The following is a 57671-nucleotide window of genomic DNA, read 5'->3' on the forward strand; positions in this document are numbered from 1 at the left end:
GGCTAGGGTTCATACGTGGGTCAGGTTTGAACGGAAATCAGTGCGGTCGGTGGGTCAGGATTCGGCGGCAATCAACACCCGGTAAACGTGCTCGACCTGTTTCGGGCGACTTTCGACGATGCCGGCTATGGCGAGAATGGTCAGGACGTCCCGCAGGACTCCGAGGACTCGGAACCCACCGAGGAGGAGGATGACTGAATGCCACACCGCGTGAAGCGCTCCGGCAGCGTGCCTATGACGACCTGCGTGCTGTTCTCGCCCAACGGGGCGTACTGTGGCACGCCGCCAGTGCCAGCGGAGTGGCTCGAGCACTGGCTCGGTACCGGACACCTAGCACCGGGCGGAGAACAGCTCAAGGCCTTTATGGACACCTTCTCGCGGCGCTTGATCGTGTAGCGCCTGCTACATGCACTGGAGCAAAGCGCATATCAATGATTGTTGAGCATCCCGCGGAAGAGGTTGACACGTTGGCCTCAGTAAATACTGTGCACTGTCGGCCAGTTTTCGCAATGCACACGTCGCATGAGAATTGCCTAGGGCACTCCTATACTGGATGTACGAGCTTGCAAGCCAGCCGCGACGGTCCATCCTGCGGCGCCTCGAATGGGGCATTGGCTGAGACTCGAGCCGCGGCTCTACATCTTCGCAAGCACCCTGGCGAAAAAGCCGACCCCCGCACCTCCTTGTCGGAAGGGCCTTGGTCGAGTGAGCATCACGTTTTGGGGTACCGCGTTCATGGCTGTCGGGTAGTGACGGCGGGGCCTGGGCGTTGGGAACGGAGACCGTGGGAATGGGCAATCTCTCCACATGCGACCGGCGAAGCCAGCAGTCGCGCCCGTGAGGCTGGCGGGGCCATGAGCGGTCAAGTGATCGCTGTGGCTGGAAGGACGGTCCCGGTGCCTCTGAGCTGCCTTGGGAGGCTGGGGCCTACCCACCAGCGCCGCAGCGAAGCTGCGGCAAGGAACTGGAATGCAAGAGGAAATGCTCCGGGTAGGCCATGGCAGAGGTAGGCGAAATGCGGCTGTACACCAGGAGGGGTGAAGCCGCTTGCGGCGAGGGGAACCTGGGTTCCCCTTACCCGACGGCGCAGTTAGTCGCTGCGATATCGCCAACGCATGGTTGTTGTAGGCTGTCCTGACCCACACCTCTGATCGAGATGGCTAAAATCTCAGGTTGTCTTTGGGACGCACTAACGATCTTTGAGGAGCACTTGACGCCCTTGTCTGGCATTGCAGCGGCTCCTGGAACTGAAAACGAATAGAAGAACAATGTCGCGGCGCAGTGAGATTCCGGTGATCGACCTGTTCGCCGGGCCGGGGGGGCTTTGCGAAGGCTTTTCGTCGATCTTTGACGAGGCCGGCGCGCGGCGCTTCGCCGTCAAGGTCTCGGTCGAGATGGACCCCATCGCCCACCGGACGCTGACGCTGCGGGCGATCTTCCGCAAGTTCCCCAAGGGCAAGGTCCCTGCCGCCTACTACGACTACATCCGCGGCAAGATCACTCGCGAGGCGTTCCTCGCCCACCCCGACATCAAGGACGCGGCCGAGCGAGCCGCCAAAGAGGCGCGCTGCGCCGAGCTCGGCGCCACGCCGGCTAAGGAGGTGGACGGCTGGATTCGGGAGGCCCTGGGCAAGGAAACCGACTGGGTGCTCATCGGCGGCCCGCCTTGCCAGGCCTACTCGCTGGCTGGGCGGTCGCGTCTGCGCAGCAAGGACCCCAAGAAGTTCGAGGCGGACGCCAAGCACTTCCTCTACACCGAATACCTGCGGATCATTCAGCAGTTCGCCCCGGCCGTCTTCGTCATGGAGAACGTCAAGGGGATGCTCAACTCGACCAACTCTGGCAAGCGCATCTTTGAGCAAATCCTCGCCGATCTCAAAACGCCCAGAGCCGACCTGAGCTACGAGGTTCGCTCGCTGGTGGTACACAAAGCCGAGGGGGAGGAGCTCGACCCCAATGACTATGTGATCGAGGCCGACGACCACGGCATCCCCCAGAGCCGCCACCGCGTCATCCTCTTTGGAATCCGCTGCGACGTGGCGCGGGCGACTCCGGCTCTTGCTGAGAACCCCCAGCGCTTCCTGCTGACGAAGCTTAAAAAGAAGGTGGGCGTGAGCGCCGCGTTAGCGGGCCTGCCGCCACTACGCAGCCGACTCTCGAAGGAGCCAGACTCGCAAGAGGCGTGGATGAAGGCGGTGCGCGAGTCGCCCAAGTCTCTCAAGGGTTGGCACATTCCGCTGCGCAGCGTCATCGAGACGGCTATGGAGAAGTTCATCAAGCGGGCCGAAAAGCAAGACACCTACGGCTCGACGTTCATCCCCATGGCCGTAGAGCCGGGCGAGGCCATGCCCAAGGCGTTGCGCGAGTGGTATCTGGACCCCAAGGTGGGCGGCGTGTTGCAACACGAGACGCGCAGTCACATGCGGTCGGACCTGCACCGCTACATGTTCGCGGCCTGCTTCGCCGCGACCCAGAAATACGCGCCGGACCTGCGCAACTTCCCGCCGAAGCTGCTGCCCGACCATGTGAACGTGGACGAGGAGACGATCCCGTTCAAGGACCGCTTCCGCGTGCAGATGGGCAAGCATCCGTCATCCACCGTCGTGGCCCACATCAAGAAGGATGGGCACTACTACATCCACCCGGACCCCGCGCAGTGCCGGAGCCTGACGGCGCGCGAGGCCGCCCGCCTGCAGACGTTCCCCGATAACTACTTCTTCGAGGGGAACCGCACCGAGCAATACGGACAGATCGGCAATGCGGTCCCGCCGCTTCTCGCCAAGCAGATCGCCGAGATCATCTACGCCTTCATGTCGTCGCCGCGCAAGTAGGCGGCGAGCGCAACCTCAGCCCTCGATTCGAAAGTCGCGCGACTTGGCCAGGTTCCACGCCTGGTCCCACAAGGCTCCGTGCCGCTCCATGCTTTCCTCACTCGCCAAGTCCATGCCGTGGCGCAGGAACACCGCGTAGAAAACCATGTTCGCGTCGCAGAAGTCGTGCGAATGGCAGACGCCTGGCGCCGTCTCCGCGCAGTTGCGCTCGACCACTTCCTGCATCTGCCCAGGCTCCAGGCTGGCGTGGAGGTATTGGCTAGATTCGAGGCCGAGAGCGTCGGCGGTGGGCGTCATGGGCATACGGTCGGAAAACGCGATGGCCCGTTAAAGCGCGAATGATCCGTCGCCGCCGTCGCCCGAGCTCTCGCCGTCGTCAGTCCGATTCCACAAATCGTGAATGTGGAGCGTCGAGCCGGTCATGCTCAGAGCGGCCGGCAGCGGCTGGACATTGGGAACTCGCCCGTGTTCTTCGATGAGGCGCTCATGAACATCGCGCATGGACCACGCAGAAGGGCCAATCTCCATGCGCACGCGGACAAACTGCGGCCACGTCGCCATCGCCAGACCGGGCGCTTCCGTCTTGACGCCGTAGCCTTGCGTGCGGACCGACGACCTTGAAATGGCGAAGAGCAGCGCGCTCCTAGCGGCCTCGCCTCGCTTTTGTTTCAATCGCAGCGACTTGTCGAGCGCCGAGACGCCGTTTTCATCGAGCCAAGACTTGACCTTACCCGACCAGTCCACCAGCTCGGCGGAGAGATTGGCGGCCTTGCTGCGGAGCTGGCGCACGTTGTTGGTCGAATAGTCCTGCCACTTCAACTGGAAGAGGCCCACGTCGCCAGTTTGCTTGTCGTAGATGATCGCGTCGATGTCCGTGAGGACCGCGCCGCCGCGGCGGAGTTTGAGGTTTCCCGGGAAGCGGATGTATCGCTTGCCGCCGAACATCCCGTAGAGATGCTCGCGCATCCACTCCTCGCGGTCGGCGGCGATGGCGTGCTCTGTCCGAGGGTCCAACCAATGATGCTGAGTCTTGGCGGCAGTGAAAGGGTTTCGGGTGAGGCACGAAACCGGCCGCAAGATGAACCCATTGCCCAGGTCGAAGAGCAAGGGGATCAAGGGCGTCGAGTGGTCGGCAAGCTTCTTGGCTTGTTCCGCTGTCATCGCCAAAACATTGAAGGCGGCATGGACCACTGGCTCAGGCCTACCGCTCATGAGAGAGATCGATTCTTCAAGGGCATCCCTTGGCCCCCAGATGGTCAAGCTCTGCGGGACCGACACCTGAGAGAAGAGCTTCTTGGCGACCGACACGCAACCGAAGTGCTTGGCGTGGAGGCTGATGAGCGCGGCGCCGACACCGGCAATGTCGCCGCCGGTGATGGAACCGAGCTTTGCATCGGCATGGATGCCAGAGTCCTCGCGCCAAGGCGTCGCCAGCGCCAGCGCCACGCCCATGTAGTGCTTGTCCACCTCGATGCGGGCGTCATACGCCACCATCACCCCATAGCCTGTGTCCCATGGCCGCACCAGCGGCTTGACGAGCTCCTCGATGTCCGGCCGGAGCCAACGCCTCACCGGCGCGTCGGCCAACGCCACATAGTTGCCAGGCATGTCGGGAAGGCGCATGGCATCGCGCATGGAAGCCATCGTCCAGCCGGCGCTCGACGACGGCAAATGGGCCTCGGCAGCCTTGAGGCGTCCTGACTCTGCGAAGTCAGCGAGTTGCGCGCGGGCGTCCTCGGTCATGCGCATGCGGAAGTCATCGCCGTCCCGGGCTATCTCCATGATGCCGCGCTCGTCCATGTCGGCCAGCCGGCGCGCGAGCGACACCTTACCGAACTCTTGCATGAGGCCGGCGGCGAACCCGCGAGACTCCCTCGTGCTCTCCATCATGGGGAACGCGCCAGGCTGATCCAGCGGCTCAAATAGCTCTGCGACTGCTCTGTTCCATCCCCAATACATGAGGTCCAGAGACTGCCCGGTTTGCGCGTTCTTCAAGCTGTCTGGATAGGCGGTGATGCTCCAGTAGTCCATCGCGCGGACCACCTCGATGAACAAGATGAACTTGCCCAGGCGGTCGCTCGGCAGCCGCTGCAGGATCGCCGACAAGTGGGCATCTGCCAGAGCTCGGAGCGCTTGGGCGGCTGACTCGGTCATCGCTAACTTCGCGTCGGCGCGCTGATCTCGCCATAGGACTCGCCGCCCTCGATCCACGAGCTCATGGTAGCTTGCAGGCCAGCGACGGCTTCGGCGTCACGCGTCGCGCATTCCCAGACGCACAGCACGCGCCAGCCGAGGGCTTGCAGCTTCTCGAAGGCGCGGCGGTCGCGCGCCACATTCGCGTTTAGCTTGGTCTTCCAGAACTCCGGCCGCGTCGCCGGCGTCTTGGCGAATCGGCATCCCTGGTGCATGTGCCAGAAGCAGCCGTGGACGAACACGGCTACCTTGCGGCCCGGCATGACGATGTCGGGCGCGCCGGGCAGATCGCGCCGATGCAGTCGGAAGCGGTAGCCCGAAGCGAAGAGCATCTGGCGGACGATTAGCTCGGGCTTGGTGTTCTTGCCCTTGATTCCGGCCATCATCCGGCTGCGGTCGGCGAAGGAGACAACATCAACCATTTGCTTCTACCGAACCCGGAAATACTTGTCGAAGAGATGTGGGCGCGCCGACACGAAAGCTTGAAGTTGAAAGCGATCAACCTTGCGCACTTCCACGCCGCGCTTTCCGCAGATCGAATCGACCCTGTCGTGAAGAGTGGGATCGATATACCCACAGGTCATCACGCCGTAGCCCCCGGCGTCGTATTGTTCGATCACATCACCAATGTTCTTGATGTGCTTCGGCGTCAGCGAATCATCAGCACGGATATGTTTGCACTGGAAGATCCACTTGACGGGGGAGCGATAGAAAGGGGGGACGCGTTTCGTCCAGCCCACGATGTCCCGTCCGCCGTCGCGCGAGCGTGACTTGCCCATCTTCTCCAGCCGATCCCGATCAAAGTTCGGCGATGCGTACAGGTAGTCCCAGCAAAGCTGCTCGAAAAGCTCATCATCCAGAGCCTCCCACGGAAGATCAAGCGCCGACCTAGCCGAGCCACCGTCGTGCAAGCTCGTTGCCAGACACTGCAGCACCTCGGCCTGAGCAGCGCGCCCCGGGGTCTGACGCTGTTGGTCGCTAAAGAAGACGATGGAGAATCCCGAACACCGCAGCGCGGCGAATCCTGACAAGTCGCCGACCCAGGCGGACGTCTCGTCACCGCCAACGCCGATACGCCCTCGGAAGGCAATGAGGTCGGAGGAGTCGGGCTCGGGCTGCATACGTCGCACAAACTCGTCGCCGCAGCCAATCGCCCGGGTGACGAGCTCTGACGGCACACCGACGACGACTGGTCCGCCAATGAAACTGGCCTCTCGCTCCGTCATTACCATCTGTGCAGGCACCAGAGCTTCACCGCTGTAACCCATGCTATTGAGAACTTCGGCGAGCGGTGCGTCCGACGACAGGATCAGTTCCCCATCAGACGAAAGAACGATCTGACCACCTGCGTGGATCGACTTGGTGACGAAGAACCCGTAACGTCGCTCCGGATAGCGCTGAAGATGGGCTTTCAGCGCCTCGGGGTCTTCCCACTCTCCGTACGACATGACCAGGTTGCCGACGTAGTGATCAGCGATCTCAGGGAACAGAAGCTCGCTCTGTTCCAGGCGCTCCTCGTAGTCGTATCGCGATTCCCGGACTTGCTCGAACTCGGCGCGTAGACCTTCGGTCTCATGCTCGGGATAGTCAACAAATACGGCCATCTGGGCAAGTTCCAGCGCCATGGCCTGCGGGTCGTAGCTGTCAAGTTCAAGCCGGATCACATTCAAATGCTCGACCTTCGCCCACGCCATTGATCTTCGCGTCGCATGGGCCCCCAGACGCTCAGCGATCAGAGACGCGTCCAGAAAGTCATCGGCCAGATCCAAATGCGAGTTCGAACTCCCGACAGAGGGTAGCGGGACGTCAACAGCAAACGCACGACCCGAAGAGACAGCGAACAAGAACTCTGTGACGACGTCTGTGAGCGTATGCGCGTCGTTAGGCAACTCTAACTTCACCGCCCGCTGCGAGGCGTCCTTTGCTTCATGCATGAGCTGTGCCCAGAGTTCTGCTGGCCTATTTCACCTCGGGGATGTTGGTGGCCGGGGCGGAATAGCTCGCGCCCATCACGGCCTCCTTGCACTCGGGCCGCTTGGCCCATTCAGACACCATCTTGCCGCCGGACGACGAGTGCAGCACATCGTTGACCTCCTTTGCCCACACCGCTATTTGTGCGAGTAGCTCGGGGGATGCCGCCTGCCTGGCCCAGATGCGCTCGAGGTCGATACGGTCGCCGAGCTTCTCGGCAACGAGCGACACCGTGTAGGCGGTCACGTTGGCCTGGAAGGCCTGGAACATCGGCCGCAAGAGCTTCTGCGCGTCACGGTAAATCTTCGCCTTGGCGATCATGGCCTTGAAGTCGGCAACGGTCGGAAGCGGAGCCTCTTGGCCGTCGGCCGGCGTCAGGCCTGCCATGAATTTGTCGAAATTCTTCTGCGAGCCGAGGCTGACGATGTCGGGCTTCTTGTCCCAAGCGGTGATGTATTTGGCCAGGTCGGTCTTGGTGACGCGACGGGCTGTCGGGATCGCCTCCTTCAAGGCTTTGAGCTTGGCCGGAGTGGTGCCCTCGCGGGCGAGCAGCGTGTTGTAGCTGCCCGAGGCGCGCTCATAGAACCATTGGCCGACGCCGTCAGGGCAGTAGACCGAGCGAGAGAGCTTCTCGATCTCGACGTGGAAGGGCTTGTTGGCCGACAGGTCCGATTGCCGCACGGCGTTCTGGCTGTTGGCGAAGCGCGAGATGTCGGAGACGAGAGCCTCTTCCTTGGCCGAATCCTGGGCGCGCATGACGATGATCTTGGCCGGCACCCGCACACGGCTGAGGTCGGTGTCGGGATATTTCTTCTTGGCGAAGTAGATCGACGCGGTGGTTTGTCCACCGTTGACGATTTGAAGGCCCTTGAGCCAGGCGATGCCGGCCAAGCCGTCGCCAGGCTTGCCCAGGCGCATCTCGTCGGCCACGATGACGATGCCGTTGTTGTAGGCCATGAAGCGCTCGGGAGCCGAGCGCAGCGTGTTTTGGATGCCGGCGTTGACACCCTTGCCCTTGACGCTCAGGAACGACCGCACGTTGGCTTCGAGTAGGCGAGCTCCGAACTTTTCATAGAGCAGGCGCAGCGCCTCGGCCGGGATCGCCGTGAGGGCGTAGTCGTAGTCGTCGCTCTCGCCCGGCACGAAGACGCAAGGCAGGGGCGCGCCCGAGACTTCCGTGAAATCGACCACCAGCTCATCGCGTGGCTTGCCCTCGGACCAGTGGCGGTGCAGCCGCTCGATGTCCATCACTTCCAGGCGCACGGCCTTGCCGCCGATGTCGCGGGTCTTGAAGCTCTTGGACTTGGCGACGCGGTCGGTGATGACGTAGACACGGATTTGCTCCAAGTCGTCGTAGATGGCCTGCAGCGTCTCGGCCAGCGAGAGCACGTCGCTTGACGGGTCGAGCTTGGGCGCCATCTTGCCCTCGGCGCACAGTGTCAAAAAGCGCAGGCATTGCTCGACGGCGGTCTTGGTCTCCAAGTCCGGCACGGGCGTCGGGACATCGACGTTGGCGTAGAGGCTCACGAACAAGTCGAGCTGGTCGCTCTCCTCGGACAGCGAGTAGCCGCTTAGGCGCAGGTTGGCGTTGCCGACCTTGCCTTCGAAGTGGCACTCGACCGGCTCGAACGTCATGCCGATGTCCGACATGTGGTCCATCACGATGCCGGAGAACACCAGCTCCTCATACAGCGCGCCGTCTCGCATCTGCGAGCGGACGGCGGCCTGCGTCTCGCGCAGGAATTCAGGCAAGTTCATTCTTAGATCGCTCCCAGCTTCTTCAATGCGCCCACGGCGCCGACGTTGTCGCCCGGCGCCTTGTCGAGGTCGATTTCATACATGGCCTTCAGGATGCCCGCAGGCACCGAGCCCGCGGTCATGCGGGGGAAGTTGGCCCCGACCTCCACGACGCGCGTGCCGGCCTGCTCGAACTTCCTCAAATACCGGTCGGCATGGGAGTCGATGTAGCCGGCCGCGAGCAGGCGCTCGGACAGCAGCCGCTCAGCCTCTCCATCGCCCTTGATCGTCTGCCGCATGGCCTCGACGATGCCCGGCAGGTTCTGTCCACCCTCCGATTGCCGAAGGCGCGCGCCGGCCACAAAGAGGGGTTGGCGCGTGGAGTCGTCGAGCTGCTCGAGCGACCCGATCCGCGCGGGGAATCCCGCCGCCGACAGCGTGGCCTTGACCTCCAAGGCGCCCGCGCCAATCTCGAAGTCCTGGATGCCGTCGAGCGGCCCCACCCACGACTCGATGGCCGTGACGGGAACCACGCCCGCCTCGATGATGGCCCGGAGCAGCGCGAGCTCGCCAATGAGACCGACCTCGGCCTCGGGGCTCAGGGCCTGGCTCCCCTTGCGCATGAACTCCTGCCAGGCGCCGACGCGGCCGATGAAGACGCGCAGGAGCTTGCCTTCGTCGGAGCCGGCCGCGACCGAGTCGTCCAGAGAGCCCACGACATCGCACGCCATCGACGCGAAGAGCTCCGCGCTACCGGCCGACTTGCGCGTCAGCGCGAGCCAGAGCTTGCCGCTGCCGTCGGGGTCCGCGCGCTCGACGGCAAAGCCCTGGCCCTCGGGCAGCTTGTCGGCAGCGGCGAGCTTCGCGCTGGGAAAGCACACCAGAACCGCCTCGGCGTTGTCTGGCGAGCGCCGCCCAGCCCGCAGCGGCAGCGGCCCGGCGGTGGGCAGGGCGATGGCCTGCCAACCAGGCTCGGCGTCGGCGCTGGTGAGCGACGACCAAGCCATGAGAAATTCGTTACTCGGACGGGCCATATTCCTGCATCCAGTAGAGGAGGTTTACTTCGTATTCGACGCGGATGCCGTGCTCGGCCGACGGGAAGGCGATGGCGAAGGCCATGATGGGCTTGTCCCAGCCGGGCACGATGAGGCTCTCGGGGGACTCGACCTTGCCCTTGTAGGGACTCAGCGTGTAGAGCAGCAGCAAGCCGCGGTCGGCGTCGCCGCCGAGCCGGTCGCGCGCCTCGCGGATGCCCTTGCCGCTCGGGCTCGTCGGCAGGTTGACGCGGCCCCGCGCAGGGTCGGGCTTCCACGCCGCGCGGGTGCGGGCGAGCGCGTCGCGCCACGCGTCGTCGTCGAGGTCGATGCCCTCGTCCTTCGGGTCGATCAGAACTCCGATGGCGAACACGCCCGCGTCCTTCGCGCCCGGCGCGTCGTCGATCTTGCGCGTTTGCAGCGACTTGGTCTCAAAGCCATTGGGGAAGGCGTAGGGCTCGCCGATGCCATCGCCGCCGGAGAGCAGGGCGACGCTCCACTTCTTCAGCTTGCCGATGTCGAGCATCTTGGCTATGAAGTCGGAGATCACCGCGGCCTTGGCGGTGGTGGCGTTCGGATGGGTCGCGTAGGCGGAGAGGAAAGCGAGAACATGGGACGCGTCCGCGTCCTCCCAGAGGCGCGCGTTGGGCCAAGAGTCGGCCTCAGTGTCGCGTTGGTATTTCGGCGCGTCCACGTACGTCGTCCCCAGGGACGCGACCAGCGCGCCGGTCGCGTCGAGGTTCGCCTGTTGGATAGCCGCGTTGCGGTGGAAGAGGATGGTTTGGGGACGTGTGCCGCTGTAGGTCAGCGACAGCGTCTGCGCGTTGCGCATCTTCAAGGGGGACGTGACCGTAAGCGTCTCGTGCGACATGACCTTGAGGCCGTATTGCTCGGGTGTGAGCTTGGCCTTGGCCATGAAGTCGAACTCTTCGCGCAGCTCCTCGGAGGCGTCGGCGATGTGGCCGAACCACTTGACCAAGTCCGGCGACGTGTAGAGCCGGCAGAGGTCCAGGTATCCGGGCCGGTAGCCGAACCAGCGGCCCATCTGCATCAGCGTGTCATACATCTTCGTCGTGCGGACGAAGTAGCTGGTGCAGAGGCCTTCGAGCGTCAGGCCCCGCGCCAGCTTGTCGCCGCCGACCGCGATGACCTTGAGGGCGGCGCCAGGCGTGGCGTAGTCGAGCGCGTCCTTGGCGGTGCCATTGATCGAGCGCACGTCGATGTCGTCAAGCACGTCAGGCAGCTTGGTGAGCACGTCGTCCCAGGAGGGCATCGGGGGCGGCAGCTCCTCGGGCGTCGAGAGCTCGGCGACATTGTCGCGGGTCGGGACGAAGTCCTCGTCCCAGAGCTGGCGCATCTGAGCGAGCAGCTCGTCATTGTCGCTGCCGCGGGTGATCTTCTGGCGCATCCGGCGCACGGCCTCCTCGACCTGCGCGCGCACATGGTCCTGCACCGCGACGTAGCGGGTAACGTGGATCAGCATGGAGCTGTGCTCGAGCCCTTGGCCCCGCAGCTCGCGAACCGCGCAGGCCAGGATGAACGAATGGATCGCCTCGCGCAGGGACTGGGGAATCGTCTCCTGGCCGTTGTGGACCGGGACGTGCGTCTTCTTGTGCTTGGGCGGCATCCATCCGGCCTCGGCCTCAGGGTCGTAGTGGTCGAGGATGCTGCGCGAGAGGGGCAGCGCGCCGACGCGGCCCTCCTTGGTCAGCTTGCCGAACATGCGGGCGGGGCCGACGTAGTTCGACGGCGCCGCCAGGTTGATGATGAAGGCCTTGGGGAAGAGGTCCGGGCCTTCGGCGATGGTCGCGCCCTTGTGGTGGATGTAGATGTTGGCGAATGGCGTGGCCGTGTAGCCGACATAGGCCTTGCGGCTGAACGAGTGCAGGACCCGGCGGATGAGGCTGTTGATGGTCTTGGGCGAGTGCTCCTCGTCGGGCGTGCCGTCCTCGTTAAAAAGCTGCTCGCCCGTGTCCACCGACGCGTTGTCCGCCTCGTCGTCGATCACCAGCAGCGGCAGCTTGGTCACGAGCCTCCAGTCCTTGCCATCCGGGATCGGGTGCTGGAGAGGGAGCGAGTAGGAGAGCGGGTGGGACGTGTCGGCCACCCGCTTCTGGATCCACTTGAGCAGCTCAGTCAGGACGGTCTTTTGCTTCTTGACCACGAACACCCAGGGCCGCTCCTCGGGTGAGATGCCGTTGAAGTGCTTAGCGATGGCTTTGCTGAAATCCCCGTTCTCCGCACGCGTCGTCGCCGAGTTGGTCTTGAGGTCTTCGCCGAACGCGGCCACGCCGATGGACGCTCCGGGGTCGCCGCCTTGCGTCGTCTCATAGCCCAAGAAGCCTTCCTCGAGGCGAATCTGGGTCTGCGAGCGCAGGTTGTTGTGCAGGCCCGCGAGCACGATGATGATCTTGTAGCCGGCGTCGGCGGCCTTGTTGATAAGGCCCGTGTAGTTGCTGGTCTTGCCCGACTGAACATGCCCGACGACCAAGCCGCGCCGATCCCAAGGGTCGGCCCGCAACGGGTCTTCGAGGAGGCCCAGGATGTCGCTGGTGGATTCGTCTAGGCCATCGACCACCACGTCCGAGAGCTTCGACTCCTGATAGTCACGGTAGCGCCGCCAGTAGTGCCAGTCCTTCTTGCGGGCGGCGTTGAGCCAGTCAATGTGGCCGGCGTCGTCTTTAAGCGTGGTGGCCTTGCCCATGCGGTGGCTGAACCGCTGAATCAGCGTGGAGATTGCCTTGGCTTCGTCGAGCGGGACGGGCGGATCGCTGGCGAACATCGCGGCGGCCAGCTTCACCTTCTCGGCGATGTAGGCCGGCGTGATCTTGGAGGAGTCCTTTTCCGCCTTCACCAGCCGCTGCGCGGTAGCGATAACATCTTCAAGCAACTGCGCTTGCGCTGCGGCCTCTTCTGCTGCGGTCATTTATTGCTCCCAAGTTTCGCGACAAGCGCTGGATATTTCTGGAACGGCTCGGTGCGCGCCATCGACTTGCGCGCCTCTTCAACGCTCAGGCCCTTGCGCTCGACCAAGTCGTCGAAGAGCACACTGGCGACCTCGACCACGGCCGCGTTTGGCTCGCCCTCGAAGCCCGTGCGCGGCGTCTCCTTGTTCTCGGCCGTGTCGAGCCAGATGCGCTGCACGGGCACGGTTTCTTCGATCACGCGCAGCATCGACTTGACCAGCGGCGCGAGCGCGCCCGCACTCTCCAGGACGGCTGAGACGGACGGATGCGCCTCGTCGATCCGGTAGCGCATGCCGGCCTTGACTCGCTCCACGCGCCAAGCCTGCTCGATGGGCACGTTGCCTTTCGCAGGCGCGGGCGTGCCGCGGTAGGCGAACACGCGCCGCGCGCGCTCTCGGGTGTTCTCGGCCAGCAGCGTCAGCCAGGGGCGCAGCGACACTGGCGGCCGGGCCGTCGATTTGCGAACGTCGATCTTCCAGTCGGCGTCAGCGGTGTTGGGAATATCCAGGCGGATGCGCGCCAGGCGGTGGGTCTCCTCCCGGCTCCACGCCCGCGAGCCACCCAGGCCCAGCCAGCCGCCCGCCACCAGCAGACGCTCGTTGCGGTAGACATAGAAGCCTTGCTGGGCGGTCCAGCCGGCAGGCCCGGCGTTGTCCTCGAACTCCTTGGCCGTCAGCTTGTCGCGGTGCGGCAGGACGTGCGCCTGCACAGTGACCGTTCCGTAGTCTGTAGGGTGGTTGCTCGGCGGCGACGACCAAGGCTTCGCGGGATGTCCCGACATGAAGGGGTCCCACGGCGCCACAGCGCGGCCATTGAGCAGAAGTTTGAGCTTGGCGCGGGGCCCTTGAAGCAGGCGGTGGAAGACCATCGCCAAATGGGATTCGACCGTATCCATGAGATCGTGGAAATCGTCCGACCCGTAGCCGGCGGTGACGATGCGGTCCATCGACTCCCACAGCACTAGAGTTCCTGCCTTCTTGCCCTTCAGAGCCGCCATGAATGGTTTGGAGCCTTGGGCCGGTCCCTCGAACAGAAGCCAGCCGCCGTCAGGGTCCGCCGCGAGTTCGTCGAGGTCCCAGCGCAGGCAGCTCGTGGCGCCGCACTTGACGGTGGCGACGGTGAGTCGGCGGCACTGCGAGAAGGAGGCTGTCTTGAGCCCCATGCCGAAGCGGCCAAGGTCGCTGGCCGAGCGCGCGTCGAGCGGATTCTTGTCGCCGAGCCGCATCGCGCTTTCGAGCTCGGCATCGTCCATCCCGCGCCCGTTGTCGAGGATCGCAACGCGGCTGTTCTTGCCGTCCCAGGCGAAATCGACGCGGACCTCCGTGGCGCTGGCGGAGACGCTGTTGTCGATGATGTCGGCCAAGGCCGCGCCGGTCGAGTAGCCCAGGCCCCTGAGGGACTCGAGCATCGCCATAGCACGCGGAGGCGCGCTTCTTGTCTTGGGCTTCATCGCCAATAGCCGCTCCCTGGCCAGAACTCAAACCCGAGCTCGATCAGCTTGCGCACAATTCTGCGGGAGCGGTTGTCCGGGGTGTTCGTGATGTGGACCCATAGCCGGCGTGCGTCGCCTTCGAGGGAGTCCTCGACGACGATGCCGGCCTCGCGGGCTTGGTCGAGCACCTTGTCGAGCGCCGTCGGCTCCGCGCTCGTCCGCCGCTGCGGGCGAGTCAACGCGGTCGCCGATGGCCGAGCCTTGGGCACGACTGCTTTCTGCGCTACTGGAGCAGCGTCGCTATTGGTCTCGTCGTCCGGGCCACTGGAAGCCTCGGGGCGCGGCGATGGATCGCGCGCCCGGCCCAACTCGGCCAAGAACCGCTCGAGCCGAGCGGGGTGACGCAGCCGCCGCAGGGCCTTGGCCTCGATTTGCCGGATGCGCTCGCGCGTCACGTCGAGCAGCGCGCCGATCTCCTCGAGGGTCATCGAGTCCTGGATGCCTATGCCGTAGCGCATGCGCACAACGTTCTCCTCTTTGAGATTCAGCGTGCTCAGGAAGTTGTCGATGGATTCGCTCAATTGGATGTCTTCGACGCATTCCATCGGATCGCGGTCGGCGAATTCGTCCTTGGCGTGGACGGCGATGAGTCCGTCGATATCGGGCAAGTCGTCGAGGGACAGCGGTTGCAAGCCCAGGCGGGACAAAGCCTCAACCTTGCGCACGGGCAAATCCACTTGGGCTGCGATCTCTTCGAACGTCGGAGCGTGGCCGTGCCTGAGCTCAAAGGCTCTAGCTGCCATTGCGATGCGCTGGGTCTTCTCGTAGACGTGGACAGGAATGCGGATGGTCTTACCTTTGTCGGCGACGAATCGCCCGACCTGCTGGCGAATCCACCAGGTTGCATAAGTCGAGAACTTGAAGCCCCTGCGCCATTCGTACCGGTCCACGGCCTTGATGAGGCCGATGTTCCCCTCCTGCAGCAGGTCGTCGAGCGGGATGCTGCTGAAAAGGTATTTCTTGGCGATGGAGTAGACGAGCTTCAAGTTGGCGACGACCATGCGGCCGCGCGCGCGCCGATAGTCGCCCATCGCCAGCCTGAACGTGGCGGCTGAATCGGGCTCGCCTGTAAGCCCAGCGTCGGCCAACTCCATCAGAAATCCACGAGTCAGCCCCATGGAAGCCAGCACGCCACGGCATCTTTCCCACTCGGGCGCGTTCCGGCTCGTGCCGACGGGCATTCCGGAGAGGAGCTCTGCGGTAGCGCAGAATTCCTCGAGCTCGTCGGTGGAGGTCTCGGCGTCGGGGCCAAACTGCGAATCGGCCTCGTCCTCGGGATTTGCGGGCTCGCCGTCGGTAGCGACAGGCTCCAACTCAGCGTCTACCGCGCTGGCGTCCATTTCGGCACTGGGCTCGGCCTCAGCTTCTGTCTCTCGAGGCTCGTCTTGCGGGCCTGAGGACATCGAGCGCAGGGCCTTGGCTCCCTTGGCGACCAAGCGCGCCGCCTCCAGCGTGGCGCCGACGCCGGTAGGCCAAACGGCCAGCGCGTCGAGCGCCTTCTCGATGCCGCGCTCCATAGCTTGGCCCAGGGCCACTTCGGCCTCGGCGGTGAGCAGCGCCTCGCGTTGGAGCTCCCGCTGGTAGAGGCGTAACGGCTCGTTGCGCCGCGCGGCCAGCTCGTCCAAGAACGCCATGGCGGCGGCGACCGCGTCCTCCTCGCCAGGCTGCTCGTCGGGCGCGACGAACACCTCAAAGCTCTCGTGGGGCGTCGAATACTCGAACCGCTCGTCGGTCTCGGCGCCAAGGTCGTTGACGACCATGCCCAACAGCGCGCCGGCGTCCGGGTCGGGCTCGCCGTCGTCGCGCCGGGTCAAGTCCTCAATGGCCGAGTGCGGGACGCTGCCTTCGCGAATGGCGCGAAGCAGCACCAAGCGCAGCCGCTCACGGGCTTCGGCGTCGTCGGCGCGCGGCAGCGGCGTGGCGCGCTCCGGCAGCAAGGCCTCGAAGTCGTCCCAGTCGGCGGAGGTGTCGATGGGTTGGTGGTCGGTGATCGCGGCATGGATTTCGACAGCGGCCGCCGCAAGCGTGGGATCGTCCGCGGGCGGCGCCTGATCCTCTTCGACTTCCCACGAGCCCAGATCGAACTCCTCGCAATCGTCAATGGCGACGAGCGCGATCTCGGGCGCAGCGGTTTCCGGTGTCGGACGCGGAACGAGAGGGTCTTCTGGCTCGATGGTACGGAGGTCGGCGCCAGAAGAATCATTGGCAGCTTGCGCAACGTGCCCGGCGGCCAGGTCCGCGGATCGGCCGGAATCCGGCATGCACGCAGCCTCTATGGCCGAAGCCGCGTCGAGCGCGCCCGCCGCATGGGCGATGCCAAGAGCGTCGAGCCCCGAAGGATCGAGGAGGCCAGCGTCGGCGCCGGCGGCAAGCAGCAGCTTGCAAATGGCGACCTTGTTGCGGGCCGCGGACAGCATGAGGGGCGTTTGCCCCTTGTCGTCGCGAGCGTTGAGGTCGTCGCCGCGGTCGATGTGGACTTGAACGGCGCTCTCGACGCCCGCCACCACGGCCGTCCTCAGGAATCGGCTCAGTGACGGGGCATCGTGGACCGTCATGTTCGTCATGCGCGTGCCACTTCCCGGAAAGGCCTAACGGCATTTTCCGTGTGCGACCGAAGGCTTCCTCTAACCTTCGGTTCAAAGCGCCGCCGGTGGCCGGCCGGCCATTTCACCTCTCTGGCCATTGAGGCTCTTTTGAGTTTGAACTGTTACAAATTCTACAGGACGAGGCATGGGAAACGGGCACGTTTTCCCCACCCAAGGCGGTGTTCGCCCAGCGTTTCTTGTCGATCTCAGAAGGCAATCCGACAGCGCGGCGAGTAGGCCGGTGCAATTTTTAGCCGTGAACTCCGTTCAAGAACCCTATACCGAGGTCCACCATGAAGCCGTCGCAAAGCGCCGCAGAAGCTGCAGATGACCATCGAAGATCGCATCGCCCACGCCGAGAGGCGCCTTCAAGCCTGCTCCCAGGTTCAACTGGGTGCCCACCACGAGGCCGGCCACGCCGTCATCGGGTGGATGATGGGACAGTCAGTCCGCCATCCTGGGCTCCTGATCGACCGCGAGGGAAATGGTCACGCCCATGTTCGTGGGCAAATCGTGATGCCGCGCAGTTGCACTCCACGCGGGTTCTTGCGCATGTTCGACGCGGCTAACAAGATGAGCATCGCTGTGAAGGTTGCGGGGTACGCGGCGGAGTGGCGCTTCGCCAGTTGCACACCGCCTCGGCGGTACCGGCCTTGGACCTCCTCCGACTACCTGCGGGCCTTCGAGTACGCAGCAACGTACTTCGAGGTCGACGCGGACTCATTAGTAGCTCACCGTGCAGTCGCACGCGCTGAGCTTCACTGCAATCGGCTCCTGGCACGTCCGGAAGTTTGGGGCGCCGTTACAGCGCTTGCTGAGCGCCTTGAGGCCTCCAGGCAGGTCAGCGAGGACGATGCTGACGAACTGCTCTCAGCTCATCTCGGAGGAGGCTGGCTTCCGTCTGGTGAGCTGGTCGGACGCTGACCAGGAGCCGACGTCCCGCGGCTCAATCTCGCGCGAACCAACGTTCACATCCGCTTCGACCCACCTGCCCGGTGTTGAGCCTACTGCTGGGTCGCTACGCGCTTGCCGCAGTCGAGAAAGATGCCGCCTATAACAGTCGCTGCGAGCACCATGAAGAAAGCCCGCGCTAGGCGGGCTTCAGAGTGCGGTCAGTCCTGAGTTGGTCTGCGTGGTGGCACCGGCCGGCCGGCAGTCAGCGCGACCCTCCGGATGGCTGACAGTTGCTCGGCTGTTTGGTCAGGCGTCTTCGGCGAGGTGTTCCTGGCGACTTGCTGTTCGAGCGCTTGACGCGCACCGCATACGTAGCTGTACATGTTCATGGTGTTTCCTCCGAAGGTGCAGGGCAACGTGCCTGCAACCCGTATAGCTGCGGAGGCGCACCATAAAGAATAGCCCGCACGCGGCGGGCTGGATACCACGCGCGTTACCACTCGAACTTGAGCAGCTCAAGGATGTGGTCGACACCCATGTCACGGCCGAACCCGAGGGGCGCCCGGATCGGCGCGAACGCAGTAGTCATGCGACGTTAGCCGACGACGTACAAGCAAGAACTTGCACTGTGCCAAGTCGCTGCAGAGCACGTCGGAGACCGCTAGGATGGACGCATGACGCGCCGCAACAAGCACCTTGGAAAGCAGCTCCGACAAGCCCTGCGCGCTTCTCAGTGGGACGCCTCGACGCTGGCTAGGCGAGCGTGCGTGTCCAGGGCGAACATGGCCCGGGTGCTGGTTGGCGACACCGCCCTGAGCTTGCACGTCTACGAGCTGGTGGTGGAGCAGCTAGAAGTGAGCATCGAGTTGATGCCCTGGGTGGCGGCTGACCAACCGCCGGCCCCTGATAGGTCGACCGAAACTGTCGTGGATCGCGCCCAGCGGCACTTGACGAACCTGACTGATCTCGCCGGCATGTTCAAGCCTGCGCCTGGGCGCGGGTACGTCAGCATCGACGACATGCGACTATGAACGAGTCGAGCATCCTCTTCACCGATGTCGACGACGTACTCGTTCTCCAGCGCACGCCGGACTTCAACAAGCATTCACCCGATCTGACCAAAGACATCTGTCAGCGGCTGCTGCATCCGCCTGCGCTGCAGGTGATGTCCACGCTGGTCGACGAAGGCGCGCGCGTAGTAATCACGAGCAACTGGACCCGCTTTCTCGACCTCGCTGGCTTCCAACGCCTTTTCACCGCTGGCGGTTACCCCAGGGTAAGCGCCGCGCTGCACCTCTGGTGGCAGGCGACGCGTACGCCCGGTGGCAAGCGCCTGAATGCCATCGACAGCTGGCTCGCAGAACATCACGCCGGCGAGGCGTTCTGCATCGTCGACGATTTCGACAGCGGCTCCGGCCTGCTCGGTTCGACGCACGACGTCGACGGCCGCGTCGTACTCTGCGAACCATCCATCGGCCTGCACGCGGGCCATCTACCGGCTATCCGAGCAGCGCTTGCAACGCCTTCGCCGTCAGCGCAGCCTGCTCGCGCAGGCCGGTCTCGCCGCCGTTGATCCTACGCGTCAGCCCGCACACATCGCCATCGTCCGCCCACGCGTTGCAGTATCGATGTCTGCTGCGTACTGCCGCGTTGTATGCGGCTCTGACTACCGAAATGGGATCGAGCCAAGTGCTGGCACGGAGCGCCGTACAGCCGCTGGTGGAAATGCGCTGTTGGATGGCGCGTCGCACCCACCGTGTAGCTCGCGACCGATTACCCTGGGGTAATCGCGCTGCCTGGTGGGCTGCGGATGAAGATCTGGGTGAGGAAGTTGGCCGCTGGCTGCCGGGCGCCGATGCCCACACTTGCGCGCATGGCGACATTCACGGGATCGAGCGAAGTGCTGGCGCGGAGTGTCGTGCAGCCGCTGGCAGAGATGAGCCGCTGGGCGGTGCGTTGCATCCATCGTGCAGGTTGCGCCCGATTACCCTGGGGTAATCGCGCTGCTTGGTCGGCTGCGGATGAAGACCTGGGTGAGGAAGTTGGCCGCAGACTGTCAGGCGTCGATGCCCCACTTGCGCACATGGCGGCATTCAAGGGATCGAGCCAAGTGCTGGCGCGGAGTACCGTGCAGCAGCTGGCCGAGATGAGCTACCGGATGGTGAGTTGCGCCCACTGTGTAGCTCGCGACCGATTACCTTCGGGTAATCGCCCTGCTTGGTGGGCTGCGGATATAGAAGAGCCACCGCGAGAGGGTGCGGCGGCTTCGAGGTTAGGCAGAGATGGCCTCTTGCGGATACGCCTTGCTGAAGGCGGGCAGGTACTTCCTCCAACTCGCCGCGACGCGCTTGGCTTTGCGCATGCGGTCACCATCCCAGAAGTCGATCAGGTCAACACGGTACTGGTGTGCCCTAAGCTGCTCTTCGGAATCCGCAGACATGTCCAAGAGGGCTTGTCGGTGGTGCTCCGCTTTGCGCTCCGCCCAGAGCTCCATCGTGCGGACGTACCACAGCTGGTAGCTTGTGCCGACCTCGCCTTCGCGTTGGATGACTTGTCCGAGACGTGGGAACTGGATGAAGCTGGACATCTGGTGGTCTTCGTCCGACTGCGTGGTCGGACCGCGTGTTCCGATAACGTCGGGGTGGGCGAACGGGTGATCGGCGATGCACTCGGCTTCGCGAATCTCCTTGGCAGTCGGCATCGACATCATGGCGAGCTCTGCAGGCGACGGATTGCCGAAGCGAATGCGCAGCTTGTTTTTCAGCTTGGTGATGAGTTCCATACGGTGTGTCCTTGTTGATGTTTGCAGCGAGAGTGCCGCTCACATCCCGTATAGCTCCCGCTGGCCCACTCCGAGAGGTCAGCCACCGCAGGGTGCCGCTGGCGGCCGACGCCACTCTTATGAAGTCGGCGAGCACGAGGATGTCGCATGACTCTTCTCTAACGTCGGCGAGCCACACCACCCTACGCCTCCACAGCCTTCCCCTCCTCGGGGCTCAGCCCACCATCCCGCAGGCGCACCCAACGCCCTCCTCCGCAACTCCACACCCGTGATTCCGGATAAGCCGGTTGAAACAACCCCCTCCGGCGCGGCACAGGCCCGCTTGGGAGGTGCTACAAGCCCGCAGGCGCAGCGCAGCGTCCGTCCCCATGGGCGCGGCCCCATGCAGGCCCGGCAAGCCCGTCTAGGGGCTGTGCAGGCGAAGCGCTGCCCCTCGATGGCGAGGTGTTGTTCTTGGTGCTGGCGAAGAGGTTCAACCGCTCGTCGCCTGCCTGCGCAGCTTGAACGCCACGCGGTGGCCCTCGACCCGCTTCTCGGCACCGCGCCGACCCTTGAAATTACCCCAGGGAAATCGGTGAGCTTCTCCGACGCGAGGGGTGCCAGGTTCGGATCAATCTGCGCAAAGAAGCACTGTCAACGCATAGGACCCAGCCCAGCCGAGGATGAGCTCCAATGCGAGGAAGGCGTGCATTACGATGGTTGGATGGATCAGCTGCCAGCACACCTTTTGCCCGCCGGACTGGACGTTAAGTGCCCTGCCTGCGGGCGCGTGCACCGCTCGATTTCTCGCGCTGAAGCGAAGCGTGACGTCGCGCCCGATGCGCTGGAGCGGATGTTCGCCTGCGCCCAGTGCGGCGCCCCCTCGCGCAGCTTCGTGCTCGCTCAGGGCAGCGATGCACCCCGAGGCAGCACGCTCCCGCCCGTGGTGATCCGCGCATGAGCGCGGTCTAGCCCGACCACGGATAGACCGACTCGGCGCCGTTGATGCAATGGGCCGCCAGCGAGCGGCCCGCGGAGGCGAGAAGTCGCAGTCCCTGGAGTAGCGTCCGCTGCCTCCGCCCTGGATGCGGTGCCGCAGGCCGGGGCCTCATCCAACCATGAGGAACGGGTGCGCAAGGGGGTACAGAGGAGCTGTTTCGGGGTACGCCGCGAGGAGCCGCTTGGGCCAGACGAGCGTCAGGAAGCCCTCTCGGACCAACTTCAGTTCCGGGTTGCTGAGCTGAAATCGAAGGCCAAGACTCTCCATCACCGCGGACAAGAACGACCCCCGCTCAATGCTCTCCATGTCTTCGTCGTGCAGCCGCCTGCACACCTCGTCGAGCGCCTGCCGGACATTGATTCCCGCCTCGGGCAGAGGCAGCTCAAGAATCGCCGCGCGGAGCCGGTCAGCCTCTTTTTGACCAGGTTGGTGGGCTTGGTTGAGGACTTCCGCGCGATGCGTTGCGGCTTGCCCGGGGACGGTCGCGAGACCGCCTTGAATCACTTGAAACTTCATGCTGGAAGGGTAGCCCTGGGGCGTGTTCTTTATGGGTGGAGACGCTTCCATGCAGGCCCAGCCGGAGGTTGGCTAGGCCGACACGGAGCAACGTCGGTGTGGCTCGCTGCGAGGTCCCGCGGAGGCGAAGTGACGACCCTCAGGTGTAGCGCCCCGCTCCGCGGCTTGGGCGCGCTGCCGCAGGCCGGCGTTCGATAAGCTACAGGTCAGTCGTCGCCTTCGTGCGTGCGCGGCGCAGCGTCGATGAGCGCCTTGATCTCGCTAGAGAGCCAGGCAACAGCCTTCGGGCCGATTCGCTTGCCCTGCGGGTACCGACCTTCCTTGACGCCCTGATACCAAGCGGACTTGCTGACGGGGAACACTTTCAGGACCTGTGCGCAGCGCAGCAGCGGGTCGATAACAACAACGGTATTGGCCACAGTGGGCTCCACCCCTCGCAGGTGGCCCGGTGTCTATTTCCTTGCGAACTCAGTATTGCCTTCTCGGCCGCGGCGAGGGTTCTGTCCGCGGTCGTCCGGTGATGGCCACATTGGCCACCAGAACGGTGTAGCGTTATGGCGGACGCATGATCCGGTTAACTGCGCGAAATTTTCCTATCAGGCATCCAACACCGATAGTAGAAATGCAAAACCCGGCGCGGGGCCGGGTTCTGAAGGGTGTTGGTGGGCGGTGCAGGGTTCGAACCTGCGACTTCCACCGTGTGAAGGTGGCACTCTACCGCTGAGTTAACCGCCCGATTTTTGAGAGGATCGGAAATCCTGTTTGGACCAGTTTTGGACCACTCCCGGGCGAGCCGAATGACAAGGTCCAGATAACTAATTGATTTACAAGAAGTTTTCTGGTGGGCGGTGCAGGGTTCGAACCTGCGACCCCTGCCGTGTGAAGGCAGTGCTCTACCGCTGAGCTAACCGCCCGGTCTTGTCGTCCTCAACCGCTGCCAAGCTGCTTGCTCAACTGCTGTTTTGGATGTCCGGGAAAGTCGAAGATTATGCCATGAGAATTTGACGTGATTCAAGAACTCTTTGGCGCTCGTCTCTCAAGCCGACGTTCAAACCGTCGCCGGCACCTGCCAGATGCGCTTGCCGCCGCTGGCCTTGTCGAGATCCGCCAGCGCCTTGTCGTGCAGCGCCAGTTCCTCGGCCGTCGCCGCGATGACCGGCAGGTCGAAGGCGCTGAAGTCGATGGCCACGACTTCCAGCTGACCGCCCTCGCCCGACGACGACGACGCGTTGTCGTCGATGACCAGCGAGTCCTGACCCCGCGTCAGCCGGATGAAGACCTCCGCCAGCAGCTCCGCGTCCTTCACCGCGCCGTGCAGGCCGCGGTTGCTGTTGTCGACCTCGAGCCGGCGGCACAGCGCGTCCAGCGAGTTCGCCTTGCCCGGGAACATGTCCCGCGCCATCAGCAGCGTGTCGCGCACGCTTTCCACGCATTCATGCAGCGGCGCGCGCCCGCAGCGCTTGAGCTCGGCATTGATGAAGCCGACGTCGAAGGCCGCGTTGTGCGCGATCAATTCCGCGTCGCGGATGAACTCGAGGAACTCGTCGACGATCTGCGCGAACTTGGGCTTGTCCGACAGGAACTCGCTGCTCAGCCCGTGGACGCGGAACGCCTCCTCCGGCATGTCGCGCTCGGGGTTCAGGTAGAAGTGCAGATGGCGGCCCGTCAACTGACGGTTGACCATCTCCACGCAGCCGATGTCGACGACGCGGTCGCCCGATTCGGGATTCAGGCCGGTGGTTTCGGTATCGAAGAAGATCTGACGCATGTCTGGTCTCGAAGTGGGATCGCCCCGCTCAGCGGGCCGCGGGCGCGGCCTGCAGCCGGGCGGCGCGCCGGTAGGCCCACAGCATCATGAGGACGCCGATGACGATCATCGGCGCGCTCAGCCACTGGCCCTGGCTCAGGTGCAGCGGCTGCTTGTCGAGCGTGAGGAAGCTGTCGGGCTCGCGGAAATACTCGGCGACGAAACGCGCCACGCCGTAGCCGACCAGGAACAACCCCGATACCGCCGCCATCGGGCGCGGCTTGCGCGCGAACAGCCACAGCACGATGAACAGCAGCACGCCCTCGCCCAGGAACTGGTACAGCTGCGACGGATGGCGCGGCGTCAGCACCGCATCATGGGCCTGCGGAAACACCATCGCCCACGGCAGGCTGGGGTCCGCCTGACGGCCCCACAACTCGCCGTTGATGAAATTGCCCAGACGGCCCGCGGCCAGGCCGGTGGGCACGCAAGGCGCGACGATGTCGCCAACCTCGAGGAAGTTGAAACCCCGCCGCCACGCGAAGAAAGCCAGCGCCACGATCACGCCCAGCAACCCGCCGTGGAAGGACATGCCGCCCTGCCACACCGCGAGGATCTCGCCCGGATGGCTCAGGTAGTAGCCCGGCTTGTAGAAGAACACGTACCCCAGCCGCCCGCCCAGCACCACACCCAGCACGCCGTAGAACAGCAGGTCGTCGATGTCGCGGCGGGTCCAGCCGCGCGCCGCGTTCCAAGGCTTGCGGACCATCCGGTTGCCCAGCCACAGGAACAGGCCGAAGGCCGTCAGGTACATCAGCCCGTACCAATGGATCGGCCACCCGAAAATCGAGATGGCCACAGGGTCGAACTGGGGATGGACCAACATGGAGAAAGCTTTACCGCGTCGCGAAGGGGCGAATCATAAATGGCACCCATGGGGTACTTAGCGGAGGAGCGACCGCGAGGCAGGCCGGTGCCCCTTTCCGCTCAATCTCCTCCTCGCCGCTCGGAATTCGCTCCAAGGGGCACCGGCCTGCCTCGCTCCGAGCCACCGAGGTGATCGTCAGGGAGCGCCGAGCGCGGCGAGCTGCTTGCGGCAGTCCTCGATGTCGCCGTTGCTGCCGCGGCGGTTGTCGATGCAACGTTGCAGCGCCACGCGCGCGCCGGCCTTGTCGCCCTTGCCCGCCAACGCGCTGCCCAGGCGCCGGTCCAGGCCCAGTTGCTCGGCGCCCAACATGCCGCGGGCGCGCTCGAAAGCGGCCACCGCCTTGTCGTACTGGCCCAGCGCGTCGTATGCGCGGCCCAGGCCGTAGGCGCCCATCGCCTGGGTGGGCTGGCTCTTGAGCAGTTCCTCGAACCACGGCACCGCCCGCTCCTTCTGCTCGCTGAAGAACAGGTTGCGACCGTAGTCGCTCCACAGCACGCGTTGCTCCAGCAGCAGTTCGGGCCGCTGCGTGCGCACGGCGCGCAAGGCCTTCTCCATCGCCGGCCAGTCCTTCTTCGACGCCGCCACCCGCGCACGCATCAGGCTCAACTGGGCCGGGTCCTTCACGTCCTGCTCGAGGGCGCGCGCCTTCGACTCCCCGCCCCCGACGAAGCTCGGCAGGGCCAGGTAGTACTGCTGCAGCGCACTGCGCGGCTCGGGCGCGTCGGGCAGCAGCGTCATCGCGCGCTGCGCCAGCTCGCTGACCCGGCCCAGCGACCCCAGCGCCTTGAGCTTGCTGCCGCCGCGCGCCTGCATCACCAGCGCCAGCGCCAGTGCGTAATGGCAGGCGCCTTCGTTCGGCGTGCGCTGCACGCATTGCTCCAGGCGCTGCGTGTTCTGCTTCAACACCGCGCCGTCGACCAGATCGAGCTGCGCCAGCGCCAGCGCGGCCACCGCCTGCGGATCGTCCGGATCCGCTTTCAGGCGCTGTGCGGCGAGCTTCTCCAGATCGTCCGCGCGGCCGGCGTCGAGCAGCGCCTGCAGCTCCGTCTCCTTCAGCACCGCGGCCTGGGCCGTCGTCGCGAAGGCCACGCTCATGAGCATCGAGAAACCGGTCACGACGCAGATCGCGCCGATCAGGCGTCGCCAGGTGCCGCGGCGGGCGGTGTCGTCGTTCTTGCGGGGAGCTTTCACGGGAGAAGGTCCTTTCATCGGCAGATGGTCGCAGAAGTCCGCCGGGCCTGCATGCCCCCTGCATGCCGAACACGGAACTTCACCTTCGTCTTCACCATCGGCAACAAACAGGCCGGACCTGCCCCTTCGAGCCCGGTCCGCGCGGGGTCATGCCTTGACTTTCACCTGACCGCGGACGTGGTCGACGAAGCGATGCACCACCGGCGACGCATCGCGGCGCCAGATCAGGCTGGTATCGCAGGCCGGTACGCGCGCGGACGGCCACGGCCGGTAGCGCACGCCGGGCCGCTGCAGCGCGCAGACCGACTGCGGCACCCAGGCCACGCCCATGCCCGCCGACACCAGGTTGACGATGGTCTGCATCTGGATGGCCTCCTGCGCGATGTGAGGCGTCGCGCCGTGCGCGCGGTAGAAACCGAGCAGCGCGTCGAACAGCGACGGCGCGATCTCGCGCGGGAACACGACCAGCGGCTCGCGCAGCACGTCCTCGAGCGACGGACCGCGGCGTCGCGCCAGCGCCCAGTCCTCGGGATGCGCCAGCACCAGCGGCTCGGTCGACACGGTCAGGCAGTCGAAGCCGGCCGGTTCGGCGCCGGGCGCATGGATCGCGAAACCGGCGTCGAGCTCGCCCGTCTCGAAACCGCGCAGCTGGACATCGAGCGTGGCCTCGCGCAATGCGAGCTGCACGTCCGGCAACGCTTCGCGGAACAGCCGCAGCCAACGCGGCATGTCGCCGTAACCGACGGTCGACACGAAACCCAGGCTCAGCCTGCCGGCTTCGCCGGTGGCCGCAGCGCGGACGCGGGCGGGCACCTGGTCGGCCTGCTCCACCAGCCTCGCGGAGGCCTCGACCAGCGCCAACCCGGCCGCCGTCAGCGCGACGGTGCGGCGACCGCGCTCCAGCAGCTGGACGCCCAGCTGCGCCTCCAGCTTCTGCACGGCCAGGCTCAGCGGCGGCTGCGTCATGTGCAGCCGCTCGGCGGCGCGGCCGAAGTGCAGTTCCTCGGCCAGCACCAGGAACTGACGCAAGGGGCGGAGTTCGATCATCGATACATGGCATGAATCAAAACACCGACAACTATATATTGGACCCGCAAGAAGGCGCGACGCATACTGGCGCGCTCCAAGCCTCGCTCGCCAGGATGACGCCATGACCGACCCCAAGAACAACGCCCCTGCGCCTCACGACGACGCGCCCAACCGCCGCTCGAAGCACATCACCGAGGGCGTCGCGCGCGCGCCGAACCGGTCGATGTACTACGGCATGGGCTACCAGGAAGGCGACTTCGGCAAGCCGATGATCGGCGTGGCCAACGGCCACTCGACGATCACGCCGTGCAACTCCGGCCTGCAGAAGCTGGCCGATGCCGCGGTCATCGGCCTGAAGGCCGCCGGCGCGAACGCGCAGCTCTTCGGCACGCCGACGATCTCCGACGGCATGGCCATGGGCACCGAGGGCATGAAGTACTCGCTGGTCTCGCGCGAGGTCATCTCCGACTGCGTCGAGACCTGCGTCGGCGGCCAGTGGCTGGACGGCGTGATGGTCATCGGCGGCTGCGACAAGAACATGCCCGGCGGCATGATGGGCATGCTGCGCGCCAACGTGCCGGCGATCTACATCTACGGCGGCACCATCAAGCCGGGCCACTACAAGGGCCAGGACCTCAACATCGTCAGCGTCTTCGAGGCGGTCGGCCAGTTCAGCGCCGGCAAGATGAGCGAGGAAGACTTCTGCCAGATCGAGAAACGCGCCATCCCCGGCAGCGGCTCCTGCGGCGGCATGTACACCGCCAACACGATGAGCTCGGCCTTCGAGGCACTGGGCATGTCGCTGCCCTACTCCTCCAGCATGTCCAACGTGGAGGACGAGGTCGTCGAGAACACCAGACGCGCCGCCGACTACCTGGTCGCCGCCGTCAAGGCCGACCTGAAGCCGCGCGACATCGTGACCAAGCAGGCGATCGAGAACGCCGTCGCCGTGATCATGGCCACCGGCGGCTCGACCAACGCGGTGCTGCACTTCCTGGCGATCGCGCATGCGGCCGAGGTGGACTGGACCATCGACGATTTCGAGCGCATGCGCACGAAGATCCCGGTGCTGTGCGACCTCAAGCCCAGCGGCCGTTTCCTGGCCGTGGACCTGCACAAGGCCGGCGGCATCCCGGCGGTGATGAAGCAGCTGCTGAAGGCCGGCCTGCTGCACGGCGACTGCATCACGATCACCGGCAAGACCGTGGCGGAGAACCTGGCCGACGTGCCGGACCTGTCGCCCGACCAGGAGGTCATCCGCGCCGTCGACGATCCGATCTACGCGCAAGGCCACCTGGCCATCCTGAAGGGCAACCTGTCGCCCGAGGGCTGCGTCGCCAAGATCACCGGCCTCAAGAACCCGGTCATCACCGGCCCGGCGCGCGTCTTCGACGACGAGCAGTCGGCGCTCGCGGCCATCATGGCCAACCAGATCAAGGCGGGCGACGTGATGGTGCTGCGTTACCTCGGACCCAAGGGCGGTCCGGGCATGCCGGAGATGCTGGCGCCGACCGGGGCGCTGATCGGCCAGGGCCTGGGCGAGAGCGTCGGCCTGATCACCGACGGCCGCTTCTCGGGCGGCACCTGGGGCATGGTCGTCGGCCACGTCGCGCCGGAAGCCTACGCGGGCGGCACGATCGCGCTGGTCAACGAAGGCGATTCCATCACCATCGATGCGCTGCAACTGCTGCTGCAGCTCAACGTCGACGACGCCGAACTCGCCCGCCGCAAGGCGGCATGGAAGCAGCCCGCGCCGCGCTACACGCGGGGCGTGCTGGCGAAATTCGCGAAGAACGCATCGAGCGCCAGCTCCGGCGCGGTGCTCGACAAGTTCGAGTGAGGGGTAGGCGCGGGAAGCTTCAACGCTTCTTGCGCGTCTTGTCGCCCTGGCCGATGGCGTCGAGCTGACGTTGGCGGCGCGATTCCTTCTTCTCGTCCATCTTGTCCATCTCCTTCTTCTTGGTGTAGCCCGTCTTGTCGGCAATCTCCCACCACACGACGGCCACCGGGAAGGGCGACAGCACCCACCACCAGCTCAGCGTCTCAAACGGGCCGACGGCGGCCAGTTTGAGAAGGATCAACAAGACACCGATCACCATCAACCACATCGTCGTTCTCCTCGTGCGCACGCCCGGTCGGCGCGTCCCTCAACACTACAATCGCGCGAGCCCGGAATCTCCCAGCCACTCGTCGACTTGCGTCGCGACTCGTCATGTCGCGGCGGCGATTGTGGCGCCATTCGGAGGCCCGGCGACACCTGAAAGGATGCCATGAGAAACGCCCTGTTCATCTCCGCGGCCCTCGCCGCCACGTTGACCGCGCCCAGCGCCTTCGCCAGTCCCGAACTGGCGCAGAAGAAGAACTGCATGGCCTGCCATGCGGTCGACAAGAAGCTGGTCGGCCCCGCCTACAAGGACGTCGCGGCCAAGTACGCCGCGGACAAGGACGCGGTGAAGAAGCTGGCCGAGAAGATCATCAAGGGCGGCTCCGGCGTCTGGGGTCCGGTGCCGATGCCGGCCAACACGCAGGTCAGCCCGGCGGAGGCGGAGCAGCTCGCCAAGTGGATCCTGTCGACGAAGTGATCGCTTGAAGTGATCGTCGACCGGGCGTCCCGCGACGCCCCCACCCTGCAGGCCCTTCGGGGCCTTTGCTTTTTCAGGATGGTCGGGCGGGCCCGTGGTGGCCTCGTCAGGCCACGAGCTTGAGCAGCTCGTCGCGCCGCCGCTCGTCGAGGTGGCGGCTCTCGCGGGCGAGATTGACGGCCTTGGCCACCGTCGCGAGCTCGAGGATGGCCTCGTCGATCTTGTAGCCGCCCCGCCCCTGCATCCAGCGCAGCACGTCCCACAGATGCCAGACCGAGGACGAGTTGCCCTCATGGATCGGCGACGGAAAACTCATCGGGTGCGTGAGCATCAGCTTGCGCATGTTCTGGCGGGACACCCCCACCAGCGCCGCCACGTCGGTCAGGCCGACCATGTCCGGCCCCGCCTCGATCAGCCGCGCGCCGGGGATGGCCTTGCGGACCTCGCGCAGCGCGCCCAGCAAGGCCTGGTCGGCGCGCTCGGCGCCTCTGGCGAAGCTCAGCATCATCCTGCCGCGCAGGCCCACGGCGACCCGCACGTCCTTGCAGCCGACGGATGCGAGCCGTTGTTTCAACGGCTCTTCCTCGCAGTCCGACGGCGGCATCTGGTACTTGAGCGTGAACGAATATTCCACAAACGACTCCTTCTGTGAGGGCGGCGTCTGGCGCGCCGTGTCGCCCGAGCGCCGCCATGATCGCGGGCACCGCTCCTGACGGAACGGAGCCGGCATTCTTGGCCCGGGCGCGTCCGGGCTCCACAACCCGTCGGAGTGTGGATCGCGCGTCCGCTGCCACGTGAAGGTCAGCCGCTCACCAAGGTCGAGGCATCGAGGCGGTTTTCCGCTTGCGCCAGCGCAAGAAAAAGCCCCGCGAAAGCGGGGCTGCGACGGTCTTCAGAGGAGAAACGCCTGAGGAACCGATGACAACGGGGATGCCACGCGCATCCCGCGCGCGGCATCGGACCGGTGTCCTCAATAGGCCTGTCCGAGCTGTTCCAGGATGGCCGGGTTCTCCAAGGTGGAGGTGTCCTGCGTGACGCTCTCCCCCTTCGCGACCGAGCGCAGCAGGCGCCGCATGATCTTGCCGCTGCGCGTCTTGGGCAGGTTGTCGCCGAAGCGGATGTCCTTGGGCTTGGCGATCGGACCGATCTCCTTGGCCACCCAGTCGCGCAGCTGCTTGGCGATGGCCTTGGCCTCGTCGCCGCTCGGACGCGCGCGCTTGAGGACGACGAAGGCGCAGATCGCCTCGCCGGTCGTGTCGTCCGGACGGCCGACGACCGCCGCCTCGGCCACCAGTTCGGTGCAGCTGACCAGCGCGGACTCGATCTCCATCGTGCCCATGCGGTGGCCCGACACGTTCAACACGTCGTCGATGCGGCCGGTGATCGTGAAGTAGCCGTTGTCGGCGTCGCGGATGGCGCCGTCGCCGGCCAGGTAGTAGCCCTTGAGCTCCGGCGGGTAGTAGCTCTTCTTGAAGCGCTCCGGATCGCCGTAGATCGTGCGGATCATCGACGGCCACGGCTTCTTGACGACCAGGATGCCGCCCTGCCCGTTGGGCACGTCGTTGCCGGTCTCGTCGACGATGGCCGCGGTGATGCCGGGGAACGGCAGCGTGCAGGAGCCCGGCACCAGCGGCGTGGCGCCCGGCAGCGGCGTGATCATGTGGCCGCCGGTCTCCGTCTGCCAGAAGGTGTCGACGATGGGGCAGCGGCCGCCGCCGACATGCTCGTGATACCACTCCCACGCGGCCGGGTTGATCGGCTCGCCGACCGAGCCCAGGATGCGCAGGGAGCTGAGGTCGTAGCGCTTCGGGTGCACGGCCTCGTTCGCCTCGGCCGCCTTGATCAGCGAGCGGATCGCCGTCGGCGCGGTGTAGAAGATCGTGACCTTGTGCTTCTCGATCATCTGCCAGAAGCGGCCGGCGTCCGGGAAGGTCGGGATGCCCTCGAAGACGACCTCGGTGCCGCCCAGCGCCAGCGGGCCGTAGGTGATGTAGGTGTGGCCGGTCACCCAGCCGATGTCGGCGGTACACCAGAAGACGTCCGAGTCCTTCAGGTCGAAGGTCCACTTCGTCGTCAGCGCGGCATGCAGCAGGTAGCCCCCGGTGCTGTGCTGAACGCCCTTGGGCTTGCCGGTCGAGCCCGAGGTGTAGAGCAGGAACAGCGGGTGTTCGGCCTCGACCCATTCCGGCTCGCAGCTCGAGGACTGGCCGGACACCGCGTCGTGCAGCCACTCGTCGCGGCCGTCGACCCAGGCGATGTTGCCGCCGGTGCGCTTGTAGACGATGACGTGCTTGATCGTGGGGCAGCTGTTGTCGGCCAGGGCCTCGTCGACGATGGCCTTGAGCGGCAGCGACTTGCCGCCGCGCGCCTGTTCGTCGGCGGTCAGCACCATCACGGCGCCGGCGTCCTGGACGCGGTCGCGCAACGATTGCGCCGAGAAGCCGCCGAACACCACCGAGTGCGTCGCGCCGATGCGCGCGCAGGCCTGCATCGCGACCACGCCCTCGACCGACATCGGCATGTAGATGACGACGCGGTCGCCCTTCTTCACACCGCGCGCCTTCAGCGCGTTGGCCAGTTGCGCCGTCCTGGCCAGCAGCTCGGCATAGGTGACGCGGGTCGTGGTGCCGTCGTCGGCCTCGAAGATGATCGCGACCCGGTCGCCGCGGCCCGCTTCCACGTGACGGTCCAGGCAGTTGTAGGAGACGTTGAGCTTGCCGTCCTCGAACCACTTGAAGAACGGCGCGTCCGATTCGTTCAGCACGGTCGTGAAGGGCTGCTTCCAGGTCAGCAGCTCGCGCGCCAGGCGCGCCCAGTAGCCTTCGTAGTCGTCCTCCGCTTCCTTGCACAGCGCCTCATAGGCGGCCAGGCCGGACACGTGGGCGCCCTGGACGGCGGATGCGGGGGGGTTGTAGATCTTGTCGCTGATCTTGTCGCTCATGGCCTATGTCTCCGTACAGGCAGGGATCTTCGAACTCAGGTTCACACTCGGGCGAACTCTCCGCTTTCACACTGACGATGTGCTTACTCTTGTAGAAGAGCACGCGGCATGCTCTCACTAAAATCAACTGGTTTGGCGGTTCCCGCCAGTTACGACTTGAAGGACTTACCCCGATGACCGACAGCCCGAAGCGCCGCCGCAATCCGATGGCCACCATCATGTTCGGCAGCCGCTGGCTTCAACTGCCGCTGTACCTCGGCTTGATCGTGGCACAGGCCGTGTACGTCTTCCAGTTCTGGACCGAGCTGGTACATCTGGTCGAGGCCGCTTTCGGCAACCAGGAGGCGCTGAAGCTGCTGGTCGACAGCGTGGGCTACAAGGCCGGTGTGGCCGGTGTGGGCGTGGCCAAGCTCAACGAGACCATCATCATGCTGGCCGTGCTGGCGCTGATCGACGTGGTCATGATCTCCAATCTGCTGATCATGGTGATCGTGGGCGGATACGAGACCTTCGTGTCGCGGCTGCACCTCGAAGGCCACCCCGACCAGCCGGAGTGGCTGGACCACGTCAACGCGTCGGTGCTGAAGGTCAAGCTGGCGACGGCCATCATCGGCATCTCGTCGATCCATCTGCTCAAGACCTTCATCAACGTGCAGAACCTCCAGGAGCAGACGCTGATCTGGCAGACCGTCATCCACCTGGCCTTCCTGCTGTCGGCGCTGGCGATCGCGATGACCGACAAGCTGCTGTCGCACGGCCCGACCGAGAAGCACTGAGCAGGGGGGGGCTCCAGCATCCGAGCCGATGCACGCGACGGCGCATGAACGACGAAGGGGCCCTCGGGCCCCTTCTTCATTGACGGATCGGCGTTCTCAGCCGCGCTTGCGCATCAGGATCAGCGTCCCCGCGATACCCGACAGGATGGACCCGCCAAGCACACCCAGCTTGACGCGGGTTTCCCAGTCCGGGCCGTGTCCCTCGAAGGCCAGGCCGCCGATGAACAGGCTCATCGTGAAGCCGATGCCGCACAGCACGCAGACGCCGAAGAGCTGGACCCAGTCGGCGCCGCCCGGCTTCTGCGCCAGGCCCAGCCGGATCATCAGCCACGAGCTGCCGAACACGCCGATCGCCTTGCCCAGCAGCAGGCCCAGCGCGATGCCCAGGGACACCGGATGGAGCAGGTCGCCGGCGTGCAGTCCGAGCAGCGACACGCCCGCATTGGCGAAGGCGAACATGGGCAGGATCAGGAACGCGACCCAGGGGTGGAGCGCGTGTTCGAGGTCCTCGGCTGGCGAATGGCCGTGGCCGTCGTCATCGGACGGGATGAAGAGCGCGGTGGCCACGCCCGCCAGCGTGGCGTGGACGCCCGACTTCAACACGCAGGTCCACAGGACGAGGCCCACGACGATGTAGACGTCGGCGCGCCTGACCTTGGCGCGGTTGAGCGCGAAGAGGACGGCGAGGCAGGCCGCGGCGCCGGCGAGCGCCATCAGCGACAGCTGGCTCGTGTAGAAGAGCGCGATGACGACGATGGCGCCGAGGTCGTCGATGATCGCGACCGCCGTCAGGAAGACCTTCAGCGAGGACGGCACGCGGCTGCCCAGCAGCATCACGATGCCGATGGCGAAGGCGATGTCGGTCGCCGCGGGGATGGCCCAGCCGTGCAGCGCCACCGGGTCGCCGAGGTTGAGGCCCGCGTAGATCAGCGCCGGCGCGGCCATGCCGCCGAACGCGGCGACGATGGGCAGCACGGCCTGCGACCGATCCGACAGCTCCCCGCCGACGAATTCGCGTTTGATCTCCAGGCCGACCAGGAAGAAGAAGACGGCCATCCACAGGTCGTTGACCCAGACCAGCAGCGGCTTGGCCAGCACCAGCCAGTCGCCGCCGATGCGGACCTCGCCCTCGATGCGGGTGAAGGCGGCGTACAGCTCCCGCCAGGGGGAGTTGGACAGGAACAGCGCGACGACTGCGGCGATGGCGAGCACGATGCCGCCGGCCGATTCGCTGGCGAAGAAGCGTTTGAGTCCCGGTGTCAAGAAGCATTCCTCCAGAAGACGTCCCGCAGGATCGGCGGGGCTGGGCAGTAAAACAGAGCGGACGCGTCGCGTCGATGGCTCATCGGGGCAGAAGGCGCCGTGAGGACCCGATCATCGCCGGTGCGCGCCCCGCCCGGGCGCTGACGGACTCCGCGTTCGTCCCGAGGCGGAAGGCACGCGGGCGCCGATAGCATCGGCGGCCGGGGCGAATCGCCTCGACAACCATGAAGGTCAGGGAGAAGGACGCGATGAGATTCTGGATCTGTGCGGCACTGCCGCTGGTGGCGACCTTGGCCGCGTGCGCCGCGCCGGACACGGACAAGGCCTCGGCGGTCAAGGCGGAGTCCTGCGAGCGCGAAGCCCGCACCGGGTCGATGCTCGGACGCAAGCAATGCGGCCCCGCGCTGAGCGAGGCCGAGCGTGCGCGCATGGCTTCGGAGCTGCAGACGCAGATCAAGCCGACGGCCAGCAATCCGGGCAGCGGCGGCGGTCACTGAGCCGACGGCGCTGCCGGTCGAGTCCGGCCGGGCGGGCCGGACGCTGCGGGATCAGAAGCTGAAGCGCGTCCCGAAGTACCAGGCGCTGAGGGTGCGCTTGTCGTCGACGTAGAGATCGAAGTGCCTGGCGCGGCTCAGGTCCGCGCCGAGCTCCACACCCCAGTACGGCTTGACGGCGACGGTCAATCCAAGGCCGGCATAGGGCTGGGCGGAGGAGCGAGAGAACCTGCCGTACGCGGGGTTCATCAGTTCCGCCTTCTGCCACGACACACCGCCGCGCGCCACCACGCCCAGCGTGCGCCACACCGGTTGGCGATACGACAGTCCGGCGGTGAGCGCACGACTCTTGAGCACACCCCACATCCAGTTGTCGGCCGCGACGCGGACGGTGCCGTAGTCCACTCGCCCGATCTCGAGGCCGAGACCGTTGTCGAAGTGGTAGCCCACCAGCAGCCGGTTGAACTCGCCGTGGCGGTCGCAGGGCCCGCTGCTCTGGCACAGCGACTTCGAGAACTGGCTGGCGCCGACGTCGAACTGGGCGCTGATCTCGGCCTGCGCCGCGGGCATGGCAACGGCGGAAGCGGCCAGCACGGCCGCGATGGATGTCTTCAAGGGAACTCCCTCTGATCCCGCTCGGGCGGGATCGGTTGTTGTGGTGTCATTGCCGTCTCTTGCGGCGGGCGACATCGTAGCCGCGAGCGGCGCGGGCGGCCGATCGGCGCCGTGGCGTTCGCACAAGCGTGCGCACCGCGTCCCGCCGACGCCTCCGGCGACGGGGATTTCATCGGGTAACGGGATAAAAAGGATAATCGCCGTCTCCCGTGACCAGCCTGTCCACGACCATGACCACCATCCGCTACGCCGACCTCGTCGAAAGCGTCGCCGCCGCGCTGCAGTACATCAGCTACTACCACCCGGCCGACTACATCCAGCATCTGGCGCGCGCCTACGAGCGCGAGCAGAGCGTGGCCGCGAAGGACGCGATCGCGCAGATCCTGACCAATTCGAAGATGTGCGCCGAAGGCCGCCGTCCGATCTGCCAGGACACCGGCATCGTCAACGTGTTCCTGAAGATCGGCATGGACGTGCGCTGGGGCGACTTCCCCGGCTCCATCCAGGACGCCGTCAACGAAGGCGTGCGCCGCGCCTACAACCACCCGGACAACAAGCTGCGCGCCTCGGTGCTCAGCGATCCGATCTTCGAGCGCAAGAACACCAAGGACAACACGCCCGCGGTGATCTTCATGGACGTCGTGCCCGGCAACACCGTCGACGTGATCGTCGCGGCCAAGGGCGGCGGCTCGGAGAACAAGAGCAAGGTCTACATGCTCAACCCGAGCGAGAACATCGTCGACTGGGTGCTGAAGACCGTGCCGACGATGGGCGCGGGCTGGTGCCCGCCGGGCATGCTGGGCATCGGCGTCGGCGGCACGGCCGAGAAGGCCGCGCTGCTGGCCAAGGAAGCCCTGATGGACGACATCGACATGTACGAGCTGCTCGAGCGCGGTCCGAAGGACAAGCTCGAGGAGCTGCGCATCGAGCTGTACGAGAAGGTCAACGCGCTGGGCATCGGCGCGCAGGGCCTGGGCGGCCTGACCACGGTGCTGGACGTCAAGATCAAGACCTACCCGACGCACGCGGCGTCCAAGCCGATCGCGATGATCCCGAACTGCGCGGCCACGCGCCACGCGCACTTCGTGCTCGACGGCTCGGGCCCGAGCTACCTGACGCCGCCGAGCCTGGACCTGTGGCCCGACGTGAAGTGGGCGCCGGACTACAACAAGAGCAAGCGCGTCGACCTGAACACGCTGACCAAGGACGAGGTCGCCAGCTGGAAGCCGGGCGACACGCTGCTGCTCAACGGCAAGATGCTCACGGGCCGCGACGCCGCGCACAAGCGCATCCAGGACATGCTGGCCAAGGGCGAATCGCTGCCCGTGGACTTCACCAACCGCGTCATCTACTACGTCGGCCCGGTCGATCCGGTGCGCGATGAAGTCGTGGGACCGGCCGGTCCCACGACGGCGACCCGCATGGACAAGTTCACCGACATGATGCTGGAGAAGACCGGCCTGATCGCGATGATCGGCAAGGCCGAGCGCGGCCCGGTCGCGATCGAGTCGATCAAGAACCACAAGTCGGCCTACCTGATGGCGGTGGGCGGCTCCGCGTACCTCGTGTCCAAGGCGATCAAGCACGCCAAGGTCGTCGGCTTCGAGGACCTGGGCATGGAAGCGATCTACGAGTTCGACGTGGTCGACATGCCGGTGACGGTGGCGGTCGACGCCGGCGGCACCAGCGCCCACATCACCGGCCCGGCCGAATGGCAGCAGCGCATTGCCGCGGGCAAGCCGATCAAGATCCCGGTGGCGGCGGGCTGAGCGCCCTTCCCCGTGTGATCGCCAGCGTCGCGATCACGAATGACAAGACCACCCTCGGGTGGTCTTTTTCATTGGCGATGCCTTCCGGCACTTCGTGTCGCGACGGGATCGCGCGTATCACTAAGGACATGAGCGATCACATCGACGGCGTGGCGCGCCTTCCGCGCCGAACCTTCACGGGCGCCGCCCTGGCGATGCTCGCCGCGCCGCTGACGTCCGCGAGGGCCACGACGATGGCGGACGATCCTGCTCCGGCGGCGCCATCGAGCCGCCCGCGGCTGATCGCACCGGGAGGCAAGGTCCGCGTGGAAGGCGAGGATGAGCTCGTCGGCGAGATCCATCTCGCCTGGCCCGCCGGAGAGCCGTCGCCGACGACGGTGCGGCTGCTCGATGCCGATCGTGGCGACACCTTCGCGGCGCTCCAGGACGCCGCGCTCACGCGGCGTCTCGCGCGCATCGACGAGGACCGGCTCCTCATCCACGTGGAGCTGCGCTCGCGACCCGGACAGCCTCTGCCACCTCGCCTGTTGCCGATCGTCGCGTGGGGGCCGGATCGGGAGGTCCGGGGTGATGCGCTCGTCGTGCCGGCGCAGGGCGCGACGGTCTTCGGTCCTCCGCTCGGAGAGGGCCTGTGGGTCGCGATCCACGATCCCGCCTGGACGCGCGGCCACCGGCGCGTTGGATTCCAGCAGTCGGACCGTTGGACGATTCCCGGCCGGCATGCCATCGACTTCGTTCAGGTGGACGCGGACGGCCACATCGCGCGAGGCGACGCCGATCGACCCGCCAACCACTTCGGGTATGGGGCGCCGGTGCTGGCCGTCGCTGACGGCGTCGTGATCGCGACGAGGAACGACATGGCCGAGGCGACGTCGATCGCGGGCAACCGCCGCCATCCCTTGATCGACGCGCCAGGCAACCACGTCATCCTGTCGCTGGCGGGCCGGGGGCATGTGCTCTACGAGCACCTGCGCCCGGGCAGCCTGACCGTCCGCCCCGGCGACCGCGTGCGCAAGGGCCAGGTACTGGGCGAGCTGGGCTTCACCGGCGACTCCACCGGCCCCCACCTGCATCTGCACCTCTGCGACGAAGGTGTGCCGAACAGCGGGGAAGGCCTGCCGTTCGTGTTCGAACGCTTCGAGCGGCTGGGTGGCTATGACGACCTCGCGACGCTTGGCCGCGCGCGGTGGCAAGCGGCTCCGGAGGAACTTGCCACGGTCCGCCTTCGCGAGAAGCCAGCCTCCCATCGGGTGATCCGTTTCACCCCTGCATAGCCCTCCCCTAGTTCAAGGGTGAACCCACACTCACCTCCCCGTTCATCGCCGCCGATCGCGCTTGATCGCGCGCCACGCGCATTTCATCGCAGCCGCGATGGTGCGGCTCAGTGCCCCTCCCAGAATCCGCCGCCGTGCCCTTGAGCGCCCCGCCGAAGCCGCGGAACGCCGTGGGCATCGGGTCTGTGCGCCGACCGATGGCGGCGCGCAGGCGCGACCCCACGCGCATCGGATGAGAGTTTCGGGAGTGAGAGTGATGAATCGATGGATCCAGCGAGGCCTGTTCGGTCTCGCCACCTTGGCCTTCCTGGCCGGCGCGTGCGCACTGGCCGCCGTGCACATGGCCGACACGAAGATGAACCGCCGCATCGAGGTCGCGTCGCGCGACGTGCCCATCCCGGTGGATGCGGCCAGCCTGGCGCGCGGCCGCTACCTGTACGCGACGCGCGGCTGCGTCGACTGCCACGGCGCCAACGGCGCCGGGCGCCGCTTCATCGACGACGACGGCATGCGCGTCGCCGGTCCCAACCTGACGACCGGCCCCGGCGGCGTCACGATGGGCTACACGCCGGCCGACTGGGAGCGCACGCTGCGGCACGGCGTGAAGCCGGACGGCACGCCGCTGCTGATCATGCCGAGCCAGGACTACAACCGGCTCACGGATGAGGACGTCGGCGCGCTGGTGGCCTACATCCGATCGATGCCGCAGGCGCGCGGCGGTCCGGCGGAGATGCAGCTGCCGCTGCCGGTGCGGGTGCTCTACGGCCTCGGGCAGATACCGGACGCAGCCTCGCGCATCGATCACACGCTGGCGCCGGAAGCGCCGGTCCCCGCGGGGCGCACGGTGGCCCACGGTCGTTACCTCGCGGCGATGTGCATCGGCTGCCACGGCGAGCAGTTGCAAGGCGGCCGCATTCCCGGCGCGCCGCCCTCGTGGCCGGAAGCGGCGAACCTGGCCGACGCCTCCGGGCCGATGGCGTCACGCTACGGCGACGCGGCGACCTTCGCACGCATGATGCGCAGCGGCCAGCGCCCGGACGGCTCGACGATCGCGGTGATGCCCTTCGAATCGCTGCGCGAGCTCACCGACGACGACCTCGCCGCGCTGCACAGCTACCTGACGCGGCACGGGACGCAGGTGGCGTCAAGCAGCGGGCGCTGACCGCGGCGCGGACGGGACGGGACGGGCACAACGACTCAGGCGCCTCGCCCGGCCCCCTCCGGCACCGTCGGTGTTTCGGCAATCGTGCGCACCACCCGCTGCGGGAACGGGATGTCGATCTCCAACCGATTCAGCAGCCGCAGGATCGCCAGGTTGACGTCCGAGCGCACGCCGCCCTGCCCGTTGTGCGGATCCGAGATCCAGAACCCGATCGTCAGCTCCAGCCCGTCGGCGGCGAAGTTGCTCAGCGACACCGACGGCGACGGCTCGGACAGCACGCGCGGGACGCGCTTCACTTCCTCGATCAGTTGCGGGAACAGCGCGTCCACGTCGGTGCCGTAGGCCACCTGCACCACCGTCGACACGTTCACCTGCGGGTCGGCGAGCGAGAGGTTCTCCACCCGCGTCGTGATCAGCGACTCGTTGGGCACGATCGCCTCGCGGCCGTTGAGCGCGCGGATCACCGTGTAGCGCGTCTTGATGTCGCTGATGCGACCTTCGAAGTTGTCGACCTTCACCATGTCGCCGATCCGCAGCGAACGCTCGGCCAGGATCATGAAGCCGGAGACGTAGTTCGCCGCGATCTTCTGCAGCCCGAAGCCCAGGCCCACGCCGACCGCGCCGCCCAGCCAGGACAGCGCGCTCAGGTTCAGGCCCACCATGTTCAGCGCCACCATCGCGCCGACCACGAGCAGCGCCGTGCGCGTCAGGTTGACCGCGATCTTGCGCATCGAGAGGTCGAGCACCGACTTGCCGCGCAGCAGGCGCGACTCGATGGCCGACGACAACCACAGCACCACGAGCATGATCGCGCCCACCTGCAGCACGCCGATCAGGAGGTCGTACACCGTCGTCGATTCGCCCCTGGCGTTCTTCGGCAGGAAGCCCAGCTTGTAGTCGTCGAGTTCGTCGATGAGGATCGGCAGCAGGCCGACGATCCACAGGATCGATCCCAGCCACGCCACCCACGACACGCTGCGCTCCAGCAGCTTGATGCCGATGGAATCGGGCATCGTGGCCCGCAGCACGCGCGCGACGAGGCGGATGACCACCAGGGACAGCAGCACCGGGATCACCACGCGGAACAGCGCGACCGGCTCGCCGATGAACGGCATCAGCCGGCGCGCGCCCAGCGCCAGCAGCAGCGCGATGACCGGGAACAGGACGCCGTCGAAGACGCGGTGACCGAGCAGCACCGAATGGTGGCCGGGTGCCGACGTGACGTGTTTGCTGATGCGGTAGACGATCAGCCAGGACAGCGCCAGGCAGGCGAGCACCAGGCCGACCTCGATCAGCGCGCGCGGCCGCGCCAGCATGGTGAGCAGCGACTCCAGCTCGCGCAGGCTCAGCGTGTGGTTCAGGGAAGAGGTGGTACCCAAGGTGGCGTTCAAGGAAGAGATCAAGTCGGCATCCGGCGCGGGCCGGGTCGTTCAGTCGAGGGGAATGCTGGGTGGTCGCCCGTGCGTGACGAGTGCGGCGAGCGCGGCTCGTGCGGCTCGTGCGGCTCGTGCGGCTCGTGCGGCGAGCGCGTGCGGCAAGCGCGCGCGGCGGGGGCTTGCGGAAGAAGACCGAGGCACCGGCTCAGATCCCGGCCAAGGTCCGCAGGTGCACGCCGACGCTGCGCGCCAGCGCGCCCAGGTCGTAGCCGCCCTCCAGGCAGGACACGATGCGGCCCTTCGCGTGGCGCCGGGCCACGTCCATGATGCGCAGCGTGATCCATTCGTAGTCGGCCTCGACCAGGCCGAGCTGCGCCAGATCGTCGTCGCGGTGCGCGTCGAAGCCGGCCGAGACGAAGATCATCTGCGGCTTGAAGCGCTCCAGCGCCGGCATCCAGAGCGACTCGATCATCTCGCGCACCTCGGCGCCGCGCGTGTAGGGCGGCACCGGCACGTTGAGCATGTTCGCGCCCTTGGGCTCGGTGCCGGAGTACGGATACAGCGGGTCCTGGAAGATGCTGACCATCAGCACGCGATCGTCGCCGGCGAGGATGTCCTCGGTGCCGTTGCCGTGGTGGACATCGAAGTCGATGACCGCGACACGGTCCAGGCCGCGCACATCGAGCGCATGCCGGGCCGCGACGGCCACGTTGTTGAAGAAGCAGAAGCCCATCGCCTGGTCGCGCGTCGCGTGGTGGCCGGGCGGACGCACCGCGCAGAAGGCGTTCTCGGCCCGGCCGTCGACGACCAGATCGGTCGCGTGCACCGCCGCGCCCGCCGCGCGCAGCGCCGCGGCCCAGGTGTGCGCGTTGGCGGTGGTGTCGGGATCGAGCGCCTTCATCGGATGGGGCACGCCCTGCTTCGCCTGCGACTCGAGCGCCTCGAGTTCCGCCTTCAACTCCGCGACGTAGCGGGCCGAATGCGCGCGCTCCAGCGATTGCAGCTCGGCGCGCGGCGCCTCGTGACGGTCGAGCGCGACGTCGACGCCGTGCGCGATCAGCCAGTCCTCGATCGCGCCCAGGCGCTGCGGGCATTCCGGGTGACCGGCGCCCATGTCGTGACGATGGCAATCGGGGTGGCTGATGAAGGCGGTGGACATGGTCGGGGCATGTTCGGAGCTTCGTCGGAGCGAAGGGATTCTGAGATATCGTGCGCCGATGAGTTCCGCCGCTCCGACCCTCGCCTCCCAGCCGCTGACCGACCTGCGCCGGCAGATTAGCACGATCATCAAGGGCAAACAGGCGCAGACGGAGGACTGTCTGGCCTGCCTGCTGGCCGGCGGCCACCTGCTCATCGAGGACCTGCCCGGCGTCGGCAAGACGACGCTGGCGCACGTGCTGTCGATCTCGCTGGGGCTGCGCTTCTCGCGGGTGCAGTTCACGACCGACCTGATGCCGTCGGACCTGCTCGGGGTCAACATCTACCAGCCGGGCGCGCAGGCGGCCGGTGGCAGTCCCTTCCAGTTCCACCCCGGACCGGTGTTCAGCCAGGTCCTGCTGGCCGACGAGATCAACCGCGCCGGCCCGAAGACGCAGAGCGCCCTGCTCGAGGCGATGGAGGAGTACCAGGTCAGCGTCGACGGCACGACGCATCCGCTGCCGCTGCCCTTCTTCGTGATCGCGACGCAGAACCCCAGCGAGCAGCTCGGCACGCATCCGCTGCCGGAGTCGCAGCTGGACCGTTTCCTGATGTGCATCAGCCTGGGGTATCCGGACCGGCAGGCCGAGCGGGAGCTGCTGATGGGCGGCGACAGCCGCGAGCTGCTGCGCGCGCTCAAGCCGGTGATGACGCCGGACCAGCTGCGCGAGCTGCAGCGCGCGGTCCTGGCCATCCATGTCTCGCCGGCGCTGCTGGACTACCTGCAGGCGCTGCTGGAGGCGACGCGTTCCGGCGAATGGTTCCAGGAAGGCCTGAGCCCGCGCGCCGGCCTGGCGCTGCTGCGCGCGGCGCGGGCGAAGGCGCTGCTGAGCGGGCGCGACTACGTCTCGCCGGACGACGTGCAGGCGATCCTGCCGCAGACCATCGCGCACCGGCTGCGGCCGCGCGGCGGCAGCGCGCGGGGCGCGCGCGAACAGGTGCGCGCGATGATGGCCGCGGTGCCGCTGCCCTGATCGCGACGCCGCGATCCCGACCGCCGCCGCCGACCGTCTACCGCAGCCCACACCGTCGCCCAATACCGCCATGCGCGTTCCATCCTGGAAGCTCCCCTCGCTGAAGCTGCCAACGGTGCGCTGGCCGTGGCAGCGGCGCTGGGAGAAGTGGTGGCAGGGCCGCCACCCGGCCAGCGACACGACCGCGCTGACGCAGCGCAACCTGTACATCATCCCCAGCCGCCCGGGCGCCGCGTTCGTCGCGACGCTGCTGGTGCTGCTGCTGGCCTCGATCAACGACCAGTTGAGCCTGGGCTACCTGCTGACCTTCGTGCTGGCGGGCGCGGGCATGGCGTCGATGAACGCGACGCACGCCAACCTGCGCGGCCTGAAGCTGGACCTGAAGACACCGCCCGCGACCTCCGCCGGCCAGCCGCTCGCGCTGGACATCCGGCTGCACAACACCGGCGCGGCGCGTTTCGGCGTCGGCCTGAGACTGCCCGACGCCAAGGCGGCGGACACGGCCTACGCCGATGTGCCGGCGCAGGGCCATGCGCAACTCCACCTCCAACTGAGCTTCGCGACGCGAGGCCGGCATGCGCTGCCGCGCTTGCGCATCGAATCGCAATTCCCCTTCGGGCTGTTCGTGACCTGGAGCTACTGGCGCCCGGCGGCGCAGGCCTGGGTCTATCCGGCACCGGAGCTCGACGCGCCGCCGGCCGCGGCCGTCGAGGAAGGTCTGCCGCAAGGCCAGGGCCAGCCGGGCCTGGGCGACGATCCGGGGCTGCGGCCTTACCGGCACGGCGACTCGCCGCGACAGATCCTGTGGAAGAAATCGGCGCTCGCGCTGGCGCAACCGCAGCCGGCGTCGGGCAGCGGCGGCGGCGCGTCGCTGCTGGTGCGCGAGCGCCTGGGCAGCCGCGCCAGCGAGCAATGGCTGGACCTCGCCGCCACACGCGGCCTGCCGTTCGAACAACGCGTGTCGCGTTTGACGGCCTGGGTGCAGCGGGCAGAGGAAGAGGGCCTGCCCTACGGCCTCCGGCTGCGTGACATCGCGATCGAGCCGGACCTCGGACCGGATCACTTCCGCGTGTGCATGGAAGCGTTGGCGCTGATCCAGGAGTAGTTCGAGCTTGCGGCGTCGGGCCATGCTGGCAGCGTCGCGACCACAGGAATCAGTGGGTGGCTTGGCTCAATCCGGTGGGACTTGCCGCAGAGTTGACCCTCATCTGCCATAGCCAGCAAGACCCGACCCCGCAAGACTGTGCGTCATGACTCTCCGTCAACGCACAGCCTCCATGGCGCGGGTATTGCTCGGCCTCTACCTGATCGGCCATGTCACCTACAGGTTGAGCCTGTGGATCTGCCTGAACATCCTCCAGGTCCCGTCGATCCACGCGCCGCTGGGCGCGTCGGTGCTGACGTCCCTGCTGGACCTGTCCATCGTCTACCTCCTCTTCGGCCGCGTACTTCTCGGGAGACTGACCAGCGGCCGAACCTGCCGGTGCGCCGTTCCGCTCGGCGTGCTGATGGCCATCGGCCTCGTCGCATCGATGATCGTGGGAGCGACGTTCGGTGCGGTCAGATGGATCCCCCACGACACCCGCGACGTCCAGTGGTTCTATCTGATCGGCTTTTCATTCCATGCCGCGGTGTCCGAGGAACTGCTCTGTCGATTCCTCGCCCTGGACCGGCTCGGACCGGTCATCGGCAAAGCGCCTGCCTTCGTCTTGCAGATCCTGCTGTTCGTCTACCTCCACCTGTTCGGTCCGCCGCTCGATCTGCGCGCCGCGCTTCACCTGGCCCTGGGCGCCGTCATGATCGGATCCTTCTATCTGTGGAGTCGATCACTGCTCGGCGCGATGGCCTTGCACCTGGCCTACGACGTGCTGGTCTCGCTGGCCTTCGGCGGGTCCCTGGACGGGCTGGCCATCTACCCCCTGGTCGCCGGAGACAACTTCTCCCTGCTTCACAGCTATCAGGCCAGCGCCCTCTTCATGTCCTGCCTGTCGGTCTGGATGCTGTGGAACGCCCGACGGCCACGGCGACTTCCGACGTACATCCTCTGACCCCAATGTCACCCTGACCTGTGCTACGTTGCGTCCTTCCGAGCAATTCCCCTGAATCACCGCCGCGAGACCCGCGATGCGGACGCCGACGCGATGAGCGCTTCCTTCCCTCCGACCGCCGCCCCAGGCGGCTCGATCAAGCACCGCAGCCCCCTGCCGCGCGAAGCGCGCGACACGCTGTTCCTGCTCGCGATCATCGCGGCCACGCTCGTCCCGCACGCCGGCCATCTGCCGTGGTGGTGCAGCCTGCTCACCGCCCTGATGCTCGGCTGGCGCGCGCGACTGGCCTGGCGCAGCGAGGCGCTCCCCGGACGCTGGAGCCTGTTGGCCGTGCTCGCGCTCGTCGTCGGCCTGACCTTCGCCACGCACAAGACCATCCTCGGCCGCGAAGCGGGCATCACGATGCTCGCGATGCTGATGGCGCTGAAGACGCTCGAGCTCCGCGCCAGACGCGACGCCTTCGTCGTCTTCTTCCTCGGCTTCTTCCTGGTGCTGACGCAGTTCCTGTACTCGCAGTCGCCGCTGATCGCGATCTGGATGATCGCCTGCGTCTGGGCGCTGCTGTCGGCGCTGGTGCTGGCGCAGATGCCGCAGGGCGTCCCCAGCCTGAAACTCGCCGCGCGCATCGCCGCCCGCAACACGCTGATCGGGCTGCCGGTGATGGTGGCGCTGTTCCTGCTCTTCCCGCGTTTCCCGCCGCTGTGGGGGCTGCCCAAGGACTCGGGCGCGCGCACGGGGCTGTCGGACTCGATGAGCTTCGGCGCCTTCGCGGACGTTGCCGTCGACGACACCATCGCCATGCGCCTGCGCTTCGACGGCGCGCCGCCGCCCCAGCCGCAGCTGTACTTCCGCGCGCAGGTGCTGACGCGCTTCGACGGCAAGACCTGGACGACGCCGCGCGTGACCTGGTCGCCCGGCGACGATGCGCCCGCGCTCCAAGGGCCCGTGTTCCGCTACGAGGTCACGATGGATCCGTTGCGCGTGACCGCGATCCCGCTGCTCGAATTCAGTCCCGGTGCCAGCGGGGCACGGCTGCCGCTCGGACGCCTGACCGCGACCCGCGCGCCGCAGGGCCAATGGCAGGTGCCGCTGCCGGTCGCCGAGGTACTGCGCTTCCGGCACGAGGCGTGGCCGCGCGCCGCGCCGAGCACCCGCCTCGGCCGGGCCGACCGCAATGAATCGCTGAGCCTGCCCCCGGGCGTCAATCCGCGCGCCCGGGCCTACGGCGCGTCGCTGAACCAGCGCTTCGCCACGCTGGACGAGGACGCGCTCGCCCAGGCGGTGAACCGGGAGCTGCTGACGCAGATCCGCCGCGACGGCTTCGGCTACACGCTGGCGCCGGGCGTCTACGGCGAGACGACGCCCGACGCGATCGACGAGTTCTGGTTCGATCGCAAGCTCGGCTTCTGCGAACACTTCGCGTCCGCCTACGTCGTGCTGATGCGCGCGGCGGGCGTGCCGGCCCGCGTGGTCACCGGATTCCAGGGCGCCGACCCCAACCTGCAGGACGGCGACCTGATCGTGCGCATGAGCCAGGCGCATGCCTGGGCCGAGTTCTGGTCGCCCTCGGGCGGCTGGCAGCGCGCCGACCCGACCGCGGCGGTCGCGCCGGAGCGTGTCCAGGGCCGGCCGCTGCGGCCGGAACCGGGCCTGTTCACGGGCGCGCTCGACCAGTTGCGCCCCGGCCTGCTGACGGACCTGCGCGCCGTCTGGGAGCGGCTCAACAACCGCTGGCAGCAGTCGGTGCTGAACTTCTCGACCGGCGACCAGATGAGCCTGCTCAAGCGGCTCGGCTTCGACAACCCCGACTGGACCACGCTGGGACAGGTCGCCGGCGCGCTGTTGACGGCGACGGCCGTGATCGGCGCCGGCGTGGCCGCGTGGCAGCGGCGGCCGCACGACCCGTGGTCGCGCCAGCGCCTGCGGGTGCGGCGCGAGCTCGATCGGCTCGGCCTGCCGACCCGCGACGACGAGACGCCGCGCCGCTGGGCGGCCTCGCTCGTCGAACGCCATGGTGCGCAAGCCGAGGCCGTGGCGGCGTCGCTGTTGCAATTGGAAGCGCAGCGCTATCGCCAGGACCTGGCCGCGGCCACGTCACAATGGCAACGCCTGTTCGCGGCGCAATGCGCCGAGCTCCGGCAAGGCCTGACCGCTGACCCGCTGACCCGCTGACCCGCTGATCCGCTTTTCCTTCCGCTGCCGTTTCTTCTCCCGATCCGCCGCTCCGCGTCCCTGCATCACCGCCGCGCCCCGCGCGCTTCCGCTCGCAAGACCGCCCGCATGACCGCCCTCCGCCGTACCCGCAGTTCCTCTCCCCGTCGCGTGTTCCTGAGCACGCTCCTGCAGACCGCGATGACCGCCTCGCCGCTGATGGCCGCGCTGGCGGCGACGCCGGCGATGGCGCAGTCGCCGGCACCGGCCGGATCGCAGGCGGCCCCGCATGCCGCGTCGAAGGCCTCCCCCTCGAAGAAGGCGGCGAAGAAGCCCGTGCGCAAGCCGGCCGTGCTGCCGGAGTACGGCGATCGCGCCGACGTGATGGCCTTCGCCGATGCGCAGGCCGAGTCGCTCGGCTACCGGCGCGAGGAACTGCGCGCGGTGCTGGCGCTGGCGCGTCCGCAGCCGACGGTGCAGCGGCTGATCCTCCCGGGACCGCCCGGACAGGCGAAGGACTGGGGCGCCTACCGGCAACGCTTCGTCGAGCCGCAACGGCTGCAGGCGGGTCTCGCGTTCTGGGCGACGCACGAGGCGGCGCTGGCGCGCGCCGAGGCCGCCTACGGCGTGCCGGCGGAGGTCATCGCGTCGATCATCGGCGTGGAGACCTTCTACGGCCGCATCATGGGCGGCTTCCGCGTGCTGGACGCGCTGGCGACGCTGAGCTTCGACTACCCCTCTCCGCTGCCGCCGGGTGCGCGCGACCGCAGTCCGTTCTTCCGGGAGGAACTGCGCCAGTTCCTGATCCTGACGCGCGAGAACGGCCTGGACCCGATGTCGATGAAGGGCTCGTACGCGGGCGCGATCGGCTGGGGCCAGTTCATGCCGGGCAGTTGGCGCCGCTACGCGATCGACTTCGACGGCGACGGCCACGTGGACCTGGTCAACAGCCCCGTCGACGCGATCGGCTCCGTGGCCAACTTCCTGAAGGAGCACGGCTGGCAGCGCGGCATGCCGACACATTACGAGGTGCAGGTGCCCAACGACACGGCGGCGCGGGCCCAGCTGCTGATCAGCGACGTGCTGCCGCAGCTGGACGCGCGGCAGTTCGAATCGGTCGGCGCGCAGCTGTCGCCGCAGGGCCGCGCGCACACCGGACCGCTGGCGCTGATCGAACTCCAGATGGGCGGCGCCGCGCCGGTGTACGTGGCGGGCACGCAGAACTTCTACACGGTGACCCGCTACAACCAGAGCAGCTACTACGCGATGGCGGTCATCGAGTTCGCCAACACGCTGGCGAGCTGGAGGAAGGCGACGGGGGCTACAGGCACAACCGGCCCGACCGGCACAACGGGCGCGATGCCGGCGTCGGGCGCGGCGAGCGGGAACTGAGGCCGGCGCCGCCGCGCCGGCCGGGGTGCGCGGTCGATCAGCTCTGCGCGGCGAGCATCGGCGCGAGCCGTGATGTCGATGCCCAGGCGTCGGGCGCGCCGCCACCGAAACCCTCCTGCGGCGCGGCGCTGGCCATCGCCTGCGTCATCTCCGAGACCGAGCGCTTGAAGCGATGCCGCGAGGACACCGAAGCGCCGGTGTTCGGATCGAAGTAGTGGGAGTCGATGTACCCGCGGCGCTCCGCGCCCCGGTCGATGGCAGGCGAGCGCCAGTCGTTGTACATGGCCGGCCAATGCCATGACCGCACCTCCGACCAGCGCCCACTGGACTTGCTCCCGACGTCGCGTGCGGTGGCGGGAGCAACGCTTTCGCTGCTGTTGTTGAGCTTCAGCGAGGCCGACTGGAACCAGTTGATGATCTTCCCGGATCCGGGCTGGCGCGATGCTTGCGCGGACCCGTTGACACCCGGTAGTCCGAAGGTCACCTCCCACGGATTGCGGATCGGCGCGGCGCTGCTCCGCCCGACCAGATGCGGCTTGATCCCGCTCTTTGGTCCGTAGGCAGCGATAGGCTCAGTCATCGCGCGCTGCGCGTCATTGATCGGTTTCATGGCGATTGCACTCCTTCAAAGAGAACTTCGAGACGACCCAGCGATGAGGGCACGTCAGTCGGCTGGCCGGAGGCGCAAGTTCATGCGATCCGATCGACAACAAGTCGGGCGCATGAGCACCCGGGATGCGGAGGAACACCAGCATCCATCTGCATCGCTTCGCGGTAGCGTTGACCCATGAAAGCCCTGCCTCGTCTTTCCCGCCGCGTGTCGTGCATCGCGCTGCTGATGCCGCTGCTTGCGTCCGGCCAGGCGCCCGCGCCGCAGGCCGCGGAGGCGCCGGCCTCTCCCGCCTCTTCGGCCTCGATGCCCGCCCTGCCGCCCATCGCGGCCAGCCTGCGTTACGACTCACGCCTCGTCGAATTCAAGAAGCCTTTCGGCGCCTTGCCCGCCAAGACCTGGATCGACTTCCAGCTGACCGCCCTGCCCGGCGTCGACAAGCTCGAGCTTGTGATCGAGCGCCGCCGCGTCGAGGGCAATGAGGACCTGATCGCCTACGCCGAAGAAGCCCGCGTGCCGCTGCACAAGGCCGGCGTTGCCGCCGGTCGCGATCGATGGCAGGCGCGCCATCGCTTCGGATCGCCAGGGGTCTACGGCTACTACTTCATCGCCACCATCGGCGGCGCGCGCTACGTCGTGCAGAACAATGCCGACGCCATCTACTGGACCAAGGAGAAGGGCTCGATGGGCCCCGCAGCCATCGCCCCGCTGCCCGAGGGCCCCGATGCCAAGGGGCCGTTCTCGATCCGCCGCTACCGGCAGACGATCCATGCCTCCGACTTCGCCGTGCCGGACTTCGCCCGCGATCTCGTCTACTACTACGTCTTCCCCGAGCGCTTCCGCAACGGCGACAAGCGCAACGACCCGCAGGTCGGCCAGGCGAAGTACCAGGACCACGGCATCGAGCGTCACCCGCGCTGGCTGGACCGGCCGTACAAGCCCGGCAGCGGCGACGGCTCCGATGCGGTCTACAACAACGACTTCTTCGGCGGCGACCTCGCCGGGATCATCGAGAAGCTCGACGATCTGCGCGACCTCGGCGCCAACGCGCTCTACCTGACGCCCGTGTTCCAGGCCGCCAGCAATCACAAGTACGACACCGGCGACTACAAGCGCATCGATCCAGCCTTCGGCAGCAACGCCGACTTCGAACGCCTGACCAGCGAGGCCGGCAAGCGCGGCCTGCGCGTGATCCCCGACACCTCGCTGAACCACGTCGGCGCGGACTCGCCCTACTTCAACCGCTTCGGCAACTTCCCCGCCGGCGGCGCCTTCGACAACGGCAAGCCCAATCCCGCCTCGCCGTATGCGAGCTGGTTCAAGTTCGATCTTTCCAGGAGCCAGCCCGACGAGCAGTACGCCGCCTGGATCGGCATCAAGGACCTGCCCGAACTCGACAAATCCAGCCGCGCGTTCCGCGACTACGCCTTCGGCCGGGACGGCGTGATGCAGTTCTGGCTCGATCGCGGCGCGGCGGGCTGGCGCATGGACGTGGCACCGTGGGTGCCGGACGACTTCTGGCGCGCCTGGCGTGTCGCAGTGAAACGCCACCAGCCCGGCGCGCTGACGATCGCGGAGACCTGGTTCGACGCGAGCAAGTTCTTCCTCGGCGACACCTTCGACGCGACGATGAACTACATCTTCCGCAACACGGTGCTGGACTACGCGGCCGGCGCGCCGGCGGACCGCGTCTACCAGAACCTCGAGCTGCTGCGCGAGTCCTACCCGGCGCCTTCGCTGTTCGCGTCGATGACGCTGCTGTCATCGCACGACCAGCCGCGCGCGCTGCATCACTTCGGCGTGCGCGACGACAGCCCGCCGGAGAAGATCGCCGACGGCAAACGCCGCCTGCTGCTGGCGGTCTTCTTCCAGATGACGTATCCGGGTGCGCCGACGATCTACTACGGCGACGAGGTCGGCCTCGGCGGCGGCGAGGACCCGTACAACCGCGCGCCGTATCCGTGGGCCGACGAGGGCGGCCAGCCGGACCTCGCGCTGCGCGACCAGTTCAAGCGCCTCGTGGCGCTGCGACACGCGCAGCCGGTGCTGCGGCACGGCACCCTGTCGGCGCCGCTGTGGCTTGACGAACACGTCATCGTGCTGCTGCGCCAGGACGGCCAGCGCAACGCGATCGTTGCGATGAACAACGCCACGGAGCCGATGCGCGTCGAACTCACGCTGCCCGCCGCGCTGCGCGGCATCCCGTTCATCGATGCGATGACGCCCGGCGCGCCGATGAAGGCGGCGACGAACGGCAAGCTGTTGATCGAGATCGGGCCGATGTCGGGGCGGGTACTCGTCGGCGATTGAGGTCAACCGCCATACGCAGCGCGCTGCAAGGCAAGGTGTGGGCGATCGATCTGCTCGGCAAGCAACTCAATGTCGCGGGAGGCAACACCGGCCAGGAGGAAGTGCTCCTTCCATCCTCCAACGACCCCGGCAACACGAGCGATTTCCGCCTTGGCCTCCTGATCCTTGAGGCCGAACAGTCGTGCCTCCGTCATTGCGTTGTCGATCGTCGAATCGTGCCCTTGCGTGCCAACGCGCAGTTGTTGGTAGCCCAACGCCTGGCCCGATGGCAACACGTCGAACGCCGGCGACAACGCGAGATCCCCACGCTCCGTCCTCAATAGAACATGGTTCTTCTCATGGTCGTCGGTGTTGTCGATGAGGATGTTGAACACCATGCGGCGGAACAGTTCGCGCATCTGTTCCTGGGCCTTGCCATCTACCGTCCCACCTCGGCGCCGCAGCAGTTGAGCCAGCTCCGGGTAGCCGAGTTCCGCTTTCATCGCCTTGAGCGCCACGTTGGCGGACATGGCATGTAACCGCCGGCCGCCCACCCGATCGAAGCGACGAACCGCGACCGCATGTCCTTGCGGCAATCGGATCGCTCGCGTCTGGGCGACGTCGATGCCGGCCAGCGCGCACAGCGTCATCGTCGCGTGCTCGATCAGGGGCATGTCGTAGTCCTCCCCCTGTTCGGAGAACTTGATGACCCACTGGTGACCGTCCATGTCGATCAAACCCTTCGGCCGCGCCCCACCGAAGGTCACGCCAAGTGCGATCAAGCGCCGGTTCGCATCATCCACAGGCTCGCCCGCGAGGATACGCCGTGCGAGCTCTTCCATCGTCGACACGTCGGCGAGCTGCGGCAATGGTCCGAGCCGGCGCGGCAGATACACGTCTTTGGAGGTCGAGACGCCCAGCGCACCGAACCGCTCGTGCCCTGCGTAGTAGAGGTAGTCGAGGACCGACAGGCGCTTGGGACGATCGAGAAAACGGATCACTCGCTCGCCCCACCGGTCAGGACGCGCATCGTCGACCGCGCCGACCGCCGTTTCCTTCTCCGCCGGCAGGATCTCGCCCTTGTCCAGTAGCAGATCCTCACTGAGCGCAAACCCGTGATGGAGCCAAGCTTCGGCGTAAGTCAAAGACACGCCCTTGAGCGAACGCACGAGGCGCAGTTCACCGATCAGCCGTGGCAACTCCGGATTCGTGAGCTCCCACAGCCAGAGCATGTCGGTGGGCTCGTAATTCCCTCGGGACTCTGTCATTCCTCACCCTTCCCCTGCCGTGAGCTCGCGCGTGCAGCCGCATCGACGGCCGCAAGACGCTCGTCGATCGTTGTGCGCTTCCTGACAGCCCGCTGCCTCGCGACCCGTACTGCTTGCTCCAAGGCACCGCGGTCATGCTCCGGCGCAGCAAGTTCCGGCAGGGCGGCATCCCGACCCATGAGCCACAACGCTGTCGCGTAGACCGCCATCGAGACCGTGGGATCCCCCTTTTCCATACGCATCAATGTGGGCTCGGAGACTCCGATCCGTTGCGCCCACGACTTCAACGGCTCTTGTCTGCGCTTGCGAGCGAGCGAGAGGTTTTCCCCCAGTTCGCGCAGATGGGAAAGCACCGCAACCGGCATCTGATCAATCGCGACAGGTCGCTTTGGCATGAAATAGATATTAGTACATTCTTTCTTCTATGAATATCTATGTTTGTTTAGAAGCGAATGACGCTCACCGACGGTCAATGACAACAGCCCCGCCCGGCTTACGCCGGACGGGGCTGCAACGTTCGCTGAACCGGACCCGATCGGGCACGGCGGCTCAGTCGTTCATCAGAACTTGTAAGTCGCGCCGATCAGGTAGGTCCGGCCCCACTTGATGTACTCCAGCGGCCGGTCCTTCGTGGCCGCGTAGGTGCGGTAGGCCTCGTCGGTCAGGTTGTTGACCTGCGCCAGCAGGCCCAGTCCCTTGAGCGGACCCTCGGTGAAGTTGTAGCCGATCTGCGCGTCGACGATGCTCTCGCCGACCACGTAGCGCAGCGTGCGCGCACCGTTGAAGTTGCCGATCTCGCCGATGAAGTCCGAACGCTTGCGCTGGCTGATGCGGGCCTCGAAGCCGTTGGCCTCGTAGTACGCGGTCAGGTTGTACACGCGCTTGGACAGCCCCGGCAGCGTGATGAAGCCCGATCCCACGCTGCTCGCGCTCTCGGGATCCTTGATCTCGATGTTGCTGCTGTTGAAGCTCGCGCTCGCGACGATGCCGAAGCCGTTCAAGGACTTGCTGAACAGGTTGAACGGCAGCGAGGCCGTCAGCTCCATGCCGCGCAGCTTGCCGCCCTGGCCGTTGTACGGCGCGGTGTAGGTGCCGGTCAGTTGCGCGTCGGGCTGGCCCGGCTGCGGCGTGTAGCCGGCGACGAAGCGCGAGAAGTCGTAGCGGTCGTTGCCCTGCGTGTAGATGTAGCTGCGCAGGTCCTTGTAGTAGCCCGCCACCGACACGTAGGCCTTGGAGCCGAAGTACTTCTCCCAGGACAGGTCGACCGCGTTGGCGCGCCACGGATCCAGCTCCGGATTGCCGCCGCTCGCGCCCGGCTTGCCGGTCGTCGCGTCGACGCCGAAGTCCAGCGCCGAACGCAGCTGGTCCACCTTCGCGCGGGCCATCTGCTTGGCGACGGCGAAACGCAGCGTCTGGTCATCCGTCAGCGACCACGCCAGGTTCAGCGCCGGCAGGTAGTCGGTGTACTTCTTGCCGCCGTTGAGCGGCTTGACCTGCTGGCCCGCCGGGGCCGTGCCGTCGAAGTAGTTCGACTGCGACGACTGGTCCGTGTGCACGACCTGCAGGCCGATGTTGCCGCGCATCGGGATGCCGAAAGCCGTCGAGTCGATGTTGCCCTTGAAGAACACCGTCGCCACCTTCTCCTTCACGTCCCAGGCCTTGGAGATCAGGTAGCTCTCCGTGTCCGTCGGGTTGAAGGTCATGTAGCGGCCGACCGCGCCCGGCACGTTCCACGCCGGGATCATGCCCAGACCCGCGAAGCTCAGGTCCACCGGGCTGTACTGGAATTCCGGTCCGATGGGCGTATCGCCCTGCGCGCCGACGTTGATCGCGCCTTCGGGCTGGCGCTTCTTCTTCGACCGGTCGGCGTAGTTCAGGCCGACGTCGAAGTCCGAGAACCAGCCGTTCACCGCCGCCGGCGCCGGCAGGTTGCCCACCAGCTTGAAGCCGGTCAGCTCGTCCTTGACGCTCGGCGTCTTGCCGTAGCCCGAGCCGTAGATCGTGTTCTGCAGGTACAGCAGCTTCGGATCGGCGTAGCTCCGGCCCGGGATGATCTGCGAGAAGTCGCCCGAGCTGAAGGCCAGCTTGACGTCATCCACCGGCCAGCCGCCCGCGCGGCTGAGCTGGGTGTTGTTCTCGAGGTTGATCTCGTTGCGGGTCGCACGCGAATAGTTGACGTCGGCCGTCAGCGACAGGCCGCTCTCGAACTTCAGCTTGTTGTTCCATCCGGTGGCGACGATCTTGTCATCGCGCTTGTTGTACATGCCGCGGACCAGCGGGTAGGCATTCAGCAGCGTCCCGCCGGTCTGCGTGCCGTTGGCGTTGACCGTCGGGTTGGACCAGTTGAGCGCCGGCGGCGGATTGAGGGTATCAGCGCCGTTCCAGGTCATGCTCATCTCGAACTGGTTGGCCGTGTCCACCGCCTTGGCCTTGGTCCAGAAGCCGTCGACGACGCTGGTCCAGTTCTTGGTCGGGCGGAACTCGACCGTGCCCATCAGCGCGTCGCGTTCGGTCTTGCCGGTGCGGCGCAGTGCCTTGATGCCGCCGGAGTTGTAGGTGCCCGCGGCCAGGCCGGTGCGCGCCGAGGTGTCCCAGGGCTCGTACAGGCCGACCTGCTCTTCCTGCGTCGGCGTTTCCTGGTGCGCGTAGCCCAGCGACACGCCGATGGTGCGGTCGGCGAATTGGTCGATGTAGCTGGCGCTCAGGCGATTGCCGGTGGCGCTGGCGTTGGCCGCCGAGCCCAGCGAGTTGCGCTGGCCGCGCGCGTTCAGCGTCACGACGCGGTTGCTGAAGTTGAGCGGACGGACCGTCTGCATGTCGATCGTGCCCGACAGGCCCTGGCCGACCAGGCCGGCGTCCGGCGTCTTGTAGACGACCACGCCGCTGAGCAGCTCGGACGGGTACTGGTCGAACTCGACGCTGCGGTTGTCGCCGGTGGAGACCAGCTCGCGACCGTTGAGCAGCGAGGTCGCGAAGTCCGGCGACAGGCCGCGGACCGAGATCACCTGCGCGCGGCCAGCCACGCGCTGGGCCGACAGGCCGGGCAGGCGCGCGATCGACTCGGCGATCGACACGTCGGGCAGCTTGCCGATGTCTTCGGCCGACACGGCCTCGACGATGGAGTCGGCGTTCTTCTTCACCGAGATCGCGGCCTCGATGCCGCGGCGGATGCCGGTGACGGTCACGGTTTCCAGCTGGCGGTCCGCGGCGGCCTTCTCGGCGGCCTGCCGGTCAGCTTCAGTCTGGGCTTGTTGCGCGTGCGCGGCGCCGGCCATCAGGGCCAGCGTCATCAGGCAACCGGCAGCGACGGGCTGCACCCGGAACAACTCGCGCGAGGCGTGCGATGTCTTCATTTGTTTGTCTCCTGTTTGAACGACGGTACCCAACGTTCTGAAAGAATTCTGTACTAAAACTAGATCACGATCCAAGCTCTCGCAAACCCTGGACAACAGGAATCGCAGCTTCCATGGTGGAAAAACGACGAAGTTACTTCGGGTTTCCACGGATAAACCTGCAAATTAGGGACGTGAAATGAAAAACGGCGGCCACTCGGGCCGCCGTTGAGAAGTCGTTATGTAGCTGGACTACAACCGACTGTGGCGCTCAGCGCACCGACTGCTCCAAGGCGAACGCGGCGCCGGCCAGGGCGGTCAGCGTGTCGGTGATCAGCACGCAGGGCACCGAGGCCAGGTAGGGCGCGAAACGGCCCTTGTCCTCGAATCGCGCCCGGAAGGACGACTGGAAGAAGCGCTCCCCCAGGCGCGGCACGATGCCGCCGCCGATGTAGACGCCGCCGCGCGCGCCCAGCGCCAGGGTGACGCTGCCGGCGAAGCTGCCGAGGAAGGCGCAGAACTGGTCCATCGTCTTCGCGCAGATCGCGTCGCCGGACAGGGAGCCCTCGACGATCTGCTCCGCCGTCAGCCGCTGCGCCGACGGCTGGCCGGCCACGGCCGCCACCGCCGCATGCAGCGTCGGCAGGCCGATGCCGGACAGGAAGCGCTCGGCGGAGACATGCGGGAACTCCTTGCGCGCGGCCGCGAGCAGCTCGCTCTCGTAGTCGTTGGTCGGCGCCAGCGTCATGTGACCGCCCTCGCCCGCCAGCGCAACCCAGCCGCCCGAGGTCTCGATCACGCCGCCCACGCCCAGGCCGGTGCCCGGCCCGATCACCGCCAGCGTGCCGCGCGGCGTCGCCAGCGACGGGCCCGGCACGGCCGCGACCTGGTCCGCGCGCAAGCCCGGCAGCGACAGCGCCAGCGCTTCGAAGTCGTTCAGCAGGCGCAGTTCATCCAGTCCCAGGTCGGCCTGCAACTGGCTGCGCGAGAAGGTCCAGTGACTGTTGGTCAGCTCGATGCGGTCGCTGTTGATCGCGGTGGCCAGCGCCAGCGAGGCCCGCCTCGGCCGCGCGGACACGCCCAGCCCGGCGAGTTCCTTCAGATAAGCCTCGGCCGCGGCCCGCAGCGAGTCATAGTGGGCGACCGGCAGCTTGCGCACGTGCTGGACGCGCTGCCCGGCGCCGTCGACCCAGGCGAAGCGGGCATTGCTGCCGCCGATGTCCGCCACCAGCCACGGATATCCCGCGGCGTCCCCTGTCTGGCTCGAAGCCACACCCTGATCT

46 protein-coding genes and 2 tRNA genes (1 of these 48 running past the window's edge) are annotated in these 57671 nt (G+C 66.7%); 18 read left to right on the top strand and 30 right to left on the bottom strand.

Annotation, left to right across the window (positions count from 1 at the left end; all coding sequences use genetic code 11):
• Window positions 1–1292: 1292 nt before the first annotated feature.
• Window positions 1293–2831 (top strand): DNA cytosine methyltransferase, encoded by a 1539-nt coding sequence (locus tag AC07PR_RS19560; protein ID WP_495136276.1) that lies wholly within the window; start codon window positions 1293–1295, stop codon window positions 2829–2831.
• A 15-nt stretch (window positions 2832–2846) separates the two neighbouring features.
• Here the strand turns inward: AC07PR_RS19560 and AC07PR_RS19565 are convergent, their stop codons facing one another.
• Genes AC07PR_RS19565 through AC07PR_RS19605 form a run of 9 tightly spaced genes read right to left on the bottom strand, consistent with a single transcriptional unit; the run spans window position 2847 to window position 16788 of the window.
• Window positions 2847–3128 carry a hypothetical protein gene (locus AC07PR_RS19565; protein WP_495136277.1) on the bottom strand — a complete coding sequence of 94 codons (282 nt, stop codon included), beginning with the start codon at window positions 3126–3128 and terminating at the stop codon, window positions 2847–2849.
• A 30-nt stretch (window positions 3129–3158) separates the two neighbouring features.
• Entirely contained in the window at window positions 3159–4985 is a 1827-nt protein-coding gene (locus tag AC07PR_RS19570) for a hypothetical protein (protein ID WP_495136278.1), read from the bottom strand.
• A gap of 2 nt (window positions 4986–4987) precedes the next feature.
• Complete coding sequence (locus tag AC07PR_RS19575; RefSeq protein WP_495136279.1) at window positions 4988–5446, bottom strand: very short patch repair endonuclease; 459 nt, start codon at window positions 5444–5446, stop codon at window positions 4988–4990.
• A 6-nt stretch (window positions 5447–5452) separates the two neighbouring features.
• Window positions 5453–6958: a hypothetical protein gene (locus AC07PR_RS19580; protein ID WP_495136280.1), complete on the bottom strand. Its 1506-nt coding sequence runs from the start codon at window positions 6956–6958 to the stop codon at window positions 5453–5455.
• Between the two features lie 25 nt (window positions 6959–6983).
• Complete coding sequence (locus tag AC07PR_RS19585) at window positions 6984–8702, bottom strand: AIPR family protein (protein WP_495136281.1); 1719 nt, start codon at window positions 8700–8702, stop codon at window positions 6984–6986.
• Between the two features lie 53 nt (window positions 8703–8755).
• Window positions 8756–9739: a PD-(D/E)XK motif protein gene (locus AC07PR_RS19590; RefSeq protein ID WP_495136282.1), complete on the bottom strand. Its 984-nt coding sequence runs from the start codon at window positions 9737–9739 to the stop codon at window positions 8756–8758.
• Between the two features lie 10 nt (window positions 9740–9749).
• Entirely contained in the window at window positions 9750–12692 is a 2943-nt protein-coding gene (locus AC07PR_RS19595; protein ID WP_495136283.1) for a Z1 domain-containing protein, read from the bottom strand.
• Entirely contained in the window at window positions 12689–14182 is a 1494-nt protein-coding gene (locus AC07PR_RS19600) for an ATP-binding protein (RefSeq protein ID WP_495136284.1), read from the bottom strand. Before AC07PR_RS19600 ends, AC07PR_RS19595 begins: the two co-directional genes overlap by 4 nt.
• The gene (locus AC07PR_RS19605) at window positions 14179–16788 is read right to left on the bottom strand and encodes an RNA polymerase sigma factor RpoD/SigA (protein WP_495136285.1); all 2610 of its coding nucleotides are present in this window, start codon (window positions 16786–16788) and stop codon (window positions 14179–14181) included. The genes AC07PR_RS19600 and AC07PR_RS19605 overlap by 4 nt, the downstream gene beginning before the upstream one ends.
• Window positions 16789–17136: 348 nt before the next feature.
• On the opposite strand from AC07PR_RS19605, the gene AC07PR_RS19610 reads away from it, so the two are divergent.
• From AC07PR_RS19610 to AC07PR_RS19620, 3 genes are all read left to right on the top strand, one after another.
• Complete coding sequence (locus tag AC07PR_RS19610) at window positions 17137–17733, top strand: hypothetical protein (protein ID WP_495136286.1); 597 nt, start codon at window positions 17137–17139, stop codon at window positions 17731–17733.
• Window positions 17734–18377: 644 nt separating this feature from the next.
• On the top strand, window positions 18378–18734 hold the full coding sequence (locus AC07PR_RS19615) for a hypothetical protein (RefSeq protein WP_495136287.1): 357 nt from the start codon (window positions 18378–18380) through the stop codon (window positions 18732–18734).
• Window positions 18731–19276, top strand: coding sequence for an HAD domain-containing protein (locus tag AC07PR_RS19620; RefSeq protein ID WP_495136288.1), 546 nt, complete (start codon window positions 18731–18733; stop codon window positions 19274–19276). The genes AC07PR_RS19615 and AC07PR_RS19620 overlap by 4 nt, the downstream gene beginning before the upstream one ends.
• Before the next feature lie 699 nt (window positions 19277–19975).
• On the opposite strand, the gene AC07PR_RS19625 is transcribed toward AC07PR_RS19620, so the two are convergent.
• Complete coding sequence (locus tag AC07PR_RS19625) at window positions 19976–20485, bottom strand: hypothetical protein (protein ID WP_495136289.1); 510 nt, start codon at window positions 20483–20485, stop codon at window positions 19976–19978.
• Window positions 20486–21188: 703 nt separating this feature from the next.
• Here AC07PR_RS19625 and AC07PR_RS19630 point away from each other — a divergent pair.
• Window positions 21189–21425 (top strand): hypothetical protein, encoded by a 237-nt coding sequence (locus AC07PR_RS19630; protein ID WP_495136290.1) that lies wholly within the window; start codon window positions 21189–21191, stop codon window positions 21423–21425.
• 147 nt (window positions 21426–21572) lie between these two features.
• Here AC07PR_RS19630 and AC07PR_RS19635 read toward each other — a convergent pair whose 3' ends face one another.
• The 8 genes from AC07PR_RS19635 to AC07PR_RS19670 form a co-directional block, all read right to left on the bottom strand.
• A complete protein-coding gene (locus AC07PR_RS19635) occupies window positions 21573–21980 on the bottom strand; it encodes a hypothetical protein (protein ID WP_495136291.1) in 408 nt (135 codons plus the stop codon).
• 206 nt (window positions 21981–22186) lie between these two features.
• Complete coding sequence (locus tag AC07PR_RS19640; protein WP_495136292.1) at window positions 22187–22399, bottom strand: helix-turn-helix transcriptional regulator; 213 nt, start codon at window positions 22397–22399, stop codon at window positions 22187–22189.
• Window positions 22400–22640: 241 nt separating this feature from the next.
• Window positions 22641–22715: transfer RNA gene (locus tag AC07PR_RS19645), tRNA-Val, on the bottom strand.
• A gap of 104 nt (window positions 22716–22819) precedes the next feature.
• Window positions 22820–22894: transfer RNA gene (locus tag AC07PR_RS19650), tRNA-Val, on the bottom strand.
• A gap of 134 nt (window positions 22895–23028) precedes the next feature.
• Window positions 23029–23748 carry a DNA polymerase III subunit epsilon gene (gene dnaQ / locus AC07PR_RS19655; protein WP_377156112.1) on the bottom strand — a complete coding sequence of 240 codons (720 nt, stop codon included), beginning with the start codon at window positions 23746–23748 and terminating at the stop codon, window positions 23029–23031.
• Between the two features lie 28 nt (window positions 23749–23776).
• On the bottom strand, window positions 23777–24613 hold the full coding sequence (gene lgt, locus AC07PR_RS19660) for a prolipoprotein diacylglyceryl transferase (protein ID WP_377156113.1): 837 nt from the start codon (window positions 24611–24613) through the stop codon (window positions 23777–23779).
• A 177-nt stretch (window positions 24614–24790) separates the two neighbouring features.
• Window positions 24791–25846: a tetratricopeptide repeat protein gene (locus AC07PR_RS19665; protein ID WP_377156115.1), complete on the bottom strand. Its 1056-nt coding sequence runs from the start codon at window positions 25844–25846 to the stop codon at window positions 24791–24793.
• A gap of 147 nt (window positions 25847–25993) precedes the next feature.
• Window positions 25994–26893: a LysR family transcriptional regulator gene (locus AC07PR_RS19670; protein ID WP_377156116.1), complete on the bottom strand. Its 900-nt coding sequence runs from the start codon at window positions 26891–26893 to the stop codon at window positions 25994–25996.
• A 103-nt stretch (window positions 26894–26996) separates the two neighbouring features.
• Here AC07PR_RS19670 and ilvD point away from each other — a divergent pair, with 103 nt between their 5' ends.
• Complete coding sequence (gene ilvD, locus AC07PR_RS19675) at window positions 26997–28715, top strand: dihydroxy-acid dehydratase (RefSeq protein WP_377156118.1); 1719 nt, start codon at window positions 26997–26999, stop codon at window positions 28713–28715.
• A 19-nt stretch (window positions 28716–28734) separates the two neighbouring features.
• Here the strand turns inward: ilvD and AC07PR_RS19680 are convergent, their stop codons facing one another.
• On the bottom strand, window positions 28735–28983 hold the full coding sequence (locus tag AC07PR_RS19680) for a TIGR04438 family Trp-rich protein (RefSeq protein WP_377156120.1): 249 nt from the start codon (window positions 28981–28983) through the stop codon (window positions 28735–28737).
• Window positions 28984–29145: 162 nt separating this feature from the next.
• Here AC07PR_RS19680 and AC07PR_RS19685 point away from each other — a divergent pair, with 162 nt between their 5' ends.
• Window positions 29146–29457, top strand: coding sequence for a c-type cytochrome (locus AC07PR_RS19685; RefSeq protein ID WP_377156122.1), 312 nt, complete (start codon window positions 29146–29148; stop codon window positions 29455–29457).
• Window positions 29458–29563: 106 nt separating this feature from the next.
• On the opposite strand, the gene AC07PR_RS19690 is transcribed toward AC07PR_RS19685, so the two are convergent.
• Together AC07PR_RS19690 and acs are read right to left on the bottom strand one after the other, a co-directional pair.
• A complete protein-coding gene (locus tag AC07PR_RS19690; protein WP_377156124.1) occupies window positions 29564–30091 on the bottom strand; it encodes a helix-turn-helix transcriptional regulator in 528 nt (175 codons plus the stop codon).
• Between the two features lie 336 nt (window positions 30092–30427).
• On the bottom strand, window positions 30428–32398 hold the full coding sequence (acs, locus tag AC07PR_RS19695) for an acetate--CoA ligase (RefSeq protein ID WP_431102563.1): 1971 nt from the start codon (window positions 32396–32398) through the stop codon (window positions 30428–30430).
• Window positions 32399–32571: 173 nt separating this feature from the next.
• Between acs and AC07PR_RS19700 the strand changes: the two genes are divergently transcribed.
• Window positions 32572–33174 carry a TIGR00645 family protein gene (locus tag AC07PR_RS19700; RefSeq protein WP_377156129.1) on the top strand — a complete coding sequence of 201 codons (603 nt, stop codon included), beginning with the start codon at window positions 32572–32574 and terminating at the stop codon, window positions 33172–33174.
• Between the two features lie 96 nt (window positions 33175–33270).
• Here AC07PR_RS19700 and nhaA read toward each other — a convergent pair whose 3' ends face one another.
• The gene (gene nhaA / locus AC07PR_RS19705) at window positions 33271–34437 is read right to left on the bottom strand and encodes a Na+/H+ antiporter NhaA (RefSeq protein WP_495136293.1); all 1167 of its coding nucleotides are present in this window, start codon (window positions 34435–34437) and stop codon (window positions 33271–33273) included.
• A gap of 248 nt (window positions 34438–34685) precedes the next feature.
• Here nhaA and AC07PR_RS19710 point away from each other — a divergent pair, with 248 nt between their 5' ends.
• The gene (locus tag AC07PR_RS19710) at window positions 34686–34934 is read left to right on the top strand and encodes a hypothetical protein (RefSeq protein WP_377156132.1); all 249 of its coding nucleotides are present in this window, start codon (window positions 34686–34688) and stop codon (window positions 34932–34934) included.
• Window positions 34935–34985: 51 nt separating this feature from the next.
• Here the strand turns inward: AC07PR_RS19710 and AC07PR_RS19715 are convergent, their stop codons facing one another.
• On the bottom strand, window positions 34986–35546 hold the full coding sequence (locus AC07PR_RS19715) for an outer membrane beta-barrel protein (RefSeq protein ID WP_495136294.1): 561 nt from the start codon (window positions 35544–35546) through the stop codon (window positions 34986–34988).
• 230 nt (window positions 35547–35776) lie between these two features.
• Here AC07PR_RS19715 and AC07PR_RS19720 point away from each other — a divergent pair, with 230 nt between their 5' ends.
• The 3 genes from AC07PR_RS19720 (at window position 35777) to AC07PR_RS19730 (ending at window position 39751) form a co-directional block, all read left to right on the top strand.
• On the top strand, window positions 35777–37315 hold the full coding sequence (locus tag AC07PR_RS19720) for a fumarate hydratase (protein ID WP_377156135.1): 1539 nt from the start codon (window positions 35777–35779) through the stop codon (window positions 37313–37315).
• A 14-nt stretch (window positions 37316–37329) separates the two neighbouring features.
• On the top strand, window positions 37330–38589 hold the full coding sequence (locus tag AC07PR_RS19725) for a M23 family metallopeptidase (protein WP_495136295.1): 1260 nt from the start codon (window positions 37330–37332) through the stop codon (window positions 38587–38589).
• 256 nt (window positions 38590–38845) lie between these two features.
• Window positions 38846–39751: a c-type cytochrome gene (locus AC07PR_RS19730; protein WP_495136296.1), complete on the top strand. Its 906-nt coding sequence runs from the start codon at window positions 38846–38848 to the stop codon at window positions 39749–39751.
• 35 nt (window positions 39752–39786) lie between these two features.
• Here AC07PR_RS19730 and AC07PR_RS19735 read toward each other — a convergent pair whose 3' ends face one another.
• Both AC07PR_RS19735 and AC07PR_RS19740 read right to left on the bottom strand, forming a co-directional pair.
• Window positions 39787–41142, bottom strand: a complete 1356-nt coding sequence (locus AC07PR_RS19735; protein WP_483105728.1) for a mechanosensitive ion channel family protein — start codon at window positions 41140–41142, stop codon at window positions 39787–39789.
• Window positions 41143–41332: 190 nt separating this feature from the next.
• A complete protein-coding gene (locus tag AC07PR_RS19740) occupies window positions 41333–42286 on the bottom strand; it encodes a histone deacetylase family protein (protein WP_495136297.1) in 954 nt (317 codons plus the stop codon).
• Between the two features lie 58 nt (window positions 42287–42344).
• Here AC07PR_RS19740 and AC07PR_RS19745 point away from each other — a divergent pair, with 58 nt between their 5' ends.
• The 5 genes from AC07PR_RS19745 to mltB all read left to right on the top strand — a co-directional run bounded on the left by AC07PR_RS19745 (window position 42345) and on the right by mltB (window position 48889).
• On the top strand, window positions 42345–43298 hold the full coding sequence (locus tag AC07PR_RS19745) for an AAA family ATPase (RefSeq protein WP_431102556.1): 954 nt from the start codon (window positions 42345–42347) through the stop codon (window positions 43296–43298).
• A gap of 70 nt (window positions 43299–43368) precedes the next feature.
• Window positions 43369–44403 (top strand): DUF58 domain-containing protein, encoded by a 1035-nt coding sequence (locus tag AC07PR_RS19750; RefSeq protein ID WP_377156143.1) that lies wholly within the window; start codon window positions 43369–43371, stop codon window positions 44401–44403.
• 145 nt (window positions 44404–44548) lie between these two features.
• A complete protein-coding gene (locus AC07PR_RS19755; RefSeq protein ID WP_495136298.1) occupies window positions 44549–45346 on the top strand; it encodes a CPBP family intramembrane glutamic endopeptidase in 798 nt (265 codons plus the stop codon).
• A 93-nt stretch (window positions 45347–45439) separates the two neighbouring features.
• Window positions 45440–47518, top strand: coding sequence for a transglutaminase TgpA family protein (locus tag AC07PR_RS19760; RefSeq protein ID WP_495136299.1), 2079 nt, complete (start codon window positions 45440–45442; stop codon window positions 47516–47518).
• A 225-nt stretch (window positions 47519–47743) separates the two neighbouring features.
• Window positions 47744–48889: a lytic murein transglycosylase B gene (gene mltB / locus AC07PR_RS19765; protein ID WP_495136551.1), complete on the top strand. Its 1146-nt coding sequence runs from the start codon at window positions 47744–47746 to the stop codon at window positions 48887–48889.
• Between the two features lie 37 nt (window positions 48890–48926).
• Here mltB and AC07PR_RS19770 read toward each other — a convergent pair whose 3' ends face one another.
• Window positions 48927–49499, bottom strand: a complete 573-nt coding sequence (locus AC07PR_RS19770; protein ID WP_495136300.1) for a hypothetical protein — start codon at window positions 49497–49499, stop codon at window positions 48927–48929.
• A gap of 177 nt (window positions 49500–49676) precedes the next feature.
• Between AC07PR_RS19770 and AC07PR_RS19775 the strand changes: the two genes are divergently transcribed.
• A complete protein-coding gene (locus AC07PR_RS19775) occupies window positions 49677–51809 on the top strand; it encodes a glycoside hydrolase family 13 protein (protein WP_495136301.1) in 2133 nt (710 codons plus the stop codon).
• 2 nt (window positions 51810–51811) lie between these two features.
• On the opposite strand, the gene AC07PR_RS19780 is transcribed toward AC07PR_RS19775, so the two are convergent.
• The 4 genes from AC07PR_RS19780 to glk all read right to left on the bottom strand — a co-directional run.
• Complete coding sequence (locus AC07PR_RS19780; RefSeq protein WP_495136302.1) at window positions 51812–53020, bottom strand: type II toxin-antitoxin system HipA family toxin; 1209 nt, start codon at window positions 53018–53020, stop codon at window positions 51812–51814.
• Between the two features lie 32 nt (window positions 53021–53052).
• Window positions 53053–53451 carry a helix-turn-helix domain-containing protein gene (locus AC07PR_RS19785; protein ID WP_495136303.1) on the bottom strand — a complete coding sequence of 133 codons (399 nt, stop codon included), beginning with the start codon at window positions 53449–53451 and terminating at the stop codon, window positions 53053–53055.
• A 165-nt stretch (window positions 53452–53616) separates the two neighbouring features.
• Window positions 53617–56409 carry a TonB-dependent receptor gene (locus AC07PR_RS19790; protein ID WP_483105723.1) on the bottom strand — a complete coding sequence of 931 codons (2793 nt, stop codon included), beginning with the start codon at window positions 56407–56409 and terminating at the stop codon, window positions 53617–53619.
• 250 nt (window positions 56410–56659) lie between these two features.
• Window positions 56660–57671, bottom strand: the 3' portion of a protein-coding gene (gene glk, locus AC07PR_RS19795; RefSeq protein WP_431102548.1) for a glucokinase. The gene runs 8 nt beyond the window's last position; the window shows 1012 of its 1020 coding nt (coding positions 9–1020); the start codon falls outside the window, past its right edge; its stop codon occupies window positions 56660–56662.

This window comes from Roseateles sp. GW821-FHT09H11, from assembly GCF_059415845.1.

Excerpts from the sequence above, each read along its gene's own strand:
- AC07PR_RS19740 (WP_495136297.1), bottom strand. The coding sequence starts at position 42,286 with ATGTCCACCGCCTTCATCAGCCACCCCGATTGCCATCGTCACGACATG.
- AC07PR_RS19745 (WP_431102556.1), top strand. The coding sequence starts at position 42,345 with ATGAGTTCCGCCGCTCCGACCCTCGCCTCCCAGCCGCTGACCGACCTG.
- AC07PR_RS19570 (WP_495136278.1), bottom strand. The coding sequence starts at position 4,985 with ATGACCGAGTCAGCCGCCCAAGCGCTCCGAGCTCTGGCAGATGCCCAC.
- AC07PR_RS19635 (WP_495136291.1), bottom strand. The coding sequence starts at position 21,980 with ATGAAGTTTCAAGTGATTCAAGGCGGTCTCGCGACCGTCCCCGGGCAA.
- AC07PR_RS19760 (WP_495136299.1), top strand. The coding sequence starts at position 45,440 with ATGAGCGCTTCCTTCCCTCCGACCGCCGCCCCAGGCGGCTCGATCAAG.
- AC07PR_RS19585 (WP_495136281.1), bottom strand. The coding sequence starts at position 8,702 with ATGCGAGACGGCGCGCTGTATGAGGAGCTGGTGTTCTCCGGCATCGTG.
- AC07PR_RS19630 (WP_495136290.1), top strand. The coding sequence starts at position 21,189 with ATGGATCAGCTGCCAGCACACCTTTTGCCCGCCGGACTGGACGTTAAG.
- AC07PR_RS19595 (WP_495136283.1), bottom strand. The coding sequence starts at position 12,692 with ATGACCGCAGCAGAAGAGGCCGCAGCGCAAGCGCAGTTGCTTGAAGAT.
- AC07PR_RS19615 (WP_495136287.1), top strand. The coding sequence starts at position 18,378 with ATGACGCGCCGCAACAAGCACCTTGGAAAGCAGCTCCGACAAGCCCTG.
- AC07PR_RS19750 (WP_377156143.1), top strand. The coding sequence starts at position 43,369 with ATGCGCGTTCCATCCTGGAAGCTCCCCTCGCTGAAGCTGCCAACGGTG.
- AC07PR_RS19620 (WP_495136288.1), top strand. The coding sequence starts at position 18,731 with ATGAACGAGTCGAGCATCCTCTTCACCGATGTCGACGACGTACTCGTT.
- AC07PR_RS19710 (WP_377156132.1), top strand. The coding sequence starts at position 34,686 with ATGAGATTCTGGATCTGTGCGGCACTGCCGCTGGTGGCGACCTTGGCC.
- AC07PR_RS19685 (WP_377156122.1), top strand. The coding sequence starts at position 29,146 with ATGAGAAACGCCCTGTTCATCTCCGCGGCCCTCGCCGCCACGTTGACC.
- AC07PR_RS19785 (WP_495136303.1), bottom strand. The coding sequence starts at position 53,451 with ATGCCAAAGCGACCTGTCGCGATTGATCAGATGCCGGTTGCGGTGCTT.
- AC07PR_RS19775 (WP_495136301.1), top strand. The coding sequence starts at position 49,677 with ATGAAAGCCCTGCCTCGTCTTTCCCGCCGCGTGTCGTGCATCGCGCTG.
- lgt (WP_377156113.1), bottom strand. The coding sequence starts at position 24,613 with ATGTTGGTCCATCCCCAGTTCGACCCTGTGGCCATCTCGATTTTCGGG.
- mltB (WP_495136551.1), top strand. The coding sequence starts at position 47,744 with ATGGCGCAGTCGCCGGCACCGGCCGGATCGCAGGCGGCCCCGCATGCC.
- AC07PR_RS19605 (WP_495136285.1), bottom strand. The coding sequence starts at position 16,788 with ATGACGAACATGACGGTCCACGATGCCCCGTCACTGAGCCGATTCCTG.
- AC07PR_RS19730 (WP_495136296.1), top strand. The coding sequence starts at position 38,846 with ATGAATCGATGGATCCAGCGAGGCCTGTTCGGTCTCGCCACCTTGGCC.
- AC07PR_RS19720 (WP_377156135.1), top strand. The coding sequence starts at position 35,777 with ATGACCACCATCCGCTACGCCGACCTCGTCGAAAGCGTCGCCGCCGCG.
- AC07PR_RS19580 (WP_495136280.1), bottom strand. The coding sequence starts at position 6,958 with ATGCATGAAGCAAAGGACGCCTCGCAGCGGGCGGTGAAGTTAGAGTTG.
- AC07PR_RS19590 (WP_495136282.1), bottom strand. The coding sequence starts at position 9,739 with ATGGCTTGGTCGTCGCTCACCAGCGCCGACGCCGAGCCTGGTTGGCAG.
- dnaQ (WP_377156112.1), bottom strand. The coding sequence starts at position 23,748 with ATGCGTCAGATCTTCTTCGATACCGAAACCACCGGCCTGAATCCCGAA.
- AC07PR_RS19625 (WP_495136289.1), bottom strand. The coding sequence starts at position 20,485 with ATGGAACTCATCACCAAGCTGAAAAACAAGCTGCGCATTCGCTTCGGC.
- AC07PR_RS19600 (WP_495136284.1), bottom strand. The coding sequence starts at position 14,182 with ATGAAGCCCAAGACAAGAAGCGCGCCTCCGCGTGCTATGGCGATGCTC.
- AC07PR_RS19680 (WP_377156120.1), bottom strand. The coding sequence starts at position 28,983 with ATGTGGTTGATGGTGATCGGTGTCTTGTTGATCCTTCTCAAACTGGCC.
- AC07PR_RS19755 (WP_495136298.1), top strand. The coding sequence starts at position 44,549 with ATGACTCTCCGTCAACGCACAGCCTCCATGGCGCGGGTATTGCTCGGC.
- AC07PR_RS19780 (WP_495136302.1), bottom strand. The coding sequence starts at position 53,020 with ATGCTCTGGCTGTGGGAGCTCACGAATCCGGAGTTGCCACGGCTGATC.
- ilvD (WP_377156118.1), top strand. The coding sequence starts at position 26,997 with ATGACCGACCCCAAGAACAACGCCCCTGCGCCTCACGACGACGCGCCC.
- AC07PR_RS19670 (WP_377156116.1), bottom strand. The coding sequence starts at position 26,893 with ATGATCGAACTCCGCCCCTTGCGTCAGTTCCTGGTGCTGGCCGAGGAA.
- AC07PR_RS19575 (WP_495136279.1), bottom strand. The coding sequence starts at position 5,446 with ATGGTTGATGTTGTCTCCTTCGCCGACCGCAGCCGGATGATGGCCGGA.
- acs (WP_431102563.1), bottom strand. The coding sequence starts at position 32,398 with ATGAGCGACAAGATCAGCGACAAGATCTACAACCCCCCCGCATCCGCC.
- AC07PR_RS19790 (WP_483105723.1), bottom strand. The coding sequence starts at position 56,409 with ATGAAGACATCGCACGCCTCGCGCGAGTTGTTCCGGGTGCAGCCCGTC.
- AC07PR_RS19610 (WP_495136286.1), top strand. The coding sequence starts at position 17,137 with ATGACCATCGAAGATCGCATCGCCCACGCCGAGAGGCGCCTTCAAGCC.
- AC07PR_RS19700 (WP_377156129.1), top strand. The coding sequence starts at position 32,572 with ATGACCGACAGCCCGAAGCGCCGCCGCAATCCGATGGCCACCATCATG.
- AC07PR_RS19565 (WP_495136277.1), bottom strand. The coding sequence starts at position 3,128 with ATGACGCCCACCGCCGACGCTCTCGGCCTCGAATCTAGCCAATACCTC.
- AC07PR_RS19770 (WP_495136300.1), bottom strand. The coding sequence starts at position 49,499 with ATGAAACCGATCAATGACGCGCAGCGCGCGATGACTGAGCCTATCGCT.